Here is a 55,948-nt window from a genome sequence, read left to right on the forward strand (position 1 = left end):
CGGTCGGGAAGATCCGCACTTCCACCGGCAGCATCAGCGTGACGAAGATCAGCCAGAACGCCGTGTTGCGAAACGGAAAGCGGAAATAGACGATCGCGTACGCGGACAGGATCGACACCGCGATCTTGCCGACCGCGATCCCGAGCGCCATCGCGAAGCTGTTCACGAGCAGGCGGCCGAACGGCGCCGTCGTGCCGCCGCTGCCGTGCCCCCAGATGTACGCGACGTTCTCGAACAGGTGCGTGCTCGGCACGAGCGACAGCGGCACCGTGAACACTTCCTGCGCGTTCATCGTCGCCGCGCAGAACGCGACGTAGACAGGGAACACGATCAGCACGACGCCGGCGATCAGCACCGCGTGGCAGAACAGGTCGAAGCCCTTGCGATTTTCGATCATGCGTATTGCACCCTGCGTTCGACGAAGCGGAACTGGATCACCGTGAGCGCGACGACGATGATCATCAGCACGACCGACTGTGCGCCCGAGCTGCCGATGTCGAGCCCCTGGAAGCCCTCCGCGAAGATCTTGTAGATCAGCGTCTTGGTGCTCTGCGCCGGGCCGCCGCCGGTGGCCGCGTCGATCACAGGGAACGTGTCGAAGAACGCGTAGACGAGGTTCACGACCAGCAGGAAGAAGCTCGTCGGCGACAGCAGCGGCAGCACGATGTTGAAGAAGCGCCGCACCGGCCCCGCGCCGTCGATCGCCGCCGCCTCGATCAGCGAGCGCGGGATCGCCTGCAGGCCCGCGTAGAAGAACAGGAAGTTGTAGCTCACCTGCTTCCACACCGACGCCAGCACGACGAGGAACATCGCCTGCTCGCCGTTCAGCGCGTGGTTCCAGACGATGCCGCCCTTCGCGAGCGCATAGGTGATCAGGCCGATGCTCGGGTTGAACAGGAACGCCCACAGCACGGCCGCGATCGTCGGCGCGACCGCGTACGGCCAGATCAGCAGCGTGCGGTACGCGCGCGCGCCGCGGATCACGCGGTCGGCGCAGGCGGCCAGCAGCAGCGACACGACGAGGCCGCTCACCGTGACGAGCGAACTGAACACGAGCGTCGTGCGGAACGAATCGAGATACAGCGGATCGGCGAACAGGTGCGTGAAGTTCGCGAGGCCGACGAATTCGCTCGACGTGCCGAACGCGTCCTGCATCTGCGTGGACTGCCACAGCGCGACGCCGGCCGGCCACAGAAAGAACACGGCGGTGATCGCGAGCTGCGGCGCGATCAGCAGGTACGGCACGGCGCTCGTACCGAAACGGGAACGGGATTGCATCGCGGATATCCGGTCAGGCGAAACGGAAGGGAAACCGCGCCGCCGGACGGCACGCGCTGACGCAGCGCCGCCGGCGGCACGAAGCGATGCGTGCTCAGCCGCCCGACTTCTCGAAGCGGCGCAGCAGCTCGTCGCCGCGCGACGCGGCCGAATCGAGCGCGTCCTTCGGCGACTTCTTCTGCGCCCAGACCTGTTCGAACTCCTCGTCGACGATCGTGCGGATCTGCGGCATGTTGCCCAGCCGCAGCCCCTTCGTGTACGGCAGCGGCGGCTTGTTCAGCATCTGCTTGATCGCGGTTTCGGCGCTCGGGTTCTTCGCGTAGAAGCCCTGCTGGCGCGTCAGGTCGTATGCGGCGGTCGTGACCGGCAGGTAGCCCGTGTCCTGGTGCCACTTCGCGGCGACGGGCGGCGAAGCCAGGTACGCGAGGAATTTGGCCACACCCTTGTAGGTCGCCGGATCCTTGCCGGCCAGCACCCACAGGCTTGCGCCGCCGATGATCGCGTTCTGCGGTGCGCCCTTCACGTTCGCGTCGTACGGCATCATCCCCGTGCCGTAGCTGAACTTCGCGAACTTCTGCACGTTCGCGAGCGCGCCCGACGACGTCGTCAGGATCCCGCAGTCGCCGCTGTAGAACTTCGCCGACGCTTCGTCCTTGCGGCCCGCGTACGTGAACGTGCCGTCCTTCGCCATTTGCTGGAGGAACGAAAGATGCGCGACCTGCTGCGGCTTGTTGAACTCGAGCACGGCATCGGTGCCGTCAAAGCCGTTGTTGCGGCTCGCGAACGGCAGCCCGTGCCACGCGCTGTAGTTTTCGAGCTGGATCCAGCCCTGCCACCCGGTCGTGAAGCCGCATGCCATGCCCGACTTGCGCAGTTTCTCGGCGTCGGCCTTCACGTCGGCCCACGTCTTCGGCGGCTGGTTCGGATCGAGGCCGGCCTTCTTGAACGCGTCCTTGTTGTAGTACAGCACCGGCGTCGAGCTGTTGAACGGCATCGAGACGAGGTGGCCCGTCTTCGCGTCGCTGTAGTAGCTCGCGATGGTCGGCACGAACGCCTTTTCGTCGAGCGTCACGCCGGCCTGCTTGAACACGTCGTACACCGGCACGACCGCCTTCTTCGCCTGCATCATCGTCGCCGTACCGACTTCGTAGACCTGGAGGATCGCCGGCGCGTTGCCGCTGCGATAGGCCGCGATGCCGGCCGCGAGCGCCTGGTCGTAAGTGCCCTTGAAGACCGGCACGATCTTGTAATCGCTTTGCGACGCGTTGAACTGGTCGGCGATCGCGTTGACCCGCTCGCCGAGCGCGGCCTCCATCGCATGCCAGAACTGGATTTCCGTCGCGGCGAGCGCGACGTGCTGCGCGCCGAACAGCAGCGCGCCGCCGAGCGCGATCGAACGAACCAGTGTCCCCGCAGGCTTCTTCTTCATCGACCTCTCCTATGAAAACGTTACCAACAGCGTGTGCAACATTCCCGTCGCCATTGAACCGGCGAAGTCTAGTGATCGTTTATGACAGTCAGTTGTCGTTGATGACGAACAGCCGCTGATATTCCTTCAGCGCGAAGCGGTCGGTCATGCCGGCGATGTAGTGCGCGACGAGACGCGGCTGCTGCGCCGCGTCGTCGGACTGGTACGGCGGCGGCAGCAGGCGCGGATCGTCGATGAACGCATCGAACAGCCCCGTGACGACGCGTTGCGCCTTGCTCGCCATGCGCATCACCTTGTAGTGGCGATACAGGTTCTTGAACAGGAAGCGCTTGAGGGCGGCCGCCTGCGCGGCGACCTCGGGGCTATGCGACACGAGCGGCGGCGCGGCGCGCACGTCGTCGAGCGACGCGGGCGCGACGCGGGCGAGATTGCGCGTGGTCTCATCGATCAGGTCGACGATCAGCGTGTTGATGATGCGGCGCACCGTCTCGTGCACGAGACGGCGGCCTTCGAGGTGCGGGAATTCGGCGAGCGCCGCTTCGTAGTGGCGCTGCCACAGCTCGACTTCCGCGAGCTGCTCGATCGTGATCAGCCCCGAGCGCAGGCCGTCGTCGACGTCGTGGTTGTTGTAGGCGATTTCGTCGGCGATGTTCGCGAGCTGCGCCTCGAGCGACGGCTGGCGGCCCTGCAGGAAGCGCTCGCCGAGCGCGCCGAGCTTGCGCGCATTCTCGCGCGAGCAGTGCTTCAGGATGCCTTCGCGCGTCTCGAAGCACAGGTTCAGCCCGTTGAACGCGCCGTAGTGCTCCTCGAGCTCGTCGACCACGGCGAGGCTCTGCAGGTTGTGCTCGAAGCCGCCGTGCTCGCGCATGCACGCATTCAGCGCGTCCTGCCCGGCATGCCCGAACGGCGTATGGCCGAGATCGTGCGCGAGCGAGATCGCTTCGACGAGATCCTCGTTCAGTCGCAGGTTGCGTGCGACCGAGCGCGCGATCTGCGCGACTTCGAGGCTGTGCGTGAGGCGGGTGCGGAACAGGTCGCCTTCGTGATTGACGAAGACCTGGGTCTTGTATTCGAGCCGGCGAAACGCGGTCGAATGGACGATGCGGTCGCGATCGCGCTGGAACTCGGTGCGCGCCGCCGGCGGCGGTTCCGGATGGCGGCGGCCGCGCGACTGCGACGCGTGCGCGGCATACGGAGCGAGATGGGCTTCCAGCGCCGCGAGCGTCGGCGGCTCGGCCACCGGCGCGGCGGATGCGCGGCTGGCTTCGGGCAGTGTGCTGCTGGATGTCTCGCTCACGTCTCCTCCATGTCGGCGGCGCCGGCGAATCCGGGCGCCGTTAGCCGGTCGTCTGCGCCAGTGTAGCGAATACCGCTTCGTCCGGCGCCTGCGTGATCAACGTATCGCCGAATCGCTTCAGCAGGATGAACTTGATCGCGCCGGCCTCGGCCTTCTTGTCGACGCGCATCAGATCCATGTAGCGCGCGTCGCCGAGCGCGGGCCCGCGGGTCGGCAGGTGCGCGGCCGCGATCACCGCATCGAGGCGCTGCCGCGACGCTTCGTCGAGAAGGCCGAGCCGCACCGACAGGTCGCCCGCCATCACCATCCCGCAGCCGACCGCCTCGCCGTGCAGCCATTCGCCGTAGCCGAGCCCGGCCTCGATCGCATGGCCGAACGTGTGGCCGAAGTTCAGGATCGCGCGCAGGCCGCCTTCGCGCTCGTCGGCCGCGACGACGCTCGCCTTGATCTCGCATGAACGCTTCACCGCATGCGCGAGCGCCGCGGGCTCGCGACGGTTCAGCGCCTCGACGTTCGCCTCGATCCAGTCGAAGAATGCCGCATCGGCGATCGCGCCCGTCTTGATGACTTCGGCGACGCCGGCCGCCAGCTCGCGATCGGGCAGCGTCGTCAGCGCGCCGATGTCCGCGATCACGGCCTGCGGCTGGTAGAACGCGCCGATCATGTTCTTGCCGAGCGGGTGGTTGATGCCCGTCTTGCCGCCGACCGACGAATCGACCTGCGACAGCAACGTCGTCGGCACCTGGATGAACGGCACGCCGCGCATGTAGCACGCGGCCGCAAAGCCCGTCATGTCGCCGACCACGCCGCCGCCGAGCGCGACGAGCGTCGTCTTGCGATCGGCGTGATCCGTCAGCAGGCCGTCGAAGATCAGATTCAGCGTTTCCCAGTTCTTGTACGCCTCGCCGTCCGGCAGCACGACCGTCGACACGCGCTTGCCGAGCGGCGCGAGCGCCGCGCGCAGCGCGTCGCCGTAGAGCGGATCGACCGTCGTGTTCGTGACGATCGTGACGGACGAACCCTTGATGTGAGGCGAGAACAGCTCGGTGCGGCCGATCAGGCCGGCGCCAATATGAATCGGATAGGCGCGGTCGCCCAGATCGACGTTGACAGTAATCATGCTTGTAGCGGCTTGGCGATGACGCCGGCCAGTTCGAGTTGCATCAGCACCATGTTGACGAGGCCGTTGACCGACGGGCGGCCGGTCTCGATGACGAAATCCGCGCATTCGCGGTACAGCGGGTCGCGCACTTCATACAGCGCTTCGAGACGCCCCTTCGGATCTTCCGTCTGCAACAGCGGGCGGTTCTTGTCCTTGCGCGTGCGCAGCCACAGATCGTGCGGATTGGCGCGCAGGTAGACGACGATGCCATGGCTTTTCAGGCTATCGCGATTTTCCGGGCGCAGCACCGCGCCGCCGCCCGTGGCGAGCACGATGTTCTCGCGCTGCGTGAGATCGGCGATCACCTGCGTTTCACGATCGCGAAACCCGGCCTCGCCCTCCAGCTCGAAGATCACCGGAATGCGCGCGCCCGTACGGGCCTCGATTTCGTGGTCGGAGTCGAAGAACGTCCTGTCGAGACGACGCGCGACCGCACGGCCCACGGTGGTCTTACCCGCTCCCATAAGGCCGACGAAAAATACGTTTGCATGTGGGTCCCGCGCTTGCAACGGCTTCCTCTGCTTCAATCTTGCTGGTGTGTGGCGCAGCTTACTGGCAAAGCGGCTGCCTTGTCGAGCCTGCGCCGGCGGCTTCCGGCCCCGTTTTTTCGGCATCCGCGCCGCCCGCGCCGGGTGCGCCGCAACGCGCGTCGACGACGGTCGGCGTGATGAAGACGACCAGTTCGTGGCGCTGGTCGCGCTGCGCGCGGTGCCGGAAAAGCGCGCCCAGAAGCGGTATTTTGCCCAAGAGCGGCACCCGCGTCACATCGTTCCGGTTCAGTTGCTCGTAGATGCCGCCGATCGCGACCGTCCCGCCATTCTCGACTTCGACGCGCGTCTGCACGTGCTTCGTATGGATCGCGGGGCCCGCCGCGGTCGGCTCCCCGACGCTGTCCTTCGTCACGTCGAGATCGAGCACCACGCGCCCATCCGGCGTGATCTGCGGCTCGACCTCCAGCTTGAGCGTCGCGCGGCGGAACTGCACGCCGCTCATGCCATTACCGACCTTCGCCTGGTACGGGAGCTCGGAACCCTGCTCGACGATGGCCTTGACGCGGTCGGCCGTCACCACCCGCGGACGCGAAACGATCTGGCCCCGGCCCTGCGCCTCCAGCGCGCTCAGCTCGATGTCGAGTACGCGGCTGAGCGGCGCGGCGAACAGCGTGAAGCCGGCGGTGGCCGCGTCGAAGCCGCCGAGCGGCCGCGCGGCGAGATCGAGCGCGTTGCGCGTGTCCGCCGTGAAAGGCATGCCGTCGGCCGGCGACGGCCGCCCCTGCGCACGCAGCGCGACACGCGCGCCGAGGCTGCGCGAGAAACCGTGCTCGCCTTCGACGATGCGGGCCTCGATCCGGACCTGCCGCGACGGCCGGTCGATCGCATCGATCAGGCCGGCGATCTGCGCGATGCGCGGCGCGAGATCGGTCACGAACAGCAGGTTCGTGCGCGGATCGGCCGCCGCGGCGCCGCGCTTCGACAGCAGGCGTTGGCCGGTCGCGCCGGCCAGCAGCCGTTGCACGTCCTGCGCGCGCGGATAGTGCAGCACGAACGTACGGCTCGCGAGCGGCTCCAGATCGGCGGCCCGCGCGTGCATATCGAAGCGCTCGCGTTCGCGCGCAGCCAGCTCGGCTGCCGGGGTGACCCAGATCACGTTGCCGCGCCGGGACATCGCGAGCCCGTGCGTGTCGAGCAGCGTATCGAACGCGTCGCGCCAGCCGACATTGTTCAGACGTAACGTCACGGTGCCCCGCACCTGCTCGCCGACGACGATGTTGAGCCCCGTGAACCGCGCGATCGCGTCGAACGCAGCCGCGAGCCCGACGCCCTGCAGATTCAGCGAGATCCGCCGTGCGTCGTCCGCATCGCCCGGTTGCCGGGCCGCGGCGTCGCTCATCCGGGCCGGCGGCGCCAGCGGGATCGGCGGTCCCTCCAGCGCGGGGCCCGGTGCAGCGGTTTCCGTCTGCAGCGCCGCACGCGCCGCCTGTTCCAACGGCGGCGGGCCGGCGTCCTGCGCGACCGCGCCGTCCATGCCGTCAGCCACCTGCGGCGGCAAGCGCGGCACCGGCACATCCGTCGATCCGGCAGGCCACACCGCCGGCAGCGGCGGCAACGACGCGCTTGCGCCGGCCGCCATCATTCCGGCCCAGATGGCAAGCGCCCCACAACGGTACTTCGTCACGGCCGGCCTCCGTCGTCCAGGACGAGCCGCTGCGATCCGTCCGCCGTCGCGAGCATCACGGCCGCGCGCTCGACGCGCACCACGCGCGCGGCCCCCAACACCTCGCCCGGCGCAACGGTCGTGAACGTGCCGTCGCCGTCGTCGAACAACGCGAGACCGGCACGCGCATCGCGAATCGTGCCGGCAAGGCGCGCGGCGTGCCCCGCCGCCTCGGCCAGGCCAGCCTCGCCGAACGGATCGGCGCCGGGCGCAATGGCGCGAACCGGCGTGTTGCCGTCCGCGGCCGATGTCGCCGGCAGCGCCGGAAACACGTCGATGGACATGTCCACCCGCTCCGCCGACACGCCACGCTCGATACGCAGCGCCGACGGAACGGCCAGCACCGGAAAGCGCGCCAGCCCGCCAACCAGATGCAGCAGCGCACTGAAACCGCCATCCGCGGCGATATGCACGGTGCGCCTGCCGTCCGGTGCCGCGCCATCGGCGCGCTGCGGTTCGATCGACACGCCGTGCAGCCCGCTGGACGCGGCCAGATCGGCCAGTTCCAGCATCAGCGCGGCCCACTCCGGCGCCGGTGGCAAACGATCGTCGCGCGTCGACGCATGATGCCCGTCGCGCCGTTGTGCGGCGGATGCAAGCATGCGTTGCGCGTCGGCCGCACGCGCCTGCGCCGCGGCAAGCAACGCGCGACTATGGGCAAGCCCGCTCAAGTCGGCCGCATTTACCAGATGAATGCCGCCCGCCAGCACGGCCGCGAATGCCAGCACGCAACCGGCGGCATGCACGGCCGCCGGCGACACGCGCGACATGCGGCCCGGCGCGGCGCCTCCGAGCGGCGCCGGCCAATGCACGAGCGCCGTCATGCGCCCCCTCCCGATACCCTCCGCGACGACGTCGCGTCGTGCCAGCGCAACTGCACGGAGAACCGAAAAGACATCCCGGCCGCCGAAGCCGGCCCATCCGACGCCGGCTTCAACGTGTCTATATCGATCCGCCAGTCGCGCTGCTCGCGCGCCATCGCGGCGAGCCACCGCGCAGCCGCCCGGTAACTCGCGGCGCGCGCATCGAGCACGGCGCCGGTGGACGTCATGCGCAGCGCGTCGAGCCGGACATGATCGGCACGCACCTGCTTCAGGGTCGTCAGCAACCCCGCCACGCGCCGGTAGGGCGCGGCCAGCGCCGCCGCCTGCGCGTCGCGCCGCGCGACGGCGGCGGCGGCATGGGCGGCGCGCGTCGCGGCAGCCACCTGTGGCTGCAACTGCCGCAGCCGCGCCTCCACGCCGGCGCGCTCGGCGTCCACGCGCCACCGCGACAGCACGGCAGCGCCCGTCCACAGCCCGGCGCCGAGCACGCCGAGCAGCATCGCCACACTGAACTGCGCGGCCCGGCGGCGCCGCAACGCCTGCGCCAACCGCTCGCGGTACGGCAGCAGATTGAAGTCGCCGAGTACCGCCTGTACCGCCTGCCCGGCCGCCCCCCCCGCGCCCTCGTTTGCCGCCACGTGACCGGCCATCATTCCCACACCCCGCGCAACGCCAGCCCGAACGCGACGGCAAACGCCGGGCCGCCCCGCACGCCGGCGCGCACGCACGGCTGCCCGTCCCAACCCGTGCAGTCGAACGGAACCACAGCCGTGCCGAGCACATCGCCAATCTCTGCGACGGACGTATCGAAGCGGGCGATACATCGCTCGTCCCCGGCGACGAGTACGCAATGGACGGCCCCGAGCGCGCGCCGGCGCAACGCGTCGGGAAGCGCTTCCGGCAACGTGCCGGACAGCGTCAGCACCGGGATGGCCGACGGGCCCTCGATCCGCCAGCCGCGCACGCCTGCGTCGCAGAACCACAGCACGGCATAGGCGCGCTGCGCATCGGGTTCGAACTGCGCGGCATAGCGCAACGCACGCAGCACGGCGGCCGACTCGCCGTCGATCACCGTCAGGTCGATACCGGCCTGCGCGGCCACGTCGATCCGCCGCTCGAGCAGCGCCAGCGGCGCCACCGCCACCGCGATCTCGCCGGACCGCACGCCGCCGTAGTGCCGCCAGTCGAACGCGAGACTGTCCGGCGCCAGCCCCGAGAGGCGTTCGGCGGCCTGCCGCGCGGCGTCCGCGATGTCGCCGCGCCCGGCCAGATCGAGCGTCGCGGTGCGCATCTCGTCATCGTGCAGCGCCATCACGCCGCGCGCGTCGCACCGCACATCGGACGCCGACAGCCGCGACACGGCCGCCGCCAGCGATCGCGCGACCGCTGCCCAGCGCGCGTCTTCCGGCCCATCCGCCAGCCCGACCGGTTCCCGCTCGAGCCCCTCGACGCACACCTCCGTGCCCCTGCCGCGCCCGCTCACCACGGCGACCCTCACCTCGTGCGCGCCGACGTCGATTCCCGTCGACCGGTGCCTGCCCTGTACAAACCGCGCCACCCATCGTCCTGCCATCCCAGCCTCCCGAGATCGTCGCGGCCCACGCCGCGTTTCCGAGACCCGATTCTGCAAAGCGGCGCGCGCGGCCGACAGTCGGCCAAACGGCCAGAATGGGCTCGCGGCGGCCGTGCACGGACTATGCTGACGGCACGCCGACCCGCGGCTTTCCGACGGGCGCCCCCCGCGTCAGGACCGGTCTTACCGGGCAGCTATAATCGCGGGACTGTTTTCCGGTATGCCTATGCAATCCACGACTCCTACGTCCCCGCCTCCCGCTCCGGAGCCGAAGAAGCGGCCCTGGTGGCTCAAAGTCCTGCTCGGCTTCGCCGCGATGTGCGTGGCCCTCGTCGTGGCCGGCGGCCTCGTGCTCGGCTACGCGCTCGTCGTGGCCTGGCCGAACATGCCGTCGCTCGACGCGCTGACCGACTACCGCCCGAAGGTGCCGCTGCGCATCTATACGTCCGATCACGTGCTGATCGGCGAATTCGGCGAGGAGCGCCGCGACGTCGTCCATTTCAAGGACGTGCCCGACTCGCTGAAGAAGGCGATCCTCGCGATCGAGGACGCGCGCTTCTACGATCACGGCGGCGTCGACCTCACCGGCATCATCCGCGCCGGCTTCGTCGCGCTGACGAACGGCCACGCGTCGCAGGGCGCGAGCACGATCACGATGCAGGTCGCGCGCAACTTCTTCCTGTCGAGCGAGAAGACCTACACGCGCAAGATCTACGAGATGCTGCTCGCGTACCGGATCGAGCGCGCGCTGACGAAGGATCAGATTCTCGAGGTCTACATGAATCAGATCTATCTCGGCCAGCGCGCGTACGGCTTCGCGAGCGCCGCGCGGGTCTATTTCGGCAAGGACCTGAAGGACATCACGCTCGCGGAAGCCGCGATGCTCGCGGGGCTGCCGAAGGCGCCGTCCGCGTACAACCCGGTCGTCAACCCGAAGCGCGCGAAGGTGCGCCAGGAATACATCCTCGAGCGGATGCTCGAGCTGAACTTCATCACGCGAGAGCAGTACGACGAAGCGTCCGCGCAGCCGCTCGTCGTCAAGGGGCCGGGCCGCGATTTCAGCGTGCACGCCGAGTACGTCGCCGAAATGGTCAGACAGATGATGTACGCGCAGTATCGCGAGGAAACCTACACGCGCGGCTTCAACGTCGTCACGACGATCGATTCCGCGGACCAGCAGGTCGCATACACCGCGCTGCGCAAGGGCATCATGGATTACGAGCGCCGCCACGGCTATCGCGGGCCGGAGGGCTTCATCGAGCTGCCGGCCGGTGCCGACGATCGCGAACAGGCGATCGACGACGCGCTGCTCGAGCACCCCGACAACGGCGAGCTGATCGCCGCGGTCGTGACGGCCGCGAGCCCGCGCCAGATCACGGTCGCGTTCATCGACGGCAGCAATGCGACGATCGACGGCGACAACCTGCGCTTCGCGTCGAGCGCGCTGTCCGCCAACGCGCAGCCGAACCGCCGCATCCGCCCCGGCGCGATCGTCCGCGTGGTGAAGAGCGATGCCGGCAAGTGGTCGATCACGCAGTTGCCGCAGGTCGAAGGCGCGTTCCTGTCGATCGTCCCGCAGGACGGGGCGATCCGCTCGCTCGTCGGCGGCTTCGACTACAACAAGAACAAGTTCAACCACGTCACGCAGGCGTGGCGGCAGCCCGGTTCGTCGTTCAAGCCGTTCATCTACTCGGCGTCGCTCGACAAGGGCCTCGGGCCGGCCACCGTGATCAACGACGGCCCGCTGTATTTCAGCGCCGCGGAAACGGGCGGCCAGCCGTGGGAGCCGAAGAACTACGGCGGCGGCTTCGAGGGCCCGATGCCGATGCGCACCGCGCTGCAGCGCTCGCGCAACCTCGTGTCGATCCGGATCCTGAACCACATCGGCACGAAATACGCGCAGCAATACATCACGCGCTTCGGCTTCGACGCCGAGCGCCATCCGGCCTACCTGCCGATGGCGCTCGGCGCCGGCCAGGTCACGCCGCTGCAGATGGCCGGCGCGTACTCGGTCTTCGCGAACGGCGGCTACCGCGTCAATCCGTACCTGATCGCCGAAGTCACCGATCCGAACGGCGCGATCGTCGCGCGTGCGCAGCCGCTCGTCGCCGAGCAAAATGCGCCGCGCGCGATCGATGCGCGCAACGCCTACGTGATGAACAGCCTGCTGCAGAGCGTCGCGCAGCGCGGCACGGGCGCGCGGACCAACGTGCTGAAGCGCACCGATCTCGCGGGCAAGACCGGCACGACGAACGACTCGCACGACGCGTGGTTCGCCGGCTACCAGCACACGCTCGCCGCGATCGCATGGATCGGCTACGACAATCCGCGCAGCCTCGGCGATCGCGAAACCGGCGGCGGCCTGTCGCTGCCGGTCTGGATCGACTACATGGGTGCGGCGCTGAAGGGCGTGCCGGAGTTCAAGCCGACGGTGCCTGAAGGCGTGGAATCGCTCGGCGGCGAACTGTACTTCACCGAGTTCACGCCCGGTCACGGCTTCGTGTCGACGGTCGGCGTGCCGCAGGCGCCGGCCGCGCAGGACGTCGACGAAGCGGTGCCGCACGTCGACGAACAGGAAAAGCAGGACATCATGAACCTGTTCCGCGGCCACTGACGCGCGGCCACGGCCATGAAAAAAGCGCCCGCGGGCGCTTTTTCTTTTGGTACGGCGTTCGGAGCGCAGCGCCCCGGCCGTCACGCGCTAAACGTGATCGGCAGGCCGGCCTGCTGGGTCGCGTATTCGGTGAGCGCCGAGAAGAACTCGGTACCCGTGCGCGTATCGCGCCACGCGCCGTCGACGAAACGGTAGTGAAATCCGCCCGCCTTCGCCGCGATCCACACTTCCTTCATCGGCGGCTGCAGGTTGACGATGATCTTCGAGCCGTTCTCGAACGTCAGCGTCAGCACGCTGCCGTTGCGCTCCAGATCGATGTCGTGATCGCCGTCGTTCGCGACGTCCACGGTACGCTCGACGGCCGCCAGCACGGCCTCGGCACGGGCCAGGTATTCAGTATCGGACATGCTAAACTCTATCGGTTAAATTGTTCAGGGACGATCATGCGAGTCGTTTTCCGGATGAGCGCGATTGTAGCGGCTTTGGCGATTCTTGCCGGCTGCGGTCAAAGCGGCGCGCTCTATCTGCCCACCGTGCCTCCGATGCCCAAGCCGATCCAGCAGCAGAACACGCCGCCGTCGGATGTGAAACCGACCGACGAAAACGCGTCGTCCGATGAGACGCCCGATACGTCCGGCTCGCCGCTCACGCTGTCGCCCGAGTTGTCGAGCAGCGCATCGACCATGCCAGCCCCGGCATCGGGCCCGGCCGCCACGAAGTAACGACGCGATGCCGCCCGCGCGGCGCTCGCAACAAGGCGATGACTTCCCGGTCATCGCCTTTTGTTTTTCCGGGCCGCACCATCACGCACGCACGCGCCGCCATCCCCACGCAACCAGCCGCCAGCCGAGCAGCACGGCGACGATCGCCGCGTAGAGCTTCGGCTGCGCGAGATCGTGCTTGCCGGCACGCATCCACCAGAAATGCAGCACGCCGAACAGCGCGATCGCGTAGATCGCTTTGTGCAGCGTCGCCCAATGGCGACCGAGCCGGCGCACCATCGCGCGCGGCGACGTCGCGGCGAGCGGAATCAGCAGCACGAACGCCGCGAAGCCGACCGTGATGAACGGGCGCTTGCCGACGTCCTTGAGGATCTCGACGACGTCGAACCACTTGTCGAACCACAGGTAGGTCGTGAAATGCAGCGTCGCGTAAAAGAACGCGAACAGCCCGATCATCCGGCGAAAGCGCAGCAGCGGTGCGAAGCCCGTCATGCGCCTCAGCGGCGTGACGGCAAGCGTGATGCACAACAGGACGAGCGTCCACAAGCCCGTCGAGCGCGTGATGAACTCGAGCGGGTTCGCGCCGAGCCGGTCGGTCAGCCCGAGCAGCACGAGGCGCGCGAGCGGATAGAGGCCGGCCGCGAACACCAGCACCTTGGCCGGTGCGAGCCAGCGCGACGCGGCGGGACGGACCGCGCCGGCCCGCGCCGTGCGTGCATCGGGCCCGGCGCTTGCCGCGCGCGCGGGCGTGAGCGTCGAAGGAGGCATGTCGTTTCTCACCGTCGCACTCAGAAGTTCTTCTTCAGGTCCATGCCCTGATACATCGATGCGACCAGGTCGCCGTAGCCGTTGAACATCAGCGTCTTGCGCTTCGGCGTGAAGAAACCGTCCTCGCCGATGCGCCGCTCGGTCGCCTGGCTCCAGCGCGGATGATCGACGTTCGGGTTCACGTTCGAATAAAAGCCGTACTCGTTCGCGGCGTATGTGTTCCAGCTCGTCTTCGGCTGCTTGTCGACGAAGCGGATCTTCACGAGCGATTTCGCGCTCTTGAACCCGTACTTCCACGGCACGACGATTCGCACCGGCGCACCGTTCTGGTTCGGCAACACCTGCCCGTAGACGCCCATCGTCAGCAGCGTCAGCGGATTCATCGCCTCGTCCATGCGCAGCCCTTCCGAGTACGGCCAGTCGAGCACGGGCGTCGACAGGCCCGGCATCTGCGACGGATCGGCCAGCGTGACGAACTGCACGTATTTCGCGTTGCCGGTCGGCTGCACGCGCCGGATCAGCTCGGACAGCGGCACGCCGATCCACGGGATCACCATCGACCAGCCCTCGACGCAGCGCAGCCGGTACACGCGCTCCTCGAGCGGCGCGAGCTTCAACAGCTCGTCGAGATCGAATACCTTCGGATGCTGCACCTCGCCCTCGACACTCACACGCCACGGACGCGGCCGCAGCGTGCCCGCGTTCTGCGCCGGGTCGCTCTTGTCGGTGCCGAATTCGTAGAAGTTGTTATAGGACGTGATGTCCTTGAACGGCGTGACCTTGTCGATCGCGACGAATTTCGGGTTCGTTTTTGCCGCGAGCTTCGCCGCCCGCGCGTCGGGGGACGCATACGCGGCAAGCGCCGCGCCGCTCGCGCCGAACAGGCCGCCGGCGGCCGCGAATCCGGCCGCCTGCAATACGCGCCGCCGGTTCTCGAATACCGCGCGCGGCGTGATCTCGCTCGGCGCGATGTCCGCGCCGGTCAGTACGTTACGCAAAGGGCGTTTGATCCACATCGTCCAGTTCCTCCCGCATGCGCGGCGCGCATGCTTCATCAGCGTTCGACCCGGCCCGTCGCGCGCCGTTCGACGCCTCGATCGCCCGCTCGTTACAAAAGAAAACCGCCGGGCACGCGGTGCACCGGCGGTTTGATAGTCGGACGAACGGCGAAAATCTTACAGCTTGCCGTAGCTGTGCAGGCCAGACAGGAACATGTTGACGCCGAGGAACGCGAACGTCGTGACCAGCAGGCCGGTGAGCGCCCACCACGCGGCCACCGCGCCGCGCAGGCCTTTCATCAGCCGCATGTGCAGCCACGCCGCGTAGTTCAGCCACACGATCAGCGCCCAGGTTTCCTTCGGGTCCCAGCTCCAGTAGCCGCCCCACGCTTCGGCCGCCCACAGCGCGCCGAGAATCGTCGCGATCGTGAAAAACGCGAAACCGACCGCGATCGACTTGTACATCACGTCATCGAGCACTTCCAGCGTCGGCAGGCGATCGGCGAGGATGCCGCGTTCCTTCATCAGGTACGCGACCGACACCATCGCCGACAGCGCGAAGCTGCCGTAGCCGATGAAGTTCGCCGGCACGTGAATCTTCATCCACCAGCTTTGCAGGGCCGGCACGAGCGGCTGGATCTGCTGCGCGTCGCGCGCGACCGAGTACCACATCAGGAAGCCGACCGCCGCGCTGATGACCAGCAGCACGAACGCGCCGAGCGAACGCGTGCCGTAGTGGCCTTCGTAGTACAGATAAAGCAGCGCGGTGATCAGGCTGAACAGGACGAACACTTCATACAGGTTCGACACGGGGATATGCCCGACGTCCGCCCCGATCAGGTAGGACTCGTACCAGCGCACCATCAGCCCCGTGAAGCCCATCAGCACGGCGACCCACGTGAGCTTCTGGCCGATCGCGGCGCCCGTTTCGGAGCGCGCGAGCAGGCCGATCCAGTAGAAGATCGTCGCGAGCACGAACAGCGCGCTCATCCACAGGATCGCCGACTGGCTCGACAGGAAGTACTTGAGGAAGAACGCCGAATCGGCGCGCGCGAGATCGCCCTGGTAGATCTGGATCGACAGCAGCGACAGCACGGCGATCGACGCCATCATCAGCCGCGCGGGCTTCCAGCGCCAGCCGAGCGCGACGAGCGCCGGCACGGTGCCGATCATCACCGCCTTGTCGTAGTAATCCATGTGCGCGTTGTAGTGCACGAGCGCATAGCCCGCGCCCGCCACCAGCGCCAGGGCGAACAGCCAGTCGAACAGCGACAGGCGCGCGAGGAACGGACGGTCGTCGAACAGCGGCGACGATGCCGGCGCCGGAGCCGACGCCGTACGGGAAGAGGAAACTTGCGTGAGATCCATGATGTTACCGGGTGGAATTCTCGGAATCGGAACCGCCGCCGGCAGGCGGGCGGGCCGTCGAAGCCGCACCGGCGGGCGCGGCGTCGCGAGGTGCGGCGCGCAAGGCGGCGCCGGCCGCGTCGCGCGTCTGCACGAATTCTTTCTCGAAATCGAAGGTCTTGCGGGCCGTGGACATTGCCATCACCACATCGACGCCCGAACCGGCGTCCTTCAGCCAGAACCAGAGTCGCCGCTCGCGTACGTAGAACATCGAGAAGATGCCGGCGACCAGCAGCAGGCTGCCAAGATACACCAGATTCTTGCCGGGCGCGCGCGTCAACTGAAATACCGAAGCTTGCACCTGCTTGAACGAGTCGAGCTGCAAATAGACCGGCGATCCATACAGGAAGCTGTCGGATAGCGCGTTGATCGCGTTCTGCACGAAGCGGATCGTGTCGGTGCCCTGCTGCGCGGCCGGCTCGCCGGCGCGCTCGCGCGCGATCTGCCACACCTCCCACATCGAGCCCTCGAGCATCCGCAGCAGCAGGCTCGCGGCCTTCTCCTGCTCGCCCTTCGGCACCGAGCGGTCGATGAACGTCGCCACCGCCTGGAAGCCGCCGACCGGCTGGCCGTCCGCCCCGCGGCCGACGCTGTCGTCGCTCGCCGCAAAAAGGGTCAGCACCTTCGATGCGCTGTCCTGCAGACGGCCGCGCAGCGACGCGTCGCCCGGCAGCGAACGCTGCGCGAAGCGCGCGGCGGCTTCGGTGCGCACGGCCGGATCCTCGAGCGCGGCGCGCAGGCGCATCCATTCGCCGATCGAGTCCTGGCTGTCGGCCGGGATCCGCATGTAGCGGAACGGATCGTTCGGGCTCGCGCGCACGCCGGCGAGGAACACGCGCTCGCCGTTCATGTCGACGGGCAGCATGTAGTTGTTGAATTCGCGCGCCTGGCCGTCCTTGCCGCGGATCTTGTACTGCACCGACGGGCCGATGTTGTGAAGCTGCGTCGGCTTCGACGTCTTCGCGCCCGAGCCGAGCCGCTCGTCGAACACTTCCTTCAGCGAGCTGGTCGTCGCGACGCCGCGTACGTCCGGCTTGCCGTTCGCGTCGGCCATGTTCTCGACGTTGATCGCGCGGAAGTCGGAGAACTCGATCGTCTCGCCGTCGGCGCCCGGGACCTGCAGCGGCGCCGAACTGCCGATCGTGCCCTTCACGGGGACGGTCGCCGCACGGCTGCCCGTCATCGGATAGGCCGTCATCTGCATCTGCGAGCCGCCATCCTGGAAGCTCGACTGGTAGATCGACACGCCCTTGTACGTAAACGGCTTGTTGACCTCGACCCGCGCCGGGATCTTCCGGCCGGTCTCGCGATCGATCACGACGATGTCGCTCGCGAACAGCTTCGGCATGCCCGTCGTGTAGTAATCGACGATGAACTTGTCGAGCTGGATCGAGAACGGCAGGTCCTGGATCAGCGAGCCGCTCGGCTGGTTCAGGATCGCGGTCGACACGAACTGGCCCTCCGGCACCCACGCATAGCCGCGGAACGTCGGGTTCGACGCGGACAGCCGATGGTCGGGCGAGATCTCGCTGATCGTCGCGCTCGTGTTGACCGGGCTCTTGCCGAACATCAGCATCTGGAATTTGATCGGCAGGTTGCTGTCGAGCAGGCCGCCGATACAGATCACGACGATCGCGAGGTGCGCGGAGATGTAGCCCCACTTGGTCATCGCGCCGCGCTTCGCGGAAATCAGCGTCGCGCCGTCGGTTTCACGCACGACGTGCTTGTAGCCGGCCTTCGCGACGAACGTGGCGAGCGTCGCGGCGACGCTCGCGCGCGTGCCGGACGCCGTGTACTCGGCCTTGTGGTGGAATGCGCGCAGGCTGCCTTCGCGGACCTTGTCCTTCCAGCTCTTCGCGTCGGCGAGCATCTTCGGCGCGTTGCGGATCACGCACAGCGAGATCGACACGACGAGGAAGATCAGGATCAGCATGAACCACCACGCGCTGTACACGTTGTACAGGCCGAGCGAGCGGAAGATGTCCGCCCAGAACGGCCCGAACTGGTTCACGTAGTTCGGATACGGATCGTCCTGGGTCAGGACCGTGCCGATGATGCTCGCAATCGACAACACCACCAGCAGCGCGATCGCGAAGCGCATCGAGCTCAGCAGCTCGACCGCGCGTTTCGACGCACCGTGACTCGACTTCGACTGCAACCCCGACGTGGTAACGCTCATTCAAACTCCGACTAAGGGGACACGGCCCCCACGCTTACTATGTTCGCTTCGGGGGCGCAGCCCCGATCGCCTGCATGCCCTTCCATTCCGGCTCGGCCCGGCGAGTGCCGACAAAAAAGAAGGGCGAGGCCACCGCAACGACGCGGCGCCCCACCCTTTTCTTGTTCTGACTCCGGCCGCCCTTCGGGCGCCCGGTCATTCCATTCGCGGCGGACCGCTCAACGCAGGCCCGCGATGTAATCCGCGACGGCCTTGATCTCGGTATCCGACAGCCGCGACGCGATCTGATGCATCGCCTCGTTGTTGTTGCGCGCGCCGGCACCCTGCTGGAACGCGGTCAACTGCGCGACCGTGTAATCGGCCCATTGCCCCGACAGACGCGGGTACTGGACCGGGATCCCCTGCCCCGTCGGCCCGTGGCAGCTCGCGCAGGCGGGGACACCCTTTTCCGCGATGCCGCCGCGATAGATCTTCTGGCCGATCGGCACGGCCGCCGCATCGCGCGCGGTACCGAGCTTCGTCGTCTGCGACCCGTAGTACGCGGCGACATTGCGCATGTCGTCCGCGCTCAACGCGCTCGCGAATCCGACCATCACCGCGTTGTTACGCGCCGGCCCCTTCGCGCCCGGCTGCGCCTTGAAGTCGTTCAACTGCTTGACCAGATATTCGGGATGCTGGCCGGCAAGCTTCGGGAAACTGCCCGACGCGCTGTTGCCGTCGGCGCCGTGACACGACGCGCAAACCTGCCCGGCAATCGCCTTGCCGCGGTCCAGATCCGGTTTGGCCGCATCTGCCGCGTTTGCCTCCGCTACGAAACCTACGAACCCTGCTGCAACCTGAAGCACCATCAGAGACTTGCACAGTCGATTCATTCGCACACCCTGTTTCGTCTTGTGGGAATTTGAGGTTCTGCAAAAAACGACGGCGTTCAGTCTACCGCAGAAGCCACATAAAAGCGCGAGGCAGGCGCCCGGTGGCCTTCGGTAAAACCGCCGTATTGTACAATATCGTGCTGAAAGCTCCCGCGCCTATCGGGGCTACCCCGCCTCCACCAAGCGGCTCGCGCCGCCCGTCCTTCCGGTTCCCATGGCCTTTCTGCTCCATCAAGCCCGCTTCTACACGACCGTCAACCATCTGCGCGACCTGCCGCCGACGGTCCAGCCGGAAATCGCGTTCGCGGGCCGCTCGAATGCCGGCAAGTCGACGGCGATCAACGTGCTGTGCAACCAGAAGCGGCTGGCCTTCGCGTCGAAGACGCCCGGCCGCACGCAGCATATCAACTACTTCTCCGTCGGCCCGGCCGCCGAGCCCGTCGCGAATCTCGTCGACCTGCCCGGCTACGGCTATGCGGAAGTGCCCGGCGCCGCGAAGGCGCACTGGGAGATGCTGCTGTCGTCCTATCTCGCGACGCGCTCGCAGCTCCGCGGTCTGATCCTGATGATGGATTCGCGCCGCCCGCTCACCGAGCTCGATCGCCGGATGATCGAGTGGTTCGCACCGACCGGCAAGCCGATCCACACGCTGCTGACGAAGTGCGACAAATTGACGCGCCAGGAAAGCATCAACGCGCTGCGCAACACGCAAAAGGGGCTCGACGCGTATCGCGACCAGGGTGTGAAGGGCAAGCTGACGGTCCAGCTGTTCTCGGCGCTGAAGCGCACGGGGCTCGACGAGGCTCATGAACTGATCGAGAGCTGGCTGCGGCCGTCCGTCGCCGACGAAAAAGGCGAGCCTGTAGCACAATGAGCGGGCAACGCGCGGCTGGGATCGGCCGTGCGCACCTGACGGCACCTGCGAATTCGGCCGGCTCATAAAAAAACCCGCCGTTGAACGGCGGGTCAAACAGCCTAATCGAAAAACGACAGGCACCCGCTCAGGGAGGAGAAGCGGGGAGCTGCACGCAACGCGGGCCGCTCGATCGCTATCATATACCAACGATCTCGAAAATGACCTAAGGGTTCCGTAAGGTTCTTCTTGCCCTGATTTCTGCCAAATCGCCATGAGCTTCCATCCGCTTCATCGTCCGCGCCGGATGCGCCGCGACGACTTCTCCCGCCGCCTGATGCGCGAAAACCGCCTGACCACCGACGACCTGATCTACCCGGTGTTCGTCGTCGAAGGCACCAACGAACGCCAGCCCATCCCGTCGATGCCCGGCGTCGAACGCGTGTCGGTCGATCTGCTGATGCACGTCGCCGAGCAATGCGTCGAACTCGGCGTGCCCGTGCTGTCGCTGTTCCCGGCCATCGAGCCGTCGCTGAAGACGCCGGACGGCCGCGAGGCGGCCAATCCGGAGGGCCTGATCCCGCGCGCGGTGCGCGAGCTGAAGAAGCACTTCCCCGAACTCGGCGTGCTGACCGACGTCGCGCTCGATCCGTACACGAGCCACGGCCAGGACGGTGTGCTCGACGAGAACGCCTACGTGATCAACGACGACACGATCGAGATCCTGGTCGACCAGGCTCGCGCGCAGGCTGAAGCCGGCGTCGACATCGTCGCGCCGTCGGACATGATGGACGGCCGCATCGGCGCGATCCGCGAGATGCTGGAAAGCGACGGCCATATCCATACGCGGATCATGGCCTACTCGGCGAAGTTCGCGTCGGCGTTCTACGGCCCGTTCCGCGACGCGGTCGGTTCGGCGTCCAATCTGGGCAAGGGCAACAAGATGACCTACCAGATGGATCCGGCGAACAGCGACGAAGCGCTGCGCGAAGTGCGCCTCGACATCGACGAAGGCGCCGACATGGTGATGGTCAAGCCCGGCATGCCGTATCTCGACATCGTGCGCCGCGTAAAGGACGAGTTCCGCTTCCCGACCTACGTGTACCAGGTGAGCGGCGAGTACGCGATGCTGAAGGCGGCCGCGATGAACGGGTGGCTCGACCACGACAAGGTCGTGCTCGAATCGCTGCTCGCGTTCAAGCGCGCGGGCGCCGACGGCGTGCTCACGTACTTCGCGCTCGATGCCGCGCGTCTGCTGAAAGCGCAACGCTGATCGCGCACCGGCACGCACCTGCAAAAAACGGCGGAACACCCCGGTGTTCCGCCGTTTTTTGTTTACCGTCGATCGCGGTTGTCAGCCGGCCCGAATCGTCTCTTCCGCGGTTCGCCTCCGGCGGGTCATCGTCATACCGTCGGAACGGCTGCCCGGTCGAGGCTGCGCAAGAAGGTGTCGGCCGCCTGATAGCCGACCACGCGGCCGATCTCGTTGCCGTTGCGATCGAAGAAGATGATGCCCGGCGGCCCGAACAGGTTGAAGCGCTTGAGGAGCGCCTGATCGTCCGCGTTGTTCGCGGTGACGTCCGCGCGCACGAGGTGAAGCCGCGCGAGCCGCGCCTGCACGCGCGCGTCGGTGAACGTCAGATGTTCCATCTCCTTGCAGCTCACGCACCAGTCGGCGTAGAAGTCGAGCATCACGGGCTGGCCCGATGTCTTGAGCAGCGCATCCAGTTCGCCAATGGAGCGCACCGGCGCGAACGCAGGGCCATCCTGCGCGGCAGCCACGCCGGCCGTCGCCGCGCCGCCGGACGCCACCGTACGCGCCGCCAGCACGGCCAGCGGCTTGACGGGATCGCTCGAGCCCGCGGCCAGGCCGACGAGCAGCGTCGCGGCCCAGATCGCGAGCGCGGCCCCCAAGCCGCGGCCCAGGCGGCGCCAGATCGACGCAGCGCCGGCATTCGGCGTGAACAGTCCGAGCGCCGCAGCCGCGATCAGCAGCCACAACGCCGCGAGCACCATCTTCAGCCCGCCCGCCAACACCGGCCATACGATCCACAGCGCGGCTGCGAGCAGCACGATGCCGAAGAACACCTTCACGCCGTCCATCCACGCGCCCGCGCGCGGCAGCACCGTGCCGGCCCCGACGCCGACGACCAGCAGCGGCACGCCGAGCCCCAGCCCCATCGCGAACAGCGCGGCACCGCCGAGCAACGCATTGCCCGTGTGCGCGATGAACGCGAGCACGGCGAACAACGGCGCCGTCATGCACGCGCCGACGACCAGCGCCGACAACGCACCCATCGCCGCGACCGCGACGAAGTGGCCGCCCTGGCGCGCGCTCGATGCGTCGGCCGCGCCGTTCTGCCAGCGCGCCGGCAGTGCGATGTCCCTGCCCGAGATCAGCGACACCGCGAACGCGGTCAGCAGCACGCCGAATGCGCCGAGCACCCACGGGTTCTGCAACCACGCGCCGAGGCTCTGACCGACCAGCGCGGCGGCGATGCCGAGTACCGTGTAGACCAGCGCCATGCCGAGCACGTAAGTCAGCGACAGCGCGAAGCCGCGTGCGTGCGTCGCGCGCGTGCCCTGGCCGATGATGATCGCGGACACGATCGGAATCATCGGGTACGAACACGGCAGCAGGCTCAGCACGACACCCGCGACGAAGTAGAGCGCGACGATCGTGAAGAAGCCGTGGCCTTCGAGCAGCGACTGCGCGAAATCGGCGCTCGTGACCTTGTCGAACCAGCTACCCGCGGCAGCCGTGTCGCTGGATGACGATGCGGCGCCGAGCGCGGCGCCGTCGACCTTCACCACGTGCTCGGCCGGCGGATAGCAGATCCCTTCGTCCGCGCACCCTTGCGACGTCACCGCGAGTTCGAACGGCCCGGCCGCCTGCTTCACCGGCACGTGAACGACCACTTCGTCACGATAGGTCTCGACGTCCTTCTGGAACGTCTGGTCGAACTTCACGTGGCCGGCCGGGTACTGCGGCTCGCCGAGCGTCGCCTGGCCGCTCTTCACCGCGAACGCGAAGCGCTCGCGGTACATGTAGTAGCCGTTGGCGATCTTGAAGCGGACGTCGACCTGTCCCGGCGATTCGCTCGCGCTGAACTTGAACGCAACCGACGGATCGAGGAAATCGTCGGCCGCGCGCGCGACGGACAGGCCGCCCAGCACGAGCACGAACGACAACAGGACCGCAAGAAACCGCAGCGCGCGCACGCGCACCGAAAGCGCCATACCGTTAAACATGAAATTGACGTTGAGTTTCGCTGGTCACCCATTGGCCATACGCGGCCGATGCCGTCGTCTGCCACGAGACGATTTCGGGCGTCTCGTACGGGTGATGCGCGAGAATAAATCGCTCCAGTTCGAGCGCCCGGATGGGGCTCGTCTTGAACAGCAACTGGATCTCGTCAGCCGTTTCGACCTTGCCCTGCCAGTGATAGCGCGACTTGATCGTGCCGAGCTCCGACACGCACGCCGCAAGCCGCGCGTCGAGCGCGCCGTCGGCGAGCGCCGCGGCCGTCGCCGCATCGGGGACCGTCGTCAGCATCAGCACCACTATCATCCGCGCTCTCCTCGCTGGTGTGCCGGCTCCTGCCGGCGCCCGTTACCCGTTCAGGAACCGCGCCGGTTGCCCGTATCGTAGCGCAGCCCGCGCGACGCTGCCGGCACCGGCCTGCGACAATCGATCGCAGCCGGCATCTCGAAAACAAAAAGGGCCAAGCAATTGCTCGGCCCCTTTCAGATACTGCTGCGTACCGGAAGCTTACTCAGCTTCTTGCACGTTTTCCGTTTCGTCGACTTCCGGACGGTCGAGCAGTTCGACCAGTGCCATCGGTGCGTTGTCGCCCACGCGGAAGCCGAACTTCAGCACGCGCAGGTAGCCGCCCGGGCGGTTCGCGAAACGCGGGCCGAGGACGTCGAACAGCTTCGCGACCGAGTCACGATCGCGCAGGCGGTTGAACGCCAGGCGACGGTTTGCCAGCGACGGCTTCTTGCCGAGCGTGATCAGCGGCTCGACGACTTTACGGAGTTCCTTCGCCTTCGGCAGCGTCGTCTTGATGACTTCGTGCTCGATCAGCGAGTTGGACATGTTACGGAGCATAGCCAGACGGTGGCTGCTCGTGCGATTCAGTTTCCGCAGACCATGACGATGGCGCATTTCAGTTTCCTTGATTCAAAGTTTTGATCCAGCTCTTCTATCGCACCTCGGAGGGTGCACGGGCCGGTAACGAAAAAAAGCAAGATGCGGATTTTAAAGGAAAATCCGCATCCTTGCCAACTACAGCTATAGCGAGGCTACAACCGGGCTTACTTGTCGAGACCAGCCGGCGGCCAGTTCTCGAGCTTCATGCCCAGCGTGAGACCGCGCGAAGCGAGCACTTCCTTGATCTCGTTGAGCGACTTGCGACCGAGGTTCGGCGTCTTCAGCAGCTCGTTTTCCGTGCGCTGGATCAGATCGCCGATGTAGTAGATGTTCTCGGCCTTCAGGCAGTTCGCCGAACGAACCGTCAGCTCGAGATCGTCCACCGGACGCAGCAGGATCGGATCGATCTGCGGTGCACGCGACGGCGCTTCGGCTGCCGTTTCCGTGCCTTCCAGCGCCGCGAACACGGACAACTGGTCGACCAGGATGCGGGCCGACTGGCGGATCGCTTCTTCCGGCGTGATCACGCCGCTCGTCTCGATGTTCATCACGAGCTTGTCGAGGTCGGTACGCTGCTCGACACGTGCGCTCTCGACAGCGTAGCTCACGCGGCGAACCGGCGAGAACGATGCGTCGAGGACGATGCGGCCGATGATCTTGGCCGTGTCTTCGCCGTAGCGACGGACGTTGCCGGGCACATAGCCGCGACCCTTTTCGATCTTGATCTGAACGTCGAGCTTGCCACCCTTCGACAGGTGCGCAATCACGTGATTCGGATTGATGACTTCGCAATCGTGAGCCAGCTCGATATCGCCGGCCGTCACGACGCCTTCGCCTTCCTTGCGCAGCGTAACCGTCACTTCGTCACGGTTATGCAGCTTGAACACCACGCCCTTCAGGTTCAGCAGCAGGTTGACGACGTCTTCCTGCACGCCATCCAGCGTCGAGTACTCGTGCACCACGCCCGCGATCGTGACTTCGGTCGGCGCGTAGCCCACCATCGACGACAGCAGCACGCGGCGAAGCGCATTGCCCAAGGTGTGGCCGTAACCGCGTTCAAACGGTTCCATGACCACCCTCGCGTGGTTCTCGCCCAGCGATTCCACGGCGATGATCTTGGGTTTCAGCAAACTGGTTTGCATGGGCTTTCCTTTTCAATACCCTCGGCTCGTTACACCGATAAGGCTGACCGGTAACAACCAGAAAATAAACAGCCGAGGCCCCTCCTTGCGCAACGCAATCGGGGTACCTCGGCCGTCAATCGGATTAACGCGAATACAATTCGACGATCAGGCTTTCGTTGATGTCGCCTGCGATTTCAGCGCGTTCCGGCATTTGCTTGAACGTGCCTTCGAACTTCTTCGCATCGACTGCAACCCAGCTCGGCATGCCGCCTTGCTCGGCCAGCGACAGCGCTTCGACGATACGCGCCTGCTTCTTCGCCTTTTCGCGGATCGCGATGACGTCACCCGCCTTCACTTGCTGCGACGGGACGTTTGCGACGACGCCGTTCACGGTGATCGACTTGTGGCTCACCAGCTGACGCGCTTCAGCGCGGGTCGAGCCGAAACCCATGCGATACACGACGTTGTCGAGGCGCGATTCGAGCAGTTGCAGCAGGTTTTCACCCGTGTTGCCCTTGCGGCGATCGGCTTCAGCGAAGTAACGACGGAACTGACGTTCCAGCACGCCGTAGATACGCTTGACCTTCTGCTTTTCGCGCAGCTGCGTACCGTAGTCGGACGTACGTGCGCCCGAGGTACGGCCGTGCTGACCCGGCTTGCTGTCGAGCTTGCACTTGTCGGCGAGCGAGCGGCGCGCGCTCTTCAGGAACAGGTCGGTGCCTTCACGGCGGGACAGCTTGGCTTTGGGGCCGATATAACGTGCCACTTTGCATTCCTTTATCAATCAGTCACGCGGATCGGAATCCGCGCTAGTCCGCTCCCTTTGGGGCGAACGGTGGGCTTAGTCAATCAAAAAAGCAACGCCCGTCGACGCTGAGCGGCGACAGGCAATGCGCTAGCACGAGCGTGCCAGCACATCCTTAGATACGACGACGCTTCGGCGGGCGGCAGCCGTTGTGCGGAATCGGGGTGACGTCCGAAATCGCGGTGATCTTGATGCCGAGGCCGTGCAGTGCGCGCACTGCCGACTCGCGACCCGGGCCCGGGCCCTTGATCCGCACTTCCAGATTCTTCACGCCGTATTCCATCGCGACGCGGCCAGCCGACTCGGCTGCGACCTGAGCAGCGAACGGCGTCGATTTGCGCGAGCCCTTGAAGCCCTGACCGCCCGACGTCGCCCATGCCAGAGCGTTGCCTTGGCGATCGGTGATCGTGATGATCGTGTTGTTGAACGACGCGTGAACGTGAACCACGCCTTCAGCGACGTTCTTCTTAACCTTCTTGCGAACGCGTTGCGCCGCGGTGTTCGAAGCCTTAGCCATTACGTTTTCCTGTAACTGTCAGTTCCGCTTACTTCTTCAGCGCTTGCGCTGCACGACGCGGACCCTTGCGGGTACGTGCGTTCGTACGCGTACGCTGACCGCGCATCGGCAGGCCCTTGCGATGACGGACGCCGCGGTAGCAACCGAGGTCCATCAGGCGCTTGATGTTCATCGTCACTTCACGGCGCAGATCGCCTTCGACGACAAACTTGCCTACTTCTTCACGCAGCTTTTCCAGGTCTGCGTCGGTCAGATCCTTGACCTTCTTCGAAAAATCGACGCCAGCTGCCACGCAGATGCTGCGCGAACGGGTGCGGCCGATACCGAAGATAGCCGTCAGGCCGATCTCGGTATGCTGGTGATTCGGGATGTTAACCCCTGCGATACGAGCCATTGTTTTTCCTCAAACAAAAAGCGCAAACAAACGCGCGGTCAGCCTTGGCGCTGCTTGTGGCGCGGATCCGAGCTGCAGATCACGCGAACGACGCCTTTGCGCTTGATGATCTTGCAATTGCGGCAAATGCGCTTAACCGATGCCATCACTTTCATGATAATACCCTTTTTTCAAATCACTTCGCCCGGAACACGATCCGCGCACGAGACAGATCGTAAGGCGTCAATTCAACCGTCACCTTGTCGCCCGGCAGGATGCGGATGTAGTGCATCCGCATCTTCCCGGAAATATGCCCCAACACGACATGGCCGTTTTCCAGCTTCACGCGGAAGGTCGCATTCGGGAGGTTTTCAATCACCTCACCCTGCATCTGGATTACATCGTCTTTGGCCATAGTCCTTTCAACGCATCGGGATGTTGCCGCCCTTGAAGTTTGCCTTCTTGAGCAGCGACTCATACTGTTGCGACATAACGTACGACTGCACCTGCGCCATAAAGTCCATCGTGACGACGACAATGATCAGCAGCGACGTTCCACCAAAATAAAACGGCACGTTCCAGCGCAGCACCAGGAATTCCGGCAGCAGACACACGAAGACGATGTAGATCGCACCGGCCAGCGTCAGACGCGTGAGGATGCGGTCGATATATCGCGCGGTCTGATCGCCCGGACGGATGCCCGGAACAAACGCGCCGCTCTTCTTCAGGTTATCCGCGGTCTCCCTGCTGTTGAACACCAGTGCGGTGTAGAAGAAGCAGAAAAACACGATCGCCAGCGTGTACAGCAGCACATACACCGGCTGGCCCGGCTTCAGCGCTTCCGCAACGTTATGCAACGTATTGGAAATCCAGCTTCCCGTCGGCTGACCGGTACTGAACCAGCCGAGAATCGTTGCCGGGAACAGAATGATCGACGATGCGAAGATCGGCGGAATCACGCCCGACATGTTCAGCTTCAGCGGCAGATGCGACGACTGCCCACCGTAGATCTTGTTGCCGACCTGGCGCTTCGCGTAGTTCACGAGGATCTTGCGCTGACCGCGTTCGATGAACACGACCAGGTAAGTCACCGCGGCGATCAGAACGACGATGATGATCGCCGAAATGATGCTCATCGAACCCGTACGCACCAGTTCGAACAACCCACCCACGGCATTCGGGAACCCTGCTGCGATCCCGCCGAAGATGATGATCGAGATACCGTTGCCCAGACCACGCTCGGTAATCTGCTCGCCGAGCCACATCAGGAACATCGTGCCCGTTACCAGCGTCACGACCGTCGTCAGACGGAACAGCATGCCGGGATCGGTGACGAGGCCCGGCTGATTTTCCAGCGCAGCCGCGATACCGAACGCCTGGAAGGTCGCGAGCACCACGGTGAAATACCGCGTGTACTGCGTGATCTTCCGTTGCCCTGCCTGCCCTTCCTTCTTCAGCGCCTCGAGCTGCGGCGAAACGATCGCCAGCAACTGCATGATGATCGACGCCGAGATGTACGGCATGATCCCCAGCGCAAAGATCGTGAAGCGGGAAAGTGCGCCACCCGAGAACATGTTGAACATGCCCAGGATGCCGCCCGCCTGGCTCTGGAACAGCTTGGCCAGTTGATCCGGATCGATGCCCGGCACGGGAATGTGCGCGCCGATGCGATAGACGATCAGCGCCAGGAGCAGGAACATCGCTCGCCGGCGCAGATCGCCGAATTTCGCCGTGCTTCGACCGGGTTTTGCAAGACTCGGGCTGTTAGCCAAGTACCTTCTCCGATGAATGCAAGTGACGACGCGCTACGCGTGTCACTCGGCGAACGAACCGCCAGCCGCTTCGATCGCAGCGCGCGCACCCTTGGTGGCACCGAGACCCTTCACGACGATCTTGCGCTTCAGTTCGCCCGTCGCGATGATCTTTGCGCTCTTCGTCAGCTCGCCGACCAGGCCGGCTTGCTTCAGTGCGAGCAGATCGATTTCGTCGACCGGCAGCTTCTCGAGGTCGCCCAGGCGCACTTCACCGACGAATTCCTTCGTCAGCGACGTGAAGCCGCGCTTCGGCAGACGACGTTGCAGCGGCATCTGACCGCCTTCGAAACCGACTTTGTGGAAGCCGCCCGAACGCGATTTCTGACCCTTGTGACCACGGCCAGCCGTCTTGCCGAGGCCCGAACCGATGCCACGACCGACGCGACGCTTGGCGTGCTTGGCGCCAGCGGCCGGCTTCAGGTTATTCAATTCCATATCAACTCCTTGATCCGTAGGGCCGCTTACGCGATGACCTTAACGAGGTACGAGACCTTGTTGATCATGCCGCGGACCGCCGGCGTGTCCTGCAGCTCGCTAACCGAGTTGAGTCGGCGCAGGCCCAGGCCACGCACGGTCGCGCGGTGCGATTCGCGGGTCCCGATCAGGCTCTTGACGAGCTGAACCTTGACAGTTTTTTCAGACATGGTGACCACCCGGGCTTAGCCCAAAATTTCTTCGACGGACTTGCCGCGCTTCGCCGCGATGTCTGCCGGGGTCGACTGCTTGCGCAGGCCGTCCAGCGTGGCGCGAACGAGGTTGTACGGGTTCGTCGAACCGTGGCTCTTCGCCACGACGTTCTGAACGCCCATCACGTCGAACACTGCGCGCATCGGGCCACCGGCGATCACGCCCGTACCTGCCTTCGCCGGAGCGAGGAGGACGGCCGATGCGCCGTGCTTGCCGTGCACTTCGTGTTGCAGCGTGCCGTTCTTGAGCGGCACCTTGAACATGTTGCGGCGAGCTTGTTCCATTGCCTTCTGGACAGCGACCGGCACTTCCTTCGCCTTGCCCTTGCCCATACCGATGCGGCCATCGCCGTCGCCGACCACGGTCAGTGCGGCGAAGCCGAGAATACGGCCACCCTTCACGACCTTGGTCACGCGGTTGACCGAAATCATCTTTTCGCGAAGGCCGTCGTCGCGCTCGTCAGCCTGAACTTTCGCTTGCATCTTTGCCATGACGAATTCCTTCCTTAGAACTTGAGCCCAGCTTCGCGAGCTGCCTCAGCCAGCGCCTTGACGCGGCCGTGGTAGCGGAAGCCCGAGCGATCGAAGGCGACGGATTCGATGCCGGCAGCCTTTGCCTTCTCGGCAATACGCTTGCCGATCAGCGTCGCGGCATTCACGTTGCCGCCCTTGCCCGACTTGTCGGCCAGTTCAGCGCGCACTTCAGCTTCGAGCGTCGACGCGCTGGCGAGCACCTTGGTGCCGCAGGGCGAGAACACTTGAGCGTAGATGTGCGTGTTCGTGCGATGCACGGCGAGACGCGCGACCTGCAGCTCAGCGATCTTGATACGCGTCTGGCGAGCGCGGCGCAGGCGAGATTGAGTCTTATCCATGATTGCGCACCCTTACTTCTTCTTCGTTTCTTTGAGGATCACAACCTCGTCGGCATAACGCACGCCCTTGCCCTTGTAGGGCTCCGGCGGACGGTAACCGCGGACTTCCGCAGCCACTTGACCGACTTGTTGCTTGTTGATCCCCTTGATCACGATTTCGGTTTGCGTCGGGGTTTCAGCCTTGACGCCTTCCGGCATCTGGTGCACCACCGGGTGCGAGAAACCCAGCGACAGGTTCAGCTTGTCGCCTTGCGCTTGCGCACGGTAACCGACGCCAACCAGCGTCAGCTTGCGCTCGAAACCCTTGGTCACGCCGTGCACGGCATTCGCGATGATCGCGCGCATCGTGCCCGACAGTGCATTTGCTTCGCGGCTTTCGTCGACCGGCGACAGATTCAGCGTGCCGTCGTTGTTCGCCACGTTCACGAGCGGATTGATCGCTTGCGTGATGGTGCCCAGCGGGCCCTTGACGGTGATCGCACCGTCGGCCAGCTTGACTTCCGCGCCTTGCAGCGCGATCGGGCTCTTACCTACTCGAGACATGTTTCTCTCTCCTCGGCTTTAAGCGACGTAGCAGATGACTTCGCCGCCGACGCCGGTAGCGCGCGCCTTGCGGTCGGTCATCACGCCCTTCGGCGTCGACACGATTGCCACACCGAGGCCGTTCATGACCTGCGGAATGTCGTTACGGCCGCGGTACACGCGCAGACCAGGCTTCGACACGCGCTCGAGGCGTTCGATGACCGGGCGACCTGCGTAGTACTTCAGCGCGATATTCAGTTCGGACTTCGCACCTTCCGCCTTCACGGCGAAATCGTCGATATAACCTTCGTCCTTCAGGACTTGCGCGATTGCAACCTTGACCTTCGACGAGGGCATCGCGACCGATACCTTCTCGACCATCTGCGCGTTGCGGATGCGAGTCAGCATATCGGCGATAGGATCACTCATGCTCATTTACGTTTCTCCTATTACCAGCTCGCCTTGGTCAGGCCAGGAATCTCGCCACGGAATGCGATTTCACGAATCTTGTTACGCGCGAGGCCGAATTTACGGAACGTGCCACGCGGACGGCCCGTGATCGCGCAGCGGTTGCGCTGGCGGGTCGGGTTTGCGTTGCGGGGCAGTTGCTGCAGCTCCAGGCGTGCTTCGTAGCGCTCTTCTTCCGACTTGCTTTGGTCTTCGACGATCGCCTTCAGCGCTTCGCGCTTTGCTGCGAACTTCGCGACCAGGCGGGCGCGCTTCTTTTCACGTTCGATCAGTGCCAGTTTAGCCACGGTAACCTCAGTTTCTGAACGGGAACTTGAAGCTGGCGAGCAGAGCCTTTGCTTCGTCGTCGGTCTTCGCAGTCGTCGTGATGCTGATGTTCAGCCCACGCAGTGCGTCGATCTTGTCGTAATCGATTTCGGGGAAAATGATCTGCTCTTTCACACCGATGTTGTAGTTGCCACGGCCATCGAAAGCACGACCCGACACACCGCGGAAGTCACGCACGCGGGGCAGGGCAACCGTCACGAAACGGTCGAGGAATTCGTACATCGCGCGGCCACGCAGCGTCACCATCGCGCCGATCGGGTAACCCTGGCGGATCTTGAAGCCAGCGATTGCCTTGCGGGCCTTCGTGACGACCGGCTTCTGGCCGGCGATCTTCGTGAGGTCGCCAACGGCGTTCTCGATGATCTTCTTGTCAGCGATCGCTTCGCCAAGACCCATGTTCAGCGTGATCTTGGTGATGCGCGGCACTTCCATGACCGACTTGTAACCGAACTTCTCGATCAGGCCGGGCACAACCTTTTCTTTGTAAAACTCTTGAAAACGAGCCATTTTTTACTCCGCTGCGTCAGGCGCTCAGTACGGCACCGGTCGTCTTCAGGAAGCGAACCTTCTTGCCTTCCTCGACCTTGATGCCAACACGCGACGCCTTGCCATTCGCGTCGACCAGTGCGACGTTCGAAATATGCAGGGGCATCGTCTTCGCTTCCACGCCGCCCGTCGTACCCTTCATCGGGTTCGGCTTCACATGCTTCTTGACGAGGTTGATACCTTCAACCGTCACATGTTCAGCACCGACAGCCAGCACGACGCCGCGCTTGCCCTTGTCCTTGCCAGTGACGACGATGACTTCGTCACCTTTGCGAATCTTGTTCATCGCGACTCCTTACAGCACTTCCGGCGCCAGCGAAACGATCTTCATGAATCGTTCGCTACGCAGCTCACGCGTCACCGGCCCGAAGATACGGGTGCCGATCGGCTCGAGCTTGTTATTCAAAAGCACAGCGGCGTTGCCGTCGAACTTGATCAGCGAGCCGTCTTGACGGCGCACGCCCTTGGCGGTGCGGACCACCACGGCGTTGTAAATTTCGCCTTTCTTCACGCGCCCGCGCGGCGTTGCCTCTTTGACGCTCACCTTGATGATGTCGCCAATGCCGGCATAACGACGCTTCGAGCCGCCGAGCACCTTGATGCACAGGACTTCACGTGCACCCGTGTTGTCGGCTACTTCGAGCCGAGATTCGGTCTGGATCATGGTTTGTCTTTCCCAACTTAATCCGGATGCACCACCATGATGCATTCGGTCAGTCTTGGTCCCGTCAGCCAATCGGCTGCTTGGGTTGGAACAGCAGCGACGGCAAACGAAACCCGCCATCGCAATTCGGTGAATCTTTCGGACAGGCAGGCGCCAGTCCGCTTCCCCCACCAACTTCGCCCGCGACGGGGCTCCCATAAAGAGGGAAGACCGGGATTATAACAAATAATCCCGGTCACGCAAGCAAAAACTTTGCGATTTCAAGCACTTCGTGACGAAGTGCCCGTTACTGCCTACTGCGCTGCCCGCTTAGATGACACGAGCGGCTTCGACGAGGCGCGACACCGTCCAGGCCTTCGTCTTCGAAACAGGACGCGTTTCCTGGATTTCGACGAGATCGCCTTCGTTGTAGGTGTTCGCTTCATCGTGCGCGTGGTACTTCTTCGAACGCACGACATACTTGCCGTAGATCGGGTGCTTGACGCGGTGCTCGATCAGCACGGTGACGGTCTTGTCCATCTTGTTGCTGACGACCCGACCGACCAGCGTCCGCTTCAGCGAGGTTTTCACGCTATCGTTCATTTCTGGTTCGCCTTCTGAGTCATGACGGTCCGCACACGTGCGATGTCGCGACGAACCTTCTTCAGCTGGCTCGTGTTCGTGAGCTGCTGGGTCGCGAGTTGCATGCGCAGGCCGAATTGCGCCTTCAGCAGGTCCGCCAGCTCCTTGTTGAGCGCGGCCTGGTCTTTCTGGAGAAGTTCGGAAGCCTTCATGTTTTCTCCTTAGGCGCCGAGCTGGCGCACGATGAATGCCGTCTTCAGCGGCAGCTTGGCTGCAGCCAGACGGAACGCTTCGCGTGCCAGTTCTTCGGTTACGCCGTCCATTTCATAGAGCATCTTGCCCGGCTGAATCTCGGCGACGTAGTACTCCGGGTTACCCTTACCGTTACCCATACGCACTTCGGCCGGCTTCTGCGAAATCGGCTTGTCCGGGAAGATCCGGATCCAGATGCGGCCGCCACGCTTGATGTGACGCGTCATTGCACGACGCGCCGCTTCAATCTGACGTGCGGTCAAACGACCGCGACCGATCGCCTTCAGGCCGAATTCACCGAACGACACTGCGTTGCCGCGCGTCGCCTTGCCGGTGTTACGACCCTTCTGCTCTTTACGATACTTTCTGCGTTTCGGTTGCAGCATCGTTATTCTCCAGTCTTGCCGTCTTCGGGCTTGCCGGCGCCACGGCGCGGTGCGCCACGACGAGCACCCGGAGCGCCGCCTTCGCCGTCACGGCGCGGACGACGGTCGCCCGGACGCGCATTGCGACGCGGACGCTTGTCTTCGGCTACTTCTTCCACCACCGGTGCGTCGTTGCGGCCGAGCGTATCGCCCTTGTAGACCCACACCTTGACGCCGATGATCCCGTAAGTCGTCTTCGCTTCCGAAGTCGCGTAGTCGATATCAGCACGCAGCGTGTGAAGCGGCACGCGACCTTCGCGATACCACTCCGTACGAGCGATTTCGATACCGTTCAGACGGCCTGCGCTCATGATCTTGATGCCTTGGGCACCCAGACGCATCGCGTTCTGCATCGCACGCTTCATCGCGCGACGGAACATGATCCGGCGCTCGAGCTGTTGCGTGATCGAGTCGGCGATCAGCTGAGCATCGGTTTCCGGCTTGCGGATTTCCTCGATGTTGACGTGAACCGGCACGCCCATGCGGCGCTGCAGTTCCGTCTTCAGCTGTTCGATATCCTCGCCCTTCTTGCCGATGACCACGCCCGGACGCGAGCTGTAAATCGTGATGCGCGCGTTCTTCGCCGGACGCTCGATGACGACCCGACCGACCGAAGCGTTCTTCAGCTTCTTCTTCAGGTATTCACGAACACCGATGTCTTCCTGCAGCATCGCCGCGAAATTGTTGTTGTTCGCGTACCAACGCGAAGCCCAATTGCGGCTGACAGCCAGGCGGAAGCCAGTCGGATGAATTTTCTGTCCCATCGTATGGCTCCTTAATTCCCGACCGTCACAGTGATGTGACAGGATTGCTTCTCGATGCGGTTACCGCGGCCCTTGGCGCGCGCGGTGAAACGCTTGAGCGATGCAGCCTTGTCGACGTAGATGCTCTTGATCTTGAGCTCGTCGATATCAGCGCCTTCGTTGTGCTCCGCATTCGCGATTGCCGACAGCACAACCTTCTTCACGATGCCAGCCGCCTTCTTCGGCGAGAACGTCAGGACGTTCAGCGCCTTGTCGACCGGCAAACCGCGGATCTGGTCAGCCACAAGGCGCGTTTTCTGCGCCGAGATGCGGGCACCGCGATGAATTGCTTTCACTTCCATCTTGATTGCCCCTTATTTCTTGGCCTTCTTGTCGGCCGCGTGACCCTTGAACGTACGGGTCAGTGCGAACTCGCCAAGCTTGTGGCCGACCATGTTTTCCGAGATGTACACCGGAACGTGTTGACGGCCGTTGTGAACAGCGATCGTCAGGCCGATGAAATCCGGCAGAATCGTCGAGCGACGCGACCAGGTCTTGATCGGCTTTTTGTCGCGCGAAGCTGCAGCCGCCTCAACTTTCTTCAGCAAATGGGCGTCGCAGAACGGACCTTTTTTTACAGAACGTGCCATTGCCTACTCCTTAACGCTTGTGACGGCGCTGGACGATCATCGTCGTCGTGCGCTTGTTGCTGCGGGTGCGGTAACCCTTAGCCGGCGTACCCCACGGGCTCACCGGGTCGCGACCTGCAGCCGTCTTGCCCTCACCACCACCGTGCGGGTGATCAACCGGGTTCATCGCAACGCCACGCACCGTCGGGCGGATACCGCGCCAGCGGTTCGCGCCAGCCTTGCCGATCTGGCGCAGGCTATGCTCTTCGTTGCCGACTTCACCGATCGTTGCACGGCACTCGATGTGCACGCGGCGGATTTCGCCCGAACGCAGACGAACCTGCGCGTAGACGCCTTCACGTGCCAGCAGCATGGCCGACGTGCCAGCCGAACGCGCCATTTGCGCGCCCTTGCCCGGCAGCATCTCGATGCAGTGGATCGTCGTACCGACCGGAATGTTGCGGATCGGCAGCGTGTTGCCTGCACGGATCGGCGCTTCCGAACCCGACATCAGCTGTTGGCCGACGGTCAGGCCCTTCGGGGCGATGATGTAGCGACGTTCGCCGTCTGCGTAGAGCACCAGCGCGATGTTCGCGCTACGGTTCGGGTCGTACTCGAGACGCTCGACCTTTGCCGGGATGCCATCCTTCGTGCGACGGAAATCGACGATACGGTAGTGCTGCTTGTGACCACCACCCTTGTGACGCGTGGTGATACGACCGTTGTTGTTACGGCCGGCGGTCGAGCTCTGCGAGTCGAGCAGTGCCGCGTACGGCTTGCCCTGGTGCAGGTTCTTGTTGACCACCTTGACCATCGCGCGGCGACCCGGCGATGTCGGCTTAACTTTCACGATTGCCATGATTACTTGGCCTCCGCTTCAAAGTTGATTTCCTGGCCGGGCTTCAGGCAAACGTACGCCTTCTTCACGTCCTTGCGGCGGCCCATCGAACGGCCGAAGCGCTTTTGCTTGCCCTTCTGAACCAGCACGTTGACCGAATCAACTTCAACCTTGAACAGCAGCTCGACAGCCGCCTTCACTTCCTGCTTCGTGGCATCCGGTGCGACTTCGAACACGACTTGCTCGTTCTTGTCGGCAACCAGCGTCGCCTTTTCCGAGATCACCGGTGCGAGCAGGACCTGCATCAAACGATGATCGTTCTTGCGAATCTCGCTCATGACAGCAACTCCTCGATCTGGGCGACCGCAGCCTTCGTGACCAGCACTTTCTTGAAGTAGATCAGCGACAGCGGGTCAGCGTAGCGCGGCTCGACAATCGCCACGTGCGGCAGGTTGCGCGAAGCCAGGTACAGGTTCTCGTCGACCGTGTCCGTGATGATCAGAACGGAGTCGAGACCCATGGTCTTGAATTTGTCGGCCAGCAGCTTGGTCTTCGGCGCTTCGAGGATGATGTCCTCGACGACCGACAGACGGCCTTCACGGGCCAGCTGCGAGAAGATCGAGCAGAGACCTGCGCGATGCATCTTCTTGTTGACCTTGTGCGAGAAGTTTTCTTCCGGCGAATTCGGGAAGATACGACCACCGCCACGCCACAGCGGGCTCGACGACATACCGGCACGAGCGCGGCCCGTACCCTTCTGGCGCCACGGCTTCTTGGTCGTGTGCTTGACTTGCTCACGGTCCTTCTGTGCGCGGTTACCCTGGCGAGCATTCGCCTGGTAAGCGACGACGACCTGGTGGATCAGCGCTTCGTTGTAGTCACGACCGAACACGACGTCCGATGCGTTGACCACTGCACCTTCCTGACCATTTTCGTTCAGGAGCTTGAGTTCCATTATTTCGCCCCCTTGGTCTTGACGGCCGGCGTCACGAAGACCTTGCCGCCCTTCGCGCCCGGAATCGCACCCTTCACGAGCAGCAGCTTGCGCTCTGCGTCGATACGAGCGATTTCGAGGTTCTGCACCGTCACCGTCACGTCACCCATGTGACCCGTCATGCGTTTACCCGGGAAAACACGACCCGGATCCTGCGCCATACCGATCGAGCCCGGCACGTTGTGCGAGCGCGAGTTACCGTGCGTGGCACGGCCGGAGGAGAAGTTGTAACGCTTGATCGTACCGGCGTAGCCCTTACCGATCGACACGCCTTGCACGTCGACCTTCTGGCCCACTTCGAAAAGATCTGCACCGACCACGGCGCCATTCGACAGCTCGGCTGCCTTGGCCGCGTCAATGCGGAATTCCTTGAGGATTTCACCGGCTTCGACACCGGCTTTGGCGAGATGACCTGCCAGCGGCTTCGTCACGCGCGATGCGCGGCGGGAGCCGAATGCAACCTGCACGGCCGTGTAGCCGTCGGTTTCAACAGTCTTGATCTGCGTCACGCGGTTGTCCGACACGTCCAGCACGGTGACGGGAATCGAATCCCCTTCCGCCGTGAAGATACGGGTCATGCCAACCTTGCGACCTACGAGTCCAAGGCTCATCATTTTCTCCATTCCCGACTGCGATTGGTCGGGGCTGATTTACAAAATGCCGGGCACGCAAGGCCCAGCTTTTTTACGCGAATACGCGAAAAGCCAAGCAGTATAGCCCGACTCTGCGATTTCCGCAAGCAATACAAAGACTTAGCGCCACCCGACACGCCGGGCGGCGCTGGAAGCCTTACTGCAGCTTGATTTCCACGTCGACGCCAGCCGGCAGATCGAGCTTCATCAGCGCGTCGACGGTCTTGTCCGTCGGATCGACGATGTCCATCAGGCGCTGGTGGGTACGGATTTCGAGCTGATCGCGCGACGTCTTGTTGACGTGCGGCGAACGCAGGATGTCAAAACGCTGAATGCGCGTCGGCAGCGGCACCGGGCCACGGACGATTGCGCCAGTCCGCTTCGCGGTATCGACGATTTCGGCGGCCGATTGATCGATCAGACGATAGTCGAAAGCCTTCAGGCGAATGCGGATTTTCTGTTGCTGCATGACAATTCCTTGAAAAGAGCGAGGCGATGTTGCATCGCCGGACACTAAAAGAACGTGAAACATGACGCCAGCGGGGAGCGAAGCATCAGGTTCCGGACGGTACTTCCACTGCTAAGCCCGCGATTCTACACGAAAATTCGCGGTGGTGGTGCGCGTTTGTCGATGCTGCGCTTCGTACGCCACAAAGAAAAACCGGGTGCCAGATCGAACTGGACACCCGGTTTCGGCGGTACGCAGTTGCTTACCGCGGAATCGCGGACCCCGGAGGGATCCGCGGATCGTCGATATTACTCGATGATCTTGGCGACGACGCCGGCGCCGACGGTACGGCCGCCTTCGCGAATCGCGAAGCGCAGACCTTCTTCCATCGCGATCGGAGCGATCAGCTTCACCGTGATCGACACGTTGTCGCCCGGCATCACCATTTCCTTGTCCTTCGGCAGCTCGATCGAGCCCGTCACGTCCGTCGTACGGAAGTAGAACTGCGGACGGTAGTTGTTGAAGAACGGCGTGTGACGGCCGCCTTCATCCTTGCTCAGCACGTACACTTCAGCCGTGAAGTGCGTGTGCGGCGTGATCGAACCCGGCTTCGCCAGAACCTGGCCACGCTCCACGTCTTCACGCTTCGTGCCGCGCAGCAGGATACCCACGTTGTCGCCTGCCTGACCTTGGTCCAGCAGCTTGCGGAACATTTCCACGCCCGTGCAGGTCGTCTTCACCGTCGGCTTGATACCGACGATTTCGATTTCCTCGCCGACCTTGATGATGCCGCGCTCGACACGACCCGTCACCACCGTACCGCGGCCCGAGATCGAGAACACGTCTTCCACCGGCATCAGGAACGCGCCGTCAACCGCACGCTCCGGCGTCGGGATGTACGTGTCCAGTGCGTCTGCCAGGTTCATGATCGCCACTTCGCCCAGCTCACCCGTGTCGCCTTCCAGCGCCAGCTTCGCCGAACCCTTCACGATCGGCGTGTCGTCGCCCGGGAAGTCGTACTTCGACAGCAGTTCGCGAACTTCCATCTCGACCAGCTCGAGCAGTTCCGCGTCGTCAACCATGTCGCACTTGTTCAGGAACACGATGATGTACGGAACGCCAACCTGACGCGCCAGCAGGATGTGCTCACGCGTTTGCGGCATCGGGCCGTCTGCTGCCGAGCAAACCAGGATCGCGCCGTCCATCTGCGCCGCGCCCGTGATCATGTTCTTCACGTAGTCAGCGTGGCCCGGGCAGTCGACGTGTGCGTAGTGGCGGTTAGCCGTTTCGTACTCGACGTGTGCCGTGTTGATCGTGATGCCGCGCGCCTTTTCTTCCGGTGCCGCGTCGATCTGGTCGTACGCCTTCGCTTCGCCGCCGAACTTCTTCGTCAGAACCGTCGTGATCGCTGCCGTCAGCGTCGTCTTGCCGTGGTCAACGTGACCAATCGTACCAACGTTCACGTGCGGCTTGGTCCGCTCAAACTTTTCTTTTGCCATGATTCTCTTCTTTCAAAAAATAATCGATTGAGAGCTACAGATTTACTTCGACTTCGCGCTGATGATCGCTTCGGCAACGTTGCGCGGAGCTTCAGCGTAGTGCTTGAACTCCATCGTGTACGTTGCACGACCTTGCGTCAGCGAGCGCAGCGAAGTCGAATAGCCGAACATTTCCGACAGCGGCACTTCGGCGCGCACGATCTTGCCGCCGCCAACCATGTCTTCCATGCCCTGGACGATACCGCGACGGCCCGACAGGTCGCCCATCACGTTGCCCATGTAGTCTTCCGGCGTCTCGACTTCGACAGCCATCATCGGCTCGAGGACGACCGGGTTCGCCTTGCGCATCGCTTCCTTGAACGCCATCGAACCGGCCATGCGGAACGCGTTTTCGTTCGAGTCAACGTCGTGGTACGAACCGAACGTCAGGTGAACCTTCACGTCGACGACCGGGAAGCCGGCCAGCACGCCCGACTTCAGCGTGTCCTGGATACCCTTGTCGACCGCCGGGATGTATTCACGCGGAATCACACCACCCTTGATCTCGTCGAAGAACTCGTAGCCCTTGCCTTGTTCGTTCGGCTCGAGCGTGATGACCGCGTGACCGTACTGGCCGCGACCACCCGACTGCTTGACGAACTTGCCGTCGACATCCTTCGCCGTCGAACGGATCGTTTCGCGGTACGCAACCTGCGGCTTGCCGACGGTCGCTTCCACGCCGAATTCACGCTTCATCCGGTCGACCAGAATTTCGAGGTGGAGCTCGCCCATGCCCGAAATGATGGTCTGGCCCGACTCTTCGTCGGTCTGCACGCGGAACGACGGGTCTTCCTGAGCCAGACGGTTCAGTGCGAGGCCCATCTTTTCCTGGTCGGCCTTGGTCTTCGGCTCGACCGCCTGCGAAATCACCGGCTCCGGGAACACCATGCGTTCGAGAACGATCGGGTTCGCCGGGTCGCACAGCGTGTCGCCCGTGGTGGCTTCCTTCAGGCCGACCGCCGCGGCGATGTCGCCTGCGCGGACTTCCTTGATTTCTTCACGCTGGTTCGCGTGCATCTGCAGAATACGGCCGAGGCGTTCCTTCTTGCCCTTGGTCGAGTTCAGCAGCGTGTCGCCCGAGTTGACGACGCCCGAGTACACACGGAAGAAGATCAGCTGGCCGACGAACGGGTCGGTCATGATCTTGAACGCGAGCGACGAGAACTTCTCGTCGTCCGACGCCTTGCGCTCTGCTTCTTCACCGTTCTCGAGCTCGCCCTTGACCGGCGGGATGTCGACCGGCGACGGCAGGAAGTCGATCACGGCGTCGAGCATACGCTGCACGCCCTTGTTCTTGAACGCGGTACCGCACAGCATCGGCTGGATTTCGCATGCGATCGTACGATCACGCAGCGCCTTGACGATGTCGGCTTCCGGCAGATCGCCTTCTTCCAGGTACTTGTTCATCAGGTCTTCGCTGGCTTCGGCAGCCACTTCGACCATCTTTTCGCGCCATTCCTTGCAGGTCTCGGCGAGTTCGGCCGGGATGTCGACGTAGTCGAACTTCGTGCCTTGCGACGCCTCGTCCCAAATGATCGCCTTCATCTTGATCAGGTCGACCACGCCCTTGAAGTTTTCTTCCGAGCCGATCGGCACCACGACCGGAACCGGGTTCGCCTTCAGGCGCAGACGGAGCTGGTCGTAGACCTTGAAGAAGTTCGCGCCGGTACGGTCCATCTTGTTGACGAACGCGAGACGCGGCACCTTGTACTTGTTCGCCTGACGCCACACCGTTTCCGACTGCGGCTGCACGCCGCCCACTGCGCAGTACACCATGCACGCGCCGTCGAGCACGCGCATCGAACGCTCCACTTCGATCGTGAAGTCGACGTGGCCCGGGGTGTCGATGATGTTGATGCGGTGTTCCGGATAGTTGCCGCCCATGCCCTTCCAGAAGGCCGTGGTAGCGGCGGACGTGATCGTGATGCCACGTTCCTGTTCCTGCTCCATCCAGTCCATCGTGGCTGCGCCGTCGTGGACTTCACCGATCTTGTGGTTCACACCGGTGTAAAACAGAATGCGCTCGGTCGTCGTCGTCTTGCCGGCGTCGATGTGAGCGCTAATACCGATATTGCGGTAGCGCTCGATAGGAGTCTTGCGAGCCACTTTGATCCTCTACTGGGATGACGTGATGCAGCCTTGCCGCATCACGCCTCAACACAAACGGGCGAGGCGCCTGAAAAGCGCACCCGCCCGGAATTTATTTCCGCAAACAGCCCAGCCAAGCGCTTAGAAACGGAAATGCGAGAACGCGCGGTTGGCTTCTGCCATGCGGTGAACTTCGTCGCGCTTCTTCATCGCGCCGCCACGGCCTTCGGCCGCTTCGGAGAGTTCACCTGCCAGGCGCAGGGCCATCGACTTCTCGCTGCGCTTCTTCGCAGCCTCACGCAGCCAGCGCATCGCCAATGCCATACGACGCGACGGGCGCACTTCGACCGGAACTTGATAGTTGGCACCACCAACGCGACGGCTCTTCACTTCGACCACCGGCTTCACGTTGTTGAGCGCAACCGTGAACACTTCCAGCGGGTCCTTGCCACCCTTGGTCTGGATTTGTTCGAATGCGCCATAAACGATGCGCTCTGCGACCGACTTCTTGCCGGACAGCATCAGCATGTTCATGAACTTGGCAACATCAACGTTGCCGAACTTCGGATCCGGCAACACTTCCCGCTTGGGGACTTCGCGACGACGCGGCATGATTCTTCCTTTACTTGTTCAGTTGGAGCTGGATTCAGCTCCGCGGCCACCAACAAACCCGATCACATCTTCACGACTAACCAGCTTGGCCGGGTGACCACTTACTCGACAGCACCGGCAATCCGGCACTCCCGCCTCGACCGCCCTGCGGCGATCCCTGATCAAAAACTGCTTACTTGGCAGCCTTTGCACGCTTCGCGCCGTACTTCGAGCGCGCTTGCTTACGGTCCTTGACGCCCTGGGTATCCAGCGAGCCGCGAACCATGTGGTAACGCACACCCGGCAAGTCCTTCACACGGCCGCCGCGGATCAGCACAACCGAGTGTTCCTGCAGGTTGTGGCCTTCACCGCCGATGTACGAAATCACTTCGAAGCCGTTCGTCAGACGAACCTTGGCGACCTTACGGAGTGCCGAGTTCGGCTTCTTCGGCGTCGTCGTGTACACACGGGTGCACACGCCGCGACGCTGGGGGCAGTCCTGCAGGGCCGGGCTCTTGCTCTTCGTCGTTTCCGACTGACGGCCTTTGCGAACCAGTTGGTTGATGGTTGGCATTGTTTATTCCTGAAATTGAACAAAATCTGCACATCGATTTCGGGCAAAGCGAGAATCGACGCACAGTTGACTTCCGAACCGGCGGATCGGGCGCGAACTTTCGAACGCGACGCGGCCTCCGAATACCGGAACCCAACATGATATTCCGGAAATACCAACGAAGTCAACGGCTTGCGTGATTTGCCGGCCGACCGCGCAGTCTATGGAAGGGGTCGGGACCCAGTGTCAAGCCGATTCGACGACGTCGATGATCTCGTCGCCGAAGCGCTCGAGCTTGCGCACGCCCATGCCGGGAATGTGACGCAGGTCGTCGATCGTCTCCGGCGCGTTGCGCGCGATTTCGGCGAGCGTCGCGTCGTGGAAGATCACGTAGGCCGGCACGCCGTCCGTCTTCGCGGTTTCCGCGCGCCACGCACGCAGCGCGTCCCAGCGTGCGCGCTCACGCGCGCCCATGCCGGCCGTCGGGTCGACCCGCGTGCCGCTGCGGCTCGACGACTGGCGCGTGCGCTGCGGCTTCACGTAGCGGCGCAGCGTGACCTTTTCCTCGTTCTTCAGCACCGGCTTCGCGGCCTCGGTGAGCACCAGCGCGCCGAAGCCGCCATGGTCGACCGCCAGGTAGCCGTACGCGACCAGTTGCCGGAAAATCGCGCGCCACTCGGGCTCGGACAGCGACGCGCCGATACCGAACGTGCTCAACTGGTCATGGCCGCGCTGCAGCACCTTCTCGGTGCGGCCGCCGCGCAGGATCTCGATCAGATGGCTCGCGCCGAAGTTGAAGCCGCTCGCGCGCTGCGCGCGGAACACGCACGACAGCGCCATCTGCGCCTCGCGCGTCGCGTCCCATGAATCGGGCGGCTCCAGGCACGTGTCGCAGTTGCCGCACGGCTGGCTCGCCTCGCCGAAGTAGTTCAGCAGCCGCACGCGGCGACACGAGATCGTCTCGCACAATCCGAGCAGCGCGTCGAGCTTCGACGTCTGCACGCGCTTGTGCGCGTCGTCCGCATCCGACTCGTCGATCATCTTGCGCTGCTGGACGACGTCGCCGAGGCCATACGCCATCCACGCGTTCGCGGGCATCCCGTCGCGGCCCGCGCGGCCGGTCTCCTGATAGTAGCCTTCGACGCTCTTCGGCAAATCGAGGTGGGCAACGAAGCGCACGTCGGGCTTGTCGATACCCATGCCGAACGCGATCGTCGCGCACATCACGATGCCCTCCTCGCGCTGGAACATTTCCTGGTGCTTCTGCCGCACCTCGAACTCCATCCCCGCGTGATACGGCAGCGCGCGCACGCCCTGCGCCTTCAGCCATTCGGCCGTTTCCTCGACCTTGCGGCGCGACAGGCAGTAGACGACGCCCGCATCCGTCGTGCCGTCGGCATTCGTGTGTTCGGCGCGGATGAAGTCGAGCAGTTGCGAGCGCGCGTTGTCCTTTTCGACGATCCGGTAGCGGATGTTCGGGCGGTCGAAGCTCGACACGAACACGCGTGCGTCATCGAGCGCGAGCCGATGGATGATCTCGTCGCGCGTGATCGCGTCGGCCGTGGCGGTCAGCGCGATGCGCGGCACCGACGGGAAGCGCTCGTGCAGCACCGACAGCTGGATGTATTCCGGACGGAAATCGTGCCCCCATTGCGACACGCAGTGCGCTTCGTCGATCGCGAACAGCCCGATCTTCGCGCGCTCGAGCAGGTCGAGGAAGCGCCCCGTCATCAACCGCTCCGGCGCGACGTACAGCAGGTCGATTTCACCTTCGCGCAGCGCGCGCTCGGTGGCTGCCGCCTCGGCGCCCGACAGTGTCGAATTCAGGTAGGCCGCGCGCACGCCGACTTCGCTCAACGCGGCGACCTGATCCTGCATCAGCGCGATCAGCGGCGACACGACGATGCCGGCGCCCTGCCCGGCCTCGCGGCGCAGCAGCGCGGGGATCTGGTAGCACAGCGACTTGCCGCCGCCCGTGGGCATCAGCACGAGGCAATCGCCGCCGCCGGCGACGTGCTCGACGATCTCGCCCTGCTGGCCGCGAAAGGCGGAATAACCAAAGACTTCGTCGAGTATTTCGAGGGCGCGGGACATGAATGAGACCAGGGACGGCTGAGCGATGACCGCAATTTTAACAACCCGCTCGCGCGACGCGTGGCGAATCGCAGGATGTTGGCCATTCGGTCAGGGTTCTTTCACGTGCATCACGAGCCTGTCGCCGCCATGCCGAAGGCGACCGCGAGGCATGCGCCGGCGCGGCACAGGCACGTCATGCGCGTGAACGAAGGACGAAAAAAAACCGCCCGGCAGAACCGGGCGGTTTCGGTGACAGCGATGATAGCAAGGCAACGCGGCTTTCGCCGCCCCGCGCTTACTCGGCTGCCGGGTGTTGCGGCTCTTCCGCCGGCGCGCTCGGCGTGCCGAAGTCGAATGCCTCTTCCGCTGCGATCTGGTCGAAACGCTCGCGATCCGACGATTCCTTCGCCTTGCGTGCCTTGTGGAACGCGAGACCCGTACCGGCCGGAATCAGACGGCCGACGATCACGTTTTCCTTCAGGCCGCGCAGATCGTCGCGCTTGCCCATGATCGCCGCTTCGGTCAGCACGCGGGTCGTTTCCTGGAACGATGCCGCGGAGATGAACGAGTCGGTCGACAGCGAAGCCTTCGTGATACCGAGCAGCACGTTGTCGTACGAAGCCGGGCGCTTGCCCTCGGCGATCATGCGATCGTTCTCGTCCAGCATGTCGGAACGCTCGACCTGTTCGCCCGGGATGAAGCGCGTATCGCCGTTGTCGGTGATCTGCACACGACGCAGCATCTGGCGAACGATCACCTCGATGTGCTTGTCGTTGATCTTCACGCCCTGCAGACGGTACACGTCCTGCACTTCGTCGACGATGTAGCGCGACAGCGCCTCGATACCCTGCAGACGCAGGATGTCGTGCGGATCGGCCGGACCGTCCACGATCATTTCGCCCTTGTTGACGACCTGGGCGTCGTGAACCAGAACCTGCTTTTCCTTCGCGATCAGGAACTCGTGCTGGTTGCCCTCGAGGTCCGTGATGACGAGACGCTGCTTGCCCTTCGTGTCCTTGCCGAACGATGTCGTACCGGTGACTTCCGCGAGAATGCCGGCATCCTTCGGCGAACGCGCTTCGAACAGTTCCGCCACCCGCGGCAGACCGCCGGTAATGTCACGCGTCTTCTGCGCTTCCGTCGGGATACGTGCGAGCACTTCACCGACCTGCACCTGCTGGCCATCCTTCACGGTGATCAGTGCGCCGACCTGGAAGCCGATCTGCACTGCGTGCTCCGTGCCCGGAATCTTCACTTCCTCGCCGTTCGCGTCGAGCAGCTTCACCTGCGGACGCACGCTCTTCGACGCCTGCGAACCGCGGCGCTTCACGTCGATCACGACCAGCGTCGACAGGCCCGTCACGTCGTCGATCTGCTTCGCGACGGTCACGCCTTCCTCGACGTTCTCGAACTTCACCGTACCACCGTACTCGGTGATGATCGGGCGCGTCAGCGGATCCCACGTGGCGAGCTGCGTGCCGGCCTTGATGATCGCGCCGTCGAGCTGCAGCAGCGTCGCGCCGTACGGCACTTTGTGACGCTCGCGCTCGCGACCGAAGTCGTCGGTGATCATCGCCTCGCCCGAACGGGAAATGACGATCTGCTCGCCCTTCGCGTTCGTGACGTAGCGCATCGTCGCCGTGAAGCGGACGATACCGTTGCTCTTCGCTTCGACCGACGAGGCCACTGCCGCACGCGACGCCGCGCCACCGATGTGAAACGTACGCATCGTCAGCTGCGTGCCCGGCTCGCCGATCGACTGCGCGGCGATCACGCCGACCGCTTCGCCGACGTTCACGAGCGAGCCGCGGCCAAGGTCGCGGCCGTAGCAGGCTGCGCACAGACCGTAACGCGTTTCGCAGGTCAGCGGCGTGCGCACGCGCACTTCGTCGATGCCGAGGCGTTCGATTTCCTCGACCGCCGTTTCGTCGAGCAGCGTGCCCGATTCGTACAGCGTTTCCTGCGTTTCCGGGTTCACGACGTCCGCCACCGCGACGCGGCCGAGGATACGGTCACGCAGCGCTTCGACGACTTCACCGCCTTCGACGAGCGCCTTCATCGCCACGCCGTTCGACGTGCCGCAATCGTCTTCCACCACGACCAGATCCTGCGTGACGTCGACGAGACGACGCGTCAGGTAACCCGAGTTCGCGGTCTTCAGTGCCGTATCAGCCAGACCCTTACGTGCACCGTGGGTCGAGATGAAGTACTGCAACACGTTCAGACCTTCGCGGAAGTTCGCGGTAATCGGCGTCTCGATAATCGAGCCGTCCGGCTTCGCCATCAGGCCACGCATGCCGGCCAGCTGACGAATCTGAACCGCCGAACCCCGGGCGCCCGAGTCGGCCATCATGTAGATCGAGTTGAACGACTCCTGGCGCGTCTCGTTGCCGTCGCGATCGATCACCGGCTCCGTCGACAGCTGCTCCATCATCGCCTTGCCGACCGCTTCCGACGTTGCCGACCAGATGTCGACCACGTTGTTGTAGCGTTCCTGCGCGGTGACGAGACCCGACATGTACTGGCGGTCGTACTCCTTCACCTTCTTCGCGGCGTCGCCGACGATCGTTTCCTTCTGCGGCGGCACGAGCATGTCGTCCACGCAGATCGAGATGCCGGCACGCGTCGCGAGACGGAAACCCGACTGCATCAGCTGGTCGGCGAACACGACCGTCGCACGCAGACCGCACTTGCGGAACGCCGTGTTGATCAGGCGCGAGATTTCCTTCTTCTTCAGCGGCTTGTTCAGCACCGAGAACGGCAGGCCGTGCGGCAGGATCTCCGACAGGATCGCGCGACCGACGGTCGTCGCGTACAGCGTGATCTTCGGCACGAATTCCGGCGCGCCTTCCGACGTGTCTTCGTTGCGGACCATTTCGGTGATCCGGACGTTGACGCGCGAGGCCAGCTCGACTTCCTTGTTCTCGTACGCGCGGATCACTTCCGACACGCCGGTAAACGACAGGCCTTCGCCCTTGCCGTTGATCGCTTCGCGGGTCGCGTAGTACAGACCCAGCACGATATCCTGCGACGGCACGATCGACGGATCGCCGTTGGCCGGGAACAGCACGTTGTTCGACGCGAGCATCAGCGTGCGCGCTTCCATCTGCGCTTCGAGCGACAGCGGCACGTGAACGGCCATCTGGTCGCCGTCGAAGTCGGCGTTGAACGCCGCGCAGACGAGCGGGTGCAGCTGGATCGCCTTGCCTTCGATCAGCACCGGCTCGAACGCCTGGATACCGAGACGGTGCAGCGTCGGCGCACGGTTCAGCATCACCGGGTGCTCGCGGATCACCTCTTCGAGGATGTCCCACACCACCGGCGTCTGGTTCTCGACTTCCTTCTTCGCAGCCTTGATGGTCGTGGCGACGCCCATCACTTCCAGCTTGTTGAAGATGAACGGCTTGAACAGCTCGAGCGCCATCAGCTTCGGCAGACCGCACTGGTGCAGCTTCAGCGTCGGGCCGACCACGATGACCGAACGGCCCGAGTAGTCGACGCGCTTGCCCAGCAAGTTCTGACGGAAACGACCGCCCTTGCCCTTGATCATGTCGGCGAGCGACTTCAGCGGACGCTTGTTCGCGCCCGTCATCGCCTTGCCGCGACGACCGTTGTCGAGCAGCGAGTCGACGGCTTCCTGCAGCATCCGCTTTTCGTTGCGGACGATGATTTCAGGCGCCTTCAGCTCGAGCAGACGCTTCAACCGGTTGTTTCGGTTGATCACGCGGCGATACAGGTCGTTCAGGTCCGACGTCGCGAAACGGCCGCCGTCCAGCGGCACGAGCGGACGCAGTTCCGGCGGCAGCACCGGCAGCACTTCGAGAATCATCCACTCGGGCTTGATGCCCGAGCGCTGGAATGCCTCGAGGACCTTCAGGCGCTTCGCGTACTTCTTGATCTTCGCTTCCGAGCCGGTGTTCTTCAGCTCGGTGCGCAGCGTCTCGACCTGCTCGTCGATGTTGATCGCGCGCAGCAGTTCACGCACGCCTTCCGCGCCCATTTCGGCACGGAATTCGTCGCCGTATTCCTCGACCTTGTTGTAGTAATCCTCTTCGGTCATGATCTGCCGCGCCTTCAGCGGCGTCATGCCCGGTTCGATGACCACATAGGCTTCGAAGTACAGCACGCGTTCGATGTCGCGCAGCGTCATGTCGAGCACCATGCCCAGACGCGACGGCAGCGACTTCAGGAACCAGATGTGCGCGACCGGCGAGGCCAGCTCGATGTGGCCCATCCGTTCGCGACGCACCTTCGCCAGCGTCACTTCGACGCCGCACTTCTCGCAGATCACGCCGCGGTGCTTCAGACGCTTGTACTTGCCGCACAGGCACTCGTAGTCCTTGATCGGCCCGAAGATCTTCGCGCAGAACAGACCATCGCGTTCCGGCTTGAACGTACGGTAGTTGATGGTCTCCGGCTTCTTCACTTCGCCGAACGACCACGAACGGATCTTGTCGGGCGAGGCCAGACCGATCTTGATCGCGTCGAAAACTTCTTCCTGTTGGACTTGCTTGAATAGATCGAGCAGAGCTTTCATTGCTTTCTCTCCGTAGTCCGATTAATTGCGGTCGAGATCGATATCGATACCGAGCGAGCGGATTTCCTTCACGAGCACGTTGAAGGATTCCGGCATGCCTGCATCGATCACGTGATCGCCCTTGACGAGGTTTTCGTACACCTTCGTCCGGCCGGTCACGTCGTCCGACTTCACCGTCAGCATTTCCTGCAGCACGTAGGACGCGCCGTACGCTTCGAGTGCCCACACTTCCATTTCACCGAAACGCTGGCCACCGAACTGCGCCTTACCGCCCAGCGGCTGCTGCGTGACGAGCGAGTACGGGCCGGTCGAACGCGCGTGCATCTTGTCGTCGACCAGGTGGTGCAGCTTCAGGTAGTGCATGTAGCCGAGCGTCACGCGACGTTCGAACATTTCACCCGTGCGGCCGTCGTACAGGCGGACCTGGTTCTTCGACGGGTTCATGCCGAGCTGTTCGGCGATGTCGTCCGGGAACGCGAGGTCGAGCATCTTGCCCATTTCTTCCTCGGTTGCACCGTCGAACACCGGCGTCGCGAACGGCACGCCTTCGCGCAGGTTCTTCGCGAGTTCGAGGATCTCGTCGTCGGTGAAGCTTTCCAGATCTTCCTGGCGGCCCGACTCGTTGTAGATCTTCGTCAGGAACGCGCGCAGTTCCTCGATCTTCGCCTGACGCTGCAGCATTTCGCCGATACGCCAGCCGAGGCCCTTCGCGGCCCAGCCGAGGTGCACTTCCAGAACCTGACCCACGTTCATCCGCGACGGCACGCCGAGCGGGTTCAGCACGACGTCTGCCGGACGGCCGTCGGCCATGTACGGCATGTCTTCGATCGGGACGATCTTCGACACGACACCCTTGTTACCGTGACGGCCCGCCATCTTGTCGCCAGGCTGCAGACGGCGCTTCACCGCGAGGTACACCTTGACCATCTTCAGCACGCCCGGCGGCAGTTCGTCGCCTTGCGTGAGCTTCTTGCGCTTCTCTTCGAACGCGAGGTCGAACTGGTGACGCTTCTCTTCGATCGAGTTCTTGATCGCTTCGAGCTGCGCCGCCGCTTCGTCGTCCGCGAGGCGGATGTCGAACCAGTGGTAATGGTCGAGGTCTTCCAGGTAAGCCTGGTCGATCTTCGTGCCCTTCGCGAGCTTCTTCGGACCGCCGTTCGCGACCTTGCCCACGAGCATGCGCGCGAGACGCTGGAACGCGTCGCCTTCCACGATGCGCAGCTGGTCGTTCAGGTCGAGACGGTAGCGCTTCAGTTCGTCGTCGATGATCTGTTGCGCACGCTTATCGCGCTGGATGCCTTCACGCGTGAACACCTGGACGTCGATCACCGTCCCGCTCATGCCCGACGGCACGCGCAGCGACGTGTCCTTCACGTCCGAAGCCTTCTCGCCGAAGATCGCGCGCAGCAGCTTCTCTTCCGGCGTCAGCTGGGTCTCGCCCTTCGGCGTGACCTTGCCGACCAGCACGTCGCCTGCTTCGACTTCCGCACCGATGTACACGATGCCCGATTCGTCGAGACGGCCGAGCTGGACTTCCGCCAGGTTCGAGATGTCGCGCGTGATTTCTTCCGGCCCGAGCTTCGTGTCGCGTGCAACGACGTTCAGCTCTTCGATGTGGATCGACGTGTAGCGATCGTCCGCGACGACCTTCTCCGAGATCAGGATCGAATCCTCGAAGTTGTAGCCGTTCCACGGCATGAACGCGATCAGCATGTTCTGGCCGAGCGCGAGCTCGCCCAGGTCCGTCGAGGCGCCGTCGGCCAGCACGTCGCCGCGCGAGACCTTGTCGCCCATCTTCACGATCGGACGCTGGTTGATGTTCGTGTTCTGGTTCGAACGCGTGTACTTGATCAGGTTGTAGATGTCGACACCGACTTCACCCGCGACCGCTTCGTCGTCGTTCACGCGAATCACGATACGGCCTGCGTCGACGTAGTCGACCACACCGCCGCGGAACGCCTGAACCGTCGTACCCGAGTCGACCGCGCAGGTGCGCTCGATGCCCGTACCGACGACCGGCTTTTCCGGACGCAGACACGGCACGGCCTGACGCTGCATGTTCGAACCCATCAGTGCGCGGTTCGCGTCGTCGTGCTCGAGGAACGGGATCAGCGACGCTGCCACCGACACGATCTGCGACGGCGCGACGTCCATGTACTGGATCCGGTCCGGCGTGACCATCATCGTTTCGCCGGCTTCGCGCGACGACACGAGTTCGTCGATCAGTCGGCCGTCTTCGTCGATCGCGGCGTTCGCCTGGGCGATCATGTAGCGACCTTCCTCGATCGCCGACAGGTAGTCGATCTGATCGGTCACCTTGCCGTCCACGACCTTGCGGTACGGCGTCTCGAGGAAGCCGTACTCGTTCAGGTGCGCATACAGTGCGAGCGAGTTGATCAGGCCGATGTTCGGACCTTCCGGCGTCTCGATCGGGCACACGCGGCCGTAGTGGGTCGGGTGCACGTCACGGACTTCGAAGCCTGCACGCTCGCGCGTCAGACCGCCCGGGCCCAGTGCGGAAACACGGCGCTTGTGCGTGATTTCCGACAGCGGGTTGGTCTGGTCCATGAACTGCGACAGCTGCGACGAACCGAAGAACTCGCGGATCGCCGACGAAATCGGCTTCGAGTTGATCAGGTCGTGCGGCATCAGGTTTTCGCTTTCGGCCTGGCCGAGGCGTTCCTTGACCGCGCGCTCGACACGCACGAGACCGGCGCGGAACTGGTTTTCCGCCAGTTCGCCGACGCAACGCACGCGACGGTTGCCGAGGTGGTCGATGTCGTCCACTTCGCCCTTGCCGTTACGCAGCTCGACGAGGATCTTGATCGTCGCGAGGATGTCGTCGTCCTGCAGCGTCATCGGGCCGACGATCTCGTCGCGGCCCACGCGGCGGTTGAACTTCATGCGGCCGACCTTCGACAGGTCGTACGCTTCTTCGCTGTAGAACAGCCGGTTGAACAGCGCCTCGACCGCTTCTTCGGTCGGCGGCTCGCCCGGACGCATCATGCGGTAGATCGCGATGCGCGCGGCCGTCTTGTCGGTCGTTTCGTCGACACGCAGCGTCGACGAGATGTACGGACCCTGGTCCAGATCGTTCGTGTAAAGCGTCTGGATGTCCTTGATGCCCGCTTCGCGCAGCTTCTCGAGCACGCTTTCCGTGACTTCGTCGTTCGCGCTCGCGATCACTTCGCCGGTGTCGCCGTCGACGACGTTCTTCGCCAGCACGCGGCCGAGCAGATAGTCTTCCGGCACCGAGATGAACTTGGTCTTCGCGGCTTCGAGGTCGCGAATGTGCTTCGCGTTGATCCGCTTGTCCTTCTGGACGATGACCTTGCCGTCGCGATCCGTGATGTCGAAGCGCGCGACTTCGCCACGCAGGCGCTCGGGCACGAACTCGAGTTGCGCGCCTTCGTCCATCAGCGTGAAGTTGTCGAACACGAAGAAGTTCGCGAGGATCTGTTCCGGCGTCAGGCCGATGGCCTTCAGCAGGATCGTGACCGGCATCTTGCGGCGACGGTCGACGCGGAAATACAGGATGTCCTTCGGATCGAATTCGAAGTCGAGCCACGAGCCGCGGTACGGAATGATCCGTGCCGAGAACAGCAGCTTGCCCGAGCTGTGCGTCTTGCCCTTGTCGTGTTCGAAGAACACGCCCGGCGAACGGTGCAGCTGCGAGACGATGACACGCTCGGTGCCGTTGATGACGAACGAGCCCGTCGGCGTCATGAGCGGAATTTCGCCCATGTACACTTCCTGCTCCTTCACTTCCTTGACGACCGGCTTGTTCGGCGATTCCTTGTCGAGGATGACGAGGCGGACCTTCGCGCGCAGCGCGGAGCAGTACGTCAGGCCGCGCTGCTGGCATTCCTTGATGTTGAATGCCGGCGACGACAGCGCATAGCTCACGAACTCGAGGCGCGCGAAACCGTTGTGCGAAACAATGGGAAATACCGACGTGAACGCGGCCTGCAAACCCTCGGGCTTACGTTGCGTCGCGGGCACATCGGCTTGCAGAAACGTGCTGAATGATTCAAGCTGAGTAGCCAGCAAGAACGGAACTTGGTGAACGATGGGGCGCTTCGCGAAACTCTTGCGAATGCGCTTCTTCTCGGTGAAGGAATATTGCATACGATCTCCGAATCACGGCGGGTGCTATCGAGGCGGAATACCTGGACGTTTCAAACCCGAGTGTTCACCGACTGAGACCCGATGGCCGTTCGACGGCTTGAACGAGCCGAGAAGCTTGGTGGTTGGCCGCTACCAACCGCTGGCTGACGGCAGCGGATGCCTGTGTTGCCCGCTACCCGACCAAACTTGCCTTCTGCAGTCGCTTCAGAAGACAAAGAGAACCGCCAATCGTGAGTGATGCATCACAACGATCAGGCGGTTTTCTTTGGCTTCTGGGGCCGATTATTCGGGCTCCCGAATGAGTGCCAGAATAACGTCCCCACAAAGCACAAAAAGGCCGGCGGTGAAAATACCGCCAGCCTTCGCACAGCGCGCCGAAACTTACTTGACTTCGACCTTCGCGCCAGCTTCTTCCAGCTTCTTCTTGGCTTCTTCAGCAGCAGCCTTGTCGACGCCTTCCTTGATGGGCTTCGGTGCACCGTCAACCAGGTCCTTCGCTTCCTTCAGGCCCAGGCCCGTCAGTTCGCGAACGGCCTTGATGACCGAAACCTTGTTGGCGCCGGCTTCAGCCAGGACGACCGTGAATTCGGTCTTCTCTTCTGCAGCAGCAGCAGCGCCGCCGCCTGCCGGGCCAGCGACTGCCACTGCAGCTGCCGACACGCCAAACTTCTCTTCGAATGCCTTGACCAGTTCGTTCAGTTCCAGAACGGTCATCCCTTCGACTGCTGCCAGGATGTCTTCTTTTGCGATTGCCATTTGAAATACTCCTAAATTGAATTCGGATACAGCCAGCGATCAATGACGCTGATGCACGTTCGCTTACGCAGCTTCCGCTTGCTTCTTCTCGGCCAGCGCGGCCAGAGCACGCGCGAAGCCCGAAACAGGCGCTTGCATAACGAACAGCAGCTTCGAGAGCAGTTCTTCGCGGCTCGGGATGCTTGCCAGCGCTTGCACGCCAGCCTTGTCCATCACCTTGCCATCGAACGAACCAGCCTTGATGACCAACTTGTCATTGCTCTTGCTGAAGTCGTTGACGACCTTAGCAGCGGCAATTGCATCTTCCGAGATGCCGTAGATCAGCGGACCAGTCATCTGCTCTGCCAGCGGAGCAAACGGCGTACCTTCGACAGCGCGACGCGCCAGCGTGTTCTTCAACACGCGCAGGTAAACCTTTTGCTCACGCGCTTGCGCGCGCAGCTTGGTCAGATCGCCAACCGCAATTCCACGATACTCAGCCAGCACAACGGTCTGGGCCTTCGCGACTTGCGCGGAAACCTCAGCGACGACGGCTTGCTTGTCTTCTCTATTAAGCGGCACGGTTAGCCTCCAGAAACGATACGTTCGGCCTTGCCGGTATGGCGAAACCTCACGTACCTCGTTCAACAACGGCGTCCGACCTCGTTAGGAGTATTTCCACCTCATGCCGCGAATCGCTTCGCGGCCTGCGGCTTCACCACTGCAAAACTTTTTCGGGTTCGCCATCTGCGTTGGCTTGAATTAAGGGATCACCTGACTGCTGCGCCCCACCAACGGTCTTTGATAACCGGTTGCCCGCCCTGCTGCACGAACAACCGCCCAAAGCCCATGTGGACCGCTTCGCGAGCGAAGCGGCCCGAATACTTGCTTACTGTGCTGCCAGCGTAGCCTGGTCGACGCGCACGCCGACGCCCATCGTGCTCGACAGTGCGATCTTGCGCAGGTACACGCCCTTGCTCGTTGCCGGCTTTGCCTTCTGCAGCGCTTCGATCAGCGCGGACAGGTTCGAACGCAGCGCGGTCGGCTCGAACGATGCACGGCCGATGGTCGCATGGATGATACCGGCCTTGTCGACACGGAATTGCACCTGACCAGCCT

Annotated in this window: 61 protein-coding genes (2 of these 61 running past the window's edge); 4 read left to right on the forward strand and 57 right to left on the reverse strand. The window is 63.8% G+C overall.

Going from position 1 to position 55,948, the window contains the following annotated elements; all coding sequences use genetic code 11:
- The 10 genes from ugpE to KPB06_RS22925 all read right to left on the reverse strand — a co-directional run.
- Positions 1 to 397 carry the beginning of a sn-glycerol-3-phosphate ABC transporter permease UgpE gene (ugpE, locus tag KPB06_RS22880; RefSeq protein ID WP_059577311.1) on the reverse strand. Its footprint begins 449 nt before the window's first position, so the window shows 397 of its 846 coding nt (coding positions 1–397); its start codon is at positions 395 to 397; its stop codon lies off the left edge, out of view.
- Positions 394 to 1,278 (reverse strand): sn-glycerol-3-phosphate ABC transporter permease UgpA, encoded by an 885-nt coding sequence (gene ugpA, locus KPB06_RS22885; RefSeq protein ID WP_059577313.1) that lies wholly within the window; start codon positions 1,276 to 1,278, stop codon positions 394 to 396. Before ugpA ends, ugpE begins: the two co-directional genes overlap by 4 nt.
- Before the next feature lie 94 nt (positions 1,279 to 1,372).
- Entirely contained in the window at positions 1,373 to 2,707 is a 1,335-nt protein-coding gene (gene ugpB, locus KPB06_RS22890) for a sn-glycerol-3-phosphate ABC transporter substrate-binding protein UgpB (RefSeq protein ID WP_059577316.1), read from the reverse strand.
- 88 nt (positions 2,708 to 2,795) lie between these two features.
- Positions 2,796 to 4,004 (reverse strand): deoxyguanosinetriphosphate triphosphohydrolase, encoded by a 1,209-nt coding sequence (locus KPB06_RS22895; RefSeq protein WP_059640206.1) that lies wholly within the window; start codon positions 4,002 to 4,004, stop codon positions 2,796 to 2,798.
- A gap of 40 nt (positions 4,005 to 4,044) precedes the next feature.
- The gene (gene aroB, locus KPB06_RS22900) at positions 4,045 to 5,124 is read right to left on the reverse strand and encodes a 3-dehydroquinate synthase (RefSeq protein WP_059577321.1); all 1,080 of its coding nucleotides are present in this window, start codon (positions 5,122 to 5,124) and stop codon (positions 4,045 to 4,047) included.
- Positions 5,121 to 5,675, reverse strand: coding sequence for a shikimate kinase AroK (aroK, locus tag KPB06_RS22905; RefSeq protein ID WP_059577324.1), 555 nt, complete (start codon positions 5,673 to 5,675; stop codon positions 5,121 to 5,123). Before aroK ends, aroB begins: the two co-directional genes overlap by 4 nt.
- Positions 5,676 to 5,715: 40 nt before the next feature.
- Positions 5,716 to 7,341 (reverse strand): type IV pilus secretin PilQ, encoded by a 1,626-nt coding sequence (locus KPB06_RS22910; RefSeq protein WP_059577327.1) that lies wholly within the window; start codon positions 7,339 to 7,341, stop codon positions 5,716 to 5,718.
- A complete protein-coding gene (locus tag KPB06_RS22915; protein WP_059577329.1) occupies positions 7,338 to 8,204 on the reverse strand; it encodes a hypothetical protein in 867 nt (288 codons plus the stop codon). Before KPB06_RS22915 ends, KPB06_RS22910 begins: the two co-directional genes overlap by 4 nt.
- Positions 8,201 to 8,854: a hypothetical protein gene (locus tag KPB06_RS22920; protein WP_060009385.1), complete on the reverse strand. Its 654-nt coding sequence runs from the start codon at positions 8,852 to 8,854 to the stop codon at positions 8,201 to 8,203. Before KPB06_RS22920 ends, KPB06_RS22915 begins: the two co-directional genes overlap by 4 nt.
- A complete protein-coding gene (locus KPB06_RS22925) occupies positions 8,854 to 9,777 on the reverse strand; it encodes a type IV pilus biogenesis protein PilM (protein WP_059577333.1) in 924 nt (307 codons plus the stop codon). Before KPB06_RS22925 ends, KPB06_RS22920 begins: the two co-directional genes overlap by 1 nt.
- 226 nt (positions 9,778 to 10,003) lie before the next feature.
- Between KPB06_RS22925 and KPB06_RS22930 the strand changes: the two genes are divergently transcribed.
- Positions 10,004 to 12,391, forward strand: a complete 2,388-nt coding sequence (locus tag KPB06_RS22930) for a penicillin-binding protein 1A (RefSeq protein WP_476695710.1) — start codon at positions 10,004 to 10,006, stop codon at positions 12,389 to 12,391.
- Positions 12,392 to 12,471: 80 nt separating this feature from the next.
- Here the strand turns inward: KPB06_RS22930 and cyaY are convergent, their stop codons facing one another.
- Positions 12,472 to 12,798 (reverse strand): iron donor protein CyaY, encoded by a 327-nt coding sequence (cyaY, locus tag KPB06_RS22935; protein WP_059577339.1) that lies wholly within the window; start codon positions 12,796 to 12,798, stop codon positions 12,472 to 12,474.
- 36 nt (positions 12,799 to 12,834) lie between these two features.
- On the opposite strand from cyaY, the gene lptM reads away from it, so the two are divergent.
- Positions 12,835 to 13,113 (forward strand): LPS translocon maturation chaperone LptM, encoded by a 279-nt coding sequence (gene lptM, locus KPB06_RS22940; protein ID WP_081066463.1) that lies wholly within the window; start codon positions 12,835 to 12,837, stop codon positions 13,111 to 13,113.
- Between the two features lie 81 nt (positions 13,114 to 13,194).
- On the opposite strand, the gene msrQ is transcribed toward lptM, so the two are convergent.
- The 5 genes from msrQ to KPB06_RS22965 all read right to left on the reverse strand — a co-directional run bounded on the left by msrQ (position 13,195) and on the right by KPB06_RS22965 (position 19,337).
- Positions 13,195 to 13,881 (reverse strand): protein-methionine-sulfoxide reductase heme-binding subunit MsrQ, encoded by a 687-nt coding sequence (msrQ, locus tag KPB06_RS22945; RefSeq protein WP_059577342.1) that lies wholly within the window; start codon positions 13,879 to 13,881, stop codon positions 13,195 to 13,197.
- Positions 13,882 to 13,901: 20 nt separating this feature from the next.
- Positions 13,902 to 14,897 (reverse strand): protein-methionine-sulfoxide reductase catalytic subunit MsrP, encoded by a 996-nt coding sequence (msrP, locus tag KPB06_RS22950; protein ID WP_059577410.1) that lies wholly within the window; start codon positions 14,895 to 14,897, stop codon positions 13,902 to 13,904.
- 159 nt (positions 14,898 to 15,056) lie between these two features.
- On the reverse strand, positions 15,057 to 16,247 hold the full coding sequence (gene ccsB, locus KPB06_RS22955; RefSeq protein WP_059640222.1) for a c-type cytochrome biogenesis protein CcsB: 1,191 nt from the start codon (positions 16,245 to 16,247) through the stop codon (positions 15,057 to 15,059).
- Positions 16,248 to 16,251: 4 nt separating this feature from the next.
- Positions 16,252 to 18,465, reverse strand: coding sequence for a cytochrome c biogenesis protein ResB (locus KPB06_RS22960; RefSeq protein WP_059577348.1), 2,214 nt, complete (start codon positions 18,463 to 18,465; stop codon positions 16,252 to 16,254).
- Between the two features lie 218 nt (positions 18,466 to 18,683).
- Positions 18,684 to 19,337: a c-type cytochrome gene (locus tag KPB06_RS22965; protein WP_059609112.1), complete on the reverse strand. Its 654-nt coding sequence runs from the start codon at positions 19,335 to 19,337 to the stop codon at positions 18,684 to 18,686.
- A gap of 214 nt (positions 19,338 to 19,551) precedes the next feature.
- Between KPB06_RS22965 and yihA the strand changes: the two genes are divergently transcribed.
- Positions 19,552 to 20,211, forward strand: a complete 660-nt coding sequence (gene yihA / locus KPB06_RS22970; protein ID WP_059577356.1) for a ribosome biogenesis GTP-binding protein YihA/YsxC — start codon at positions 19,552 to 19,554, stop codon at positions 20,209 to 20,211.
- A gap of 253 nt (positions 20,212 to 20,464) precedes the next feature.
- The gene (hemB, locus tag KPB06_RS22975; RefSeq protein ID WP_050013164.1) at positions 20,465 to 21,463 is read left to right on the forward strand and encodes a porphobilinogen synthase; all 999 of its coding nucleotides are present in this window, start codon (positions 20,465 to 20,467) and stop codon (positions 21,461 to 21,463) included.
- 131 nt (positions 21,464 to 21,594) lie between these two features.
- Here hemB and dsbD read toward each other — a convergent pair whose 3' ends face one another.
- From dsbD to rplA, 41 genes are all read right to left on the reverse strand, one after another.
- Positions 21,595 to 23,442, reverse strand: coding sequence for a protein-disulfide reductase DsbD (gene dsbD, locus KPB06_RS22980; protein WP_060009382.1), 1,848 nt, complete (start codon positions 23,440 to 23,442; stop codon positions 21,595 to 21,597).
- A complete protein-coding gene (gene cutA, locus KPB06_RS22985) occupies positions 23,435 to 23,761 on the reverse strand; it encodes a divalent-cation tolerance protein CutA (protein WP_059640232.1) in 327 nt (108 codons plus the stop codon). Before cutA ends, dsbD begins: the two co-directional genes overlap by 8 nt.
- A 201-nt stretch (positions 23,762 to 23,962) precedes the next feature.
- Positions 23,963 to 24,358, reverse strand: coding sequence for a 50S ribosomal protein L17 (gene rplQ, locus KPB06_RS22990; protein ID WP_006477175.1), 396 nt, complete (start codon positions 24,356 to 24,358; stop codon positions 23,963 to 23,965).
- A gap of 149 nt (positions 24,359 to 24,507) precedes the next feature.
- Complete coding sequence (locus tag KPB06_RS22995) at positions 24,508 to 25,485, reverse strand: DNA-directed RNA polymerase subunit alpha (RefSeq protein WP_006477176.1); 978 nt, start codon at positions 25,483 to 25,485, stop codon at positions 24,508 to 24,510.
- Between the two features lie 124 nt (positions 25,486 to 25,609).
- Positions 25,610 to 26,233, reverse strand: a complete 624-nt coding sequence (rpsD, locus tag KPB06_RS23000; RefSeq protein ID WP_059577365.1) for a 30S ribosomal protein S4 — start codon at positions 26,231 to 26,233, stop codon at positions 25,610 to 25,612.
- Positions 26,234 to 26,387: 154 nt separating this feature from the next.
- Entirely contained in the window at positions 26,388 to 26,789 is a 402-nt protein-coding gene (gene rpsK / locus KPB06_RS23005; RefSeq protein WP_004197937.1) for a 30S ribosomal protein S11, read from the reverse strand.
- Between the two features lie 28 nt (positions 26,790 to 26,817).
- Positions 26,818 to 27,183: a 30S ribosomal protein S13 gene (rpsM, locus tag KPB06_RS23010; RefSeq protein WP_006400641.1), complete on the reverse strand. Its 366-nt coding sequence runs from the start codon at positions 27,181 to 27,183 to the stop codon at positions 26,818 to 26,820.
- Between the two features lie 38 nt (positions 27,184 to 27,221).
- The gene (gene rpmJ, locus KPB06_RS23015; RefSeq protein WP_004199844.1) at positions 27,222 to 27,338 is read right to left on the reverse strand and encodes a 50S ribosomal protein L36; all 117 of its coding nucleotides are present in this window, start codon (positions 27,336 to 27,338) and stop codon (positions 27,222 to 27,224) included.
- Positions 27,339 to 27,358: 20 nt separating this feature from the next.
- Entirely contained in the window at positions 27,359 to 27,577 is a 219-nt protein-coding gene (gene infA / locus KPB06_RS23020; RefSeq protein ID WP_004521905.1) for a translation initiation factor IF-1, read from the reverse strand.
- Positions 27,578 to 27,584: 7 nt separating this feature from the next.
- Positions 27,585 to 28,934, reverse strand: a complete 1,350-nt coding sequence (secY, locus tag KPB06_RS23025) for a preprotein translocase subunit SecY (RefSeq protein WP_006482915.1) — start codon at positions 28,932 to 28,934, stop codon at positions 27,585 to 27,587.
- Between the two features lie 42 nt (positions 28,935 to 28,976).
- Positions 28,977 to 29,411, reverse strand: coding sequence for a 50S ribosomal protein L15 (rplO, locus tag KPB06_RS23030; protein ID WP_006482880.1), 435 nt, complete (start codon positions 29,409 to 29,411; stop codon positions 28,977 to 28,979).
- Between the two features lie 26 nt (positions 29,412 to 29,437).
- Positions 29,438 to 29,620, reverse strand: a complete 183-nt coding sequence (gene rpmD / locus KPB06_RS23035; RefSeq protein WP_006400644.1) for a 50S ribosomal protein L30 — start codon at positions 29,618 to 29,620, stop codon at positions 29,438 to 29,440.
- Between the two features lie 15 nt (positions 29,621 to 29,635).
- Positions 29,636 to 30,154: a 30S ribosomal protein S5 gene (gene rpsE, locus KPB06_RS23040; RefSeq protein ID WP_006482895.1), complete on the reverse strand. Its 519-nt coding sequence runs from the start codon at positions 30,152 to 30,154 to the stop codon at positions 29,636 to 29,638.
- Positions 30,155 to 30,168: 14 nt separating this feature from the next.
- On the reverse strand, positions 30,169 to 30,534 hold the full coding sequence (rplR, locus tag KPB06_RS23045; RefSeq protein ID WP_006477183.1) for a 50S ribosomal protein L18: 366 nt from the start codon (positions 30,532 to 30,534) through the stop codon (positions 30,169 to 30,171).
- 12 nt (positions 30,535 to 30,546) lie between these two features.
- Entirely contained in the window at positions 30,547 to 31,077 is a 531-nt protein-coding gene (gene rplF, locus KPB06_RS23050; RefSeq protein ID WP_006477184.1) for a 50S ribosomal protein L6, read from the reverse strand.
- Positions 31,078 to 31,095: 18 nt separating this feature from the next.
- Positions 31,096 to 31,491, reverse strand: coding sequence for a 30S ribosomal protein S8 (gene rpsH, locus KPB06_RS23055; protein ID WP_006477185.1), 396 nt, complete (start codon positions 31,489 to 31,491; stop codon positions 31,096 to 31,098).
- 14 nt (positions 31,492 to 31,505) lie between these two features.
- Positions 31,506 to 31,811: a 30S ribosomal protein S14 gene (gene rpsN, locus KPB06_RS23060; protein ID WP_006482884.1), complete on the reverse strand. Its 306-nt coding sequence runs from the start codon at positions 31,809 to 31,811 to the stop codon at positions 31,506 to 31,508.
- 7 nt (positions 31,812 to 31,818) lie between these two features.
- On the reverse strand, positions 31,819 to 32,358 hold the full coding sequence (rplE, locus tag KPB06_RS23065) for a 50S ribosomal protein L5 (protein ID WP_006482882.1): 540 nt from the start codon (positions 32,356 to 32,358) through the stop codon (positions 31,819 to 31,821).
- A gap of 16 nt (positions 32,359 to 32,374) precedes the next feature.
- Positions 32,375 to 32,683 (reverse strand): 50S ribosomal protein L24, encoded by a 309-nt coding sequence (gene rplX / locus KPB06_RS23070; RefSeq protein WP_006477187.1) that lies wholly within the window; start codon positions 32,681 to 32,683, stop codon positions 32,375 to 32,377.
- 9 nt (positions 32,684 to 32,692) lie between these two features.
- The gene (gene rplN, locus KPB06_RS23075; protein ID WP_006482918.1) at positions 32,693 to 33,061 is read right to left on the reverse strand and encodes a 50S ribosomal protein L14; all 369 of its coding nucleotides are present in this window, start codon (positions 33,059 to 33,061) and stop codon (positions 32,693 to 32,695) included.
- A gap of 309 nt (positions 33,062 to 33,370) precedes the next feature.
- On the reverse strand, positions 33,371 to 33,643 hold the full coding sequence (rpsQ, locus tag KPB06_RS23080) for a 30S ribosomal protein S17 (protein ID WP_006477189.1): 273 nt from the start codon (positions 33,641 to 33,643) through the stop codon (positions 33,371 to 33,373).
- On the reverse strand, positions 33,640 to 33,834 hold the full coding sequence (gene rpmC, locus KPB06_RS23085) for a 50S ribosomal protein L29 (RefSeq protein ID WP_006400652.1): 195 nt from the start codon (positions 33,832 to 33,834) through the stop codon (positions 33,640 to 33,642). Before rpmC ends, rpsQ begins: the two co-directional genes overlap by 4 nt.
- A gap of 9 nt (positions 33,835 to 33,843) precedes the next feature.
- Positions 33,844 to 34,260, reverse strand: coding sequence for a 50S ribosomal protein L16 (rplP, locus tag KPB06_RS23090; RefSeq protein ID WP_006482873.1), 417 nt, complete (start codon positions 34,258 to 34,260; stop codon positions 33,844 to 33,846).
- Between the two features lie 2 nt (positions 34,261 to 34,262).
- Positions 34,263 to 35,063, reverse strand: coding sequence for a 30S ribosomal protein S3 (gene rpsC / locus KPB06_RS23095; RefSeq protein ID WP_006482899.1), 801 nt, complete (start codon positions 35,061 to 35,063; stop codon positions 34,263 to 34,265).
- Positions 35,064 to 35,074: 11 nt separating this feature from the next.
- A complete protein-coding gene (gene rplV, locus KPB06_RS23100; protein WP_004199272.1) occupies positions 35,075 to 35,404 on the reverse strand; it encodes a 50S ribosomal protein L22 in 330 nt (109 codons plus the stop codon).
- Positions 35,405 to 35,416: 12 nt separating this feature from the next.
- On the reverse strand, positions 35,417 to 35,692 hold the full coding sequence (gene rpsS / locus KPB06_RS23105) for a 30S ribosomal protein S19 (protein WP_004199273.1): 276 nt from the start codon (positions 35,690 to 35,692) through the stop codon (positions 35,417 to 35,419).
- Between the two features lie 10 nt (positions 35,693 to 35,702).
- Complete coding sequence (gene rplB / locus KPB06_RS23110) at positions 35,703 to 36,530, reverse strand: 50S ribosomal protein L2 (RefSeq protein WP_034209733.1); 828 nt, start codon at positions 36,528 to 36,530, stop codon at positions 35,703 to 35,705.
- 2 nt (positions 36,531 to 36,532) lie between these two features.
- On the reverse strand, positions 36,533 to 36,847 hold the full coding sequence (gene rplW / locus KPB06_RS23115) for a 50S ribosomal protein L23 (protein ID WP_004199275.1): 315 nt from the start codon (positions 36,845 to 36,847) through the stop codon (positions 36,533 to 36,535).
- The gene (gene rplD, locus KPB06_RS23120; protein ID WP_006477192.1) at positions 36,844 to 37,464 is read right to left on the reverse strand and encodes a 50S ribosomal protein L4; all 621 of its coding nucleotides are present in this window, start codon (positions 37,462 to 37,464) and stop codon (positions 36,844 to 36,846) included. Before rplD ends, rplW begins: the two co-directional genes overlap by 4 nt.
- Positions 37,464 to 38,114 carry a 50S ribosomal protein L3 gene (gene rplC / locus KPB06_RS23125; RefSeq protein ID WP_006482922.1) on the reverse strand — a complete coding sequence of 217 codons (651 nt, stop codon included), beginning with the start codon at positions 38,112 to 38,114 and terminating at the stop codon, positions 37,464 to 37,466. Before rplC ends, rplD begins: the two co-directional genes overlap by 1 nt.
- Before the next feature lie 178 nt (positions 38,115 to 38,292).
- Positions 38,293 to 38,604: a 30S ribosomal protein S10 gene (gene rpsJ / locus KPB06_RS23130; RefSeq protein WP_004199280.1), complete on the reverse strand. Its 312-nt coding sequence runs from the start codon at positions 38,602 to 38,604 to the stop codon at positions 38,293 to 38,295.
- Positions 38,605 to 38,891: 287 nt separating this feature from the next.
- Positions 38,892 to 40,082, reverse strand: coding sequence for an elongation factor Tu (gene tuf / locus KPB06_RS23135; RefSeq protein WP_034209732.1), 1,191 nt, complete (start codon positions 40,080 to 40,082; stop codon positions 38,892 to 38,894).
- 42 nt (positions 40,083 to 40,124) lie between these two features.
- Positions 40,125 to 42,227, reverse strand: a complete 2,103-nt coding sequence (gene fusA, locus KPB06_RS23140) for an elongation factor G (RefSeq protein ID WP_059535572.1) — start codon at positions 42,225 to 42,227, stop codon at positions 40,125 to 40,127.
- Between the two features lie 123 nt (positions 42,228 to 42,350).
- Positions 42,351 to 42,821 carry a 30S ribosomal protein S7 gene (gene rpsG, locus KPB06_RS23145; RefSeq protein WP_006477195.1) on the reverse strand — a complete coding sequence of 157 codons (471 nt, stop codon included), beginning with the start codon at positions 42,819 to 42,821 and terminating at the stop codon, positions 42,351 to 42,353.
- A 172-nt stretch (positions 42,822 to 42,993) separates the two neighbouring features.
- On the reverse strand, positions 42,994 to 43,374 hold the full coding sequence (gene rpsL, locus KPB06_RS23150; RefSeq protein WP_006400662.1) for a 30S ribosomal protein S12: 381 nt from the start codon (positions 43,372 to 43,374) through the stop codon (positions 42,994 to 42,996).
- Between the two features lie 225 nt (positions 43,375 to 43,599).
- Positions 43,600 to 45,447, reverse strand: a complete 1,848-nt coding sequence (gene recQ, locus KPB06_RS23155; protein ID WP_060315563.1) for a DNA helicase RecQ — start codon at positions 45,445 to 45,447, stop codon at positions 43,600 to 43,602.
- Between the two features lie 277 nt (positions 45,448 to 45,724).
- Positions 45,725 to 49,966: a DNA-directed RNA polymerase subunit beta' gene (gene rpoC / locus KPB06_RS23160; RefSeq protein WP_060009381.1), complete on the reverse strand. Its 4,242-nt coding sequence runs from the start codon at positions 49,964 to 49,966 to the stop codon at positions 45,725 to 45,727.
- 21 nt (positions 49,967 to 49,987) lie between these two features.
- On the reverse strand, positions 49,988 to 54,094 hold the full coding sequence (rpoB, locus tag KPB06_RS23165) for a DNA-directed RNA polymerase subunit beta (protein WP_034209726.1): 4,107 nt from the start codon (positions 54,092 to 54,094) through the stop codon (positions 49,988 to 49,990).
- A 381-nt stretch (positions 54,095 to 54,475) separates the two neighbouring features.
- Entirely contained in the window at positions 54,476 to 54,850 is a 375-nt protein-coding gene (gene rplL, locus KPB06_RS23170; RefSeq protein ID WP_006482911.1) for a 50S ribosomal protein L7/L12, read from the reverse strand.
- Between the two features lie 63 nt (positions 54,851 to 54,913).
- Positions 54,914 to 55,411, reverse strand: coding sequence for a 50S ribosomal protein L10 (gene rplJ, locus KPB06_RS23175; protein ID WP_006482916.1), 498 nt, complete (start codon positions 55,409 to 55,411; stop codon positions 54,914 to 54,916).
- 307 nt (positions 55,412 to 55,718) lie between these two features.
- Positions 55,719 to 55,948, reverse strand: partial view of a 50S ribosomal protein L1 gene (rplA, locus tag KPB06_RS23180; protein ID WP_006482906.1) — the end only. The gene runs 469 nt beyond the window's last position; the window shows 230 of its 699 coding nt (coding positions 470–699); its start codon lies beyond the right edge, outside the window; the stop codon is at positions 55,719 to 55,721.

The sequence above is a fragment of the Burkholderia semiarida genome (assembly GCF_029268935.1).
Lineage (GTDB): Bacteria > Pseudomonadota > Gammaproteobacteria > Burkholderiales > Burkholderiaceae > Burkholderia > Burkholderia semiarida.

Bases quoted from the DNA above. Each gene is read 5' to 3' on its own strand.
- rplE (WP_006482882.1), bottom strand. From the start codon at position 32,358: ATGGCTCGTTTTCAAGAGTTTTACAAAGAAAAGGTTGTGCCCGGCCTG.
- rpsL (WP_006400662.1), bottom strand. From the start codon at position 43,374: ATGCCAACCATCAACCAACTGGTTCGCAAAGGCCGTCAGTCGGAAACG.
- dsbD (WP_060009382.1), bottom strand. From the start codon at position 23,442: ATGTTTAACGGTATGGCGCTTTCGGTGCGCGTGCGCGCGCTGCGGTTT.
- tuf (WP_034209732.1), bottom strand. From the start codon at position 40,082: ATGGCAAAAGAAAAGTTTGAGCGGACCAAGCCGCACGTGAACGTTGGT.
- rpoB (WP_034209726.1), bottom strand. From the start codon at position 54,094: ATGCAATATTCCTTCACCGAGAAGAAGCGCATTCGCAAGAGTTTCGCG.
- rpsG (WP_006477195.1), bottom strand. From the start codon at position 42,821: ATGCCGCGTCGTCGCGAAGTCCCCAAGCGGGAAGTGTTGCCGGATCCG.
- rplC (WP_006482922.1), bottom strand. From the start codon at position 38,114: ATGAGCCTTGGACTCGTAGGTCGCAAGGTTGGCATGACCCGTATCTTC.
- lptM (WP_081066463.1), top strand. From the start codon at position 12,835: ATGCGAGTCGTTTTCCGGATGAGCGCGATTGTAGCGGCTTTGGCGATT.
- rplW (WP_004199275.1), bottom strand. From the start codon at position 36,847: ATGAGCGAGATTCGCAAGAACGATCATCGTTTGATGCAGGTCCTGCTC.
- rpoC (WP_060009381.1), bottom strand. From the start codon at position 49,966: ATGAAAGCTCTGCTCGATCTATTCAAGCAAGTCCAACAGGAAGAAGTT.
- rpsQ (WP_006477189.1), bottom strand. From the start codon at position 33,643: ATGAACGATAGCGTGAAAACCTCGCTGAAGCGGACGCTGGTCGGTCGG.
- rplD (WP_006477192.1), bottom strand. From the start codon at position 37,464: ATGGAACTCAAGCTCCTGAACGAAAATGGTCAGGAAGGTGCAGTGGTC.
- rpmC (WP_006400652.1), bottom strand. From the start codon at position 33,834: ATGAAGGCTTCCGAACTTCTCCAGAAAGACCAGGCCGCGCTCAACAAG.
- yihA (WP_059577356.1), top strand. From the start codon at position 19,552: ATGGCCTTTCTGCTCCATCAAGCCCGCTTCTACACGACCGTCAACCAT.
- rplV (WP_004199272.1), bottom strand. From the start codon at position 35,404: ATGGAAGTGAAAGCAATTCATCGCGGTGCCCGCATCTCGGCGCAGAAA.
- rpsK (WP_004197937.1), bottom strand. From the start codon at position 26,789: ATGGCTAAGGCTTCGAACACCGCGGCGCAACGCGTTCGCAAGAAGGTT.
- KPB06_RS22925 (WP_059577333.1), bottom strand. From the start codon at position 9,777: ATGGCAGGACGATGGGTGGCGCGGTTTGTACAGGGCAGGCACCGGTCG.
- KPB06_RS22915 (WP_059577329.1), bottom strand. From the start codon at position 8,204: ATGACGGCGCTCGTGCATTGGCCGGCGCCGCTCGGAGGCGCCGCGCCG.
- cyaY (WP_059577339.1), bottom strand. From the start codon at position 12,798: ATGTCCGATACTGAATACCTGGCCCGTGCCGAGGCCGTGCTGGCGGCC.
- rplR (WP_006477183.1), bottom strand. From the start codon at position 30,534: ATGGATAAGACTCAATCTCGCCTGCGCCGCGCTCGCCAGACGCGTATC.
- rpsH (WP_006477185.1), bottom strand. From the start codon at position 31,491: ATGAGCATGAGTGATCCTATCGCCGATATGCTGACTCGCATCCGCAAC.
- rpmJ (WP_004199844.1), bottom strand. From the start codon at position 27,338: ATGAAAGTGATGGCATCGGTTAAGCGCATTTGCCGCAATTGCAAGATC.
- KPB06_RS22995 (WP_006477176.1), bottom strand. From the start codon at position 25,485: ATGCAAACCAGTTTGCTGAAACCCAAGATCATCGCCGTGGAATCGCTG.
- KPB06_RS22930 (WP_476695710.1), top strand. From the start codon at position 10,004: ATGCAATCCACGACTCCTACGTCCCCGCCTCCCGCTCCGGAGCCGAAG.
- msrQ (WP_059577342.1), bottom strand. From the start codon at position 13,881: ATGCCTCCTTCGACGCTCACGCCCGCGCGCGCGGCAAGCGCCGGGCCC.
- infA (WP_004521905.1), bottom strand. From the start codon at position 27,577: ATGGCCAAAGACGATGTAATCCAGATGCAGGGTGAGGTGATTGAAAAC.
- rpmD (WP_006400644.1), bottom strand. From the start codon at position 29,620: ATGTCTGAAAAAACTGTCAAGGTTCAGCTCGTCAAGAGCCTGATCGGG.
- rpsS (WP_004199273.1), bottom strand. From the start codon at position 35,692: ATGGCACGTTCTGTAAAAAAAGGTCCGTTCTGCGACGCCCATTTGCTG.
- rpsM (WP_006400641.1), bottom strand. From the start codon at position 27,183: ATGGCTCGTATCGCAGGGGTTAACATCCCGAATCACCAGCATACCGAG.
- rplF (WP_006477184.1), bottom strand. From the start codon at position 31,077: ATGTCTCGAGTAGGTAAGAGCCCGATCGCGCTGCAAGGCGCGGAAGTC.
- rplB (WP_034209733.1), bottom strand. From the start codon at position 36,530: ATGGCAATCGTGAAAGTTAAGCCGACATCGCCGGGTCGCCGCGCGATG.
- ugpA (WP_059577313.1), bottom strand. From the start codon at position 1,278: ATGCAATCCCGTTCCCGTTTCGGTACGAGCGCCGTGCCGTACCTGCTG.
- ccsB (WP_059640222.1), bottom strand. From the start codon at position 16,247: ATGGATCTCACGCAAGTTTCCTCTTCCCGTACGGCGTCGGCTCCGGCG.
- rpsE (WP_006482895.1), bottom strand. From the start codon at position 30,154: ATGGCAAAGATGCAAGCGAAAGTTCAGGCTGACGAGCGCGACGACGGC.
- msrP (WP_059577410.1), bottom strand. From the start codon at position 14,897: ATGTGGATCAAACGCCCTTTGCGTAACGTACTGACCGGCGCGGACATC.
- rplL (WP_006482911.1), bottom strand. From the start codon at position 54,850: ATGGCAATCGCAAAAGAAGACATCCTGGCAGCAGTCGAAGGGATGACC.
- rplN (WP_006482918.1), bottom strand. From the start codon at position 33,061: ATGATCCAGACCGAATCTCGGCTCGAAGTAGCCGACAACACGGGTGCA.
- KPB06_RS22960 (WP_059577348.1), bottom strand. From the start codon at position 18,465: ATGAGCGTTACCACGTCGGGGTTGCAGTCGAAGTCGAGTCACGGTGCG.
- recQ (WP_060315563.1), bottom strand. From the start codon at position 45,447: ATGTCCCGCGCCCTCGAAATACTCGACGAAGTCTTTGGTTATTCCGCC.
- cutA (WP_059640232.1), bottom strand. From the start codon at position 23,761: ATGATAGTGGTGCTGATGCTGACGACGGTCCCCGATGCGGCGACGGCC.
- KPB06_RS22965 (WP_059609112.1), bottom strand. From the start codon at position 19,337: ATGAATCGACTGTGCAAGTCTCTGATGGTGCTTCAGGTTGCAGCAGGG.
- rpsC (WP_006482899.1), bottom strand. From the start codon at position 35,063: ATGGGACAGAAAATTCATCCGACTGGCTTCCGCCTGGCTGTCAGCCGC.
- ugpB (WP_059577316.1), bottom strand. From the start codon at position 2,707: ATGAAGAAGAAGCCTGCGGGGACACTGGTTCGTTCGATCGCGCTCGGC.
- rplQ (WP_006477175.1), bottom strand. From the start codon at position 24,358: ATGCGCCATCGTCATGGTCTGCGGAAACTGAATCGCACGAGCAGCCAC.
- KPB06_RS22920 (WP_060009385.1), bottom strand. From the start codon at position 8,854: ATGGCCGGTCACGTGGCGGCAAACGAGGGCGCGGGGGGGGCGGCCGGG.
- rplP (WP_006482873.1), bottom strand. From the start codon at position 34,260: ATGCTGCAACCGAAACGCAGAAAGTATCGTAAAGAGCAGAAGGGTCGT.
- rpsJ (WP_004199280.1), bottom strand. From the start codon at position 38,604: ATGCAGCAACAGAAAATCCGCATTCGCCTGAAGGCTTTCGACTATCGT.
- aroB (WP_059577321.1), bottom strand. From the start codon at position 5,124: ATGATTACTGTCAACGTCGATCTGGGCGACCGCGCCTATCCGATTCAT.
- rplO (WP_006482880.1), bottom strand. From the start codon at position 29,411: ATGGAATTGAATAACCTGAAGCCGGCCGCTGGCGCCAAGCACGCCAAG.
- rplX (WP_006477187.1), bottom strand. From the start codon at position 32,683: ATGAACAAGATTCGCAAAGGTGACGAAGTCATCGTCGTCACTGGCAAG.
- hemB (WP_050013164.1), top strand. From the start codon at position 20,465: ATGAGCTTCCATCCGCTTCATCGTCCGCGCCGGATGCGCCGCGACGAC.